General features: G+C 60.5%; 55 protein-coding genes and 6 tRNA genes (1 of these 61 cut by a window edge). 35 read left to right on the top strand and 26 right to left on the bottom strand.

Annotated features, from left to right (window positions below; genetic code table 11):
• Positions 1 to 363: the 5' portion of a riboflavin synthase subunit alpha gene (locus KZO83_RS14285; protein WP_247621425.1), read on the bottom strand. Its footprint begins 252 nt before the window's first position; the window shows 363 of its 615 coding nt (coding positions 1-363); its start codon is at positions 361 to 363; its stop codon lies off the left edge, out of view.
• 467 nt (positions 364 to 830) lie between these two features.
• On the opposite strand from KZO83_RS14285, the gene KZO83_RS14280 reads away from it, so the two are divergent.
• The 4 genes from KZO83_RS14280 to KZO83_RS14265 all read left to right on the top strand — a co-directional run bounded on the left by KZO83_RS14280 (position 831) and on the right by KZO83_RS14265 (position 4,014).
• Complete coding sequence (locus KZO83_RS14280) at positions 831 to 1,874, top strand: methionine ABC transporter ATP-binding protein (protein ID WP_178997327.1); 1,044 nt, start codon at positions 831 to 833, stop codon at positions 1,872 to 1,874.
• Positions 1,855 to 2,508 carry a methionine ABC transporter permease gene (locus KZO83_RS14275; protein WP_178997325.1) on the top strand — a complete coding sequence of 218 codons (654 nt, stop codon included), beginning with the start codon at positions 1,855 to 1,857 and terminating at the stop codon, positions 2,506 to 2,508. The genes KZO83_RS14280 and KZO83_RS14275 overlap by 20 nt, the downstream gene beginning before the upstream one ends.
• A 124-nt stretch (positions 2,509 to 2,632) precedes the next feature.
• Entirely contained in the window at positions 2,633 to 3,460 is an 828-nt protein-coding gene (locus KZO83_RS14270) for a MetQ/NlpA family ABC transporter substrate-binding protein (RefSeq protein ID WP_247621261.1), read from the top strand.
• 80 nt (positions 3,461 to 3,540) lie between these two features.
• Complete coding sequence (locus tag KZO83_RS14265) at positions 3,541 to 4,014, top strand: GAF domain-containing protein (RefSeq protein WP_247621260.1); 474 nt, start codon at positions 3,541 to 3,543, stop codon at positions 4,012 to 4,014.
• A gap of 66 nt (positions 4,015 to 4,080) precedes the next feature.
• On the opposite strand, the gene KZO83_RS14260 is transcribed toward KZO83_RS14265, so the two are convergent.
• A tRNA-Val gene (locus KZO83_RS14260) sits at positions 4,081 to 4,157 on the bottom strand.
• Between the two features lie 117 nt (positions 4,158 to 4,274).
• Positions 4,275 to 4,351: transfer RNA gene (locus KZO83_RS14255), tRNA-Val, on the bottom strand.
• 357 nt (positions 4,352 to 4,708) lie between these two features.
• Between KZO83_RS14255 and KZO83_RS14250 the strand changes: the two genes are divergently transcribed.
• From KZO83_RS14250 to KZO83_RS14240, 3 genes are all read left to right on the top strand, one after another.
• Positions 4,709 to 5,473: a DeoR/GlpR family transcriptional regulator gene (locus KZO83_RS14250; RefSeq protein WP_178997320.1), complete on the top strand. Its 765-nt coding sequence runs from the start codon at positions 4,709 to 4,711 to the stop codon at positions 5,471 to 5,473.
• 129 nt (positions 5,474 to 5,602) lie between these two features.
• Positions 5,603 to 7,108 (top strand): glycerol-3-phosphate dehydrogenase, encoded by a 1,506-nt coding sequence (gene glpD / locus KZO83_RS14245; RefSeq protein WP_247621259.1) that lies wholly within the window; start codon positions 5,603 to 5,605, stop codon positions 7,106 to 7,108.
• A gap of 130 nt (positions 7,109 to 7,238) precedes the next feature.
• A complete protein-coding gene (locus tag KZO83_RS14240) occupies positions 7,239 to 8,342 on the top strand; it encodes an endonuclease/exonuclease/phosphatase family protein (protein WP_247621258.1) in 1,104 nt (367 codons plus the stop codon).
• 99 nt (positions 8,343 to 8,441) lie between these two features.
• On the opposite strand, the gene KZO83_RS14235 is transcribed toward KZO83_RS14240, so the two are convergent.
• Complete coding sequence (locus tag KZO83_RS14235) at positions 8,442 to 9,821, bottom strand: class II fumarate hydratase (RefSeq protein ID WP_247621257.1); 1,380 nt, start codon at positions 9,819 to 9,821, stop codon at positions 8,442 to 8,444.
• Positions 9,822 to 10,001: 180 nt separating this feature from the next.
• On the opposite strand from KZO83_RS14235, the gene KZO83_RS14230 reads away from it, so the two are divergent.
• Positions 10,002 to 10,427 (top strand): secondary thiamine-phosphate synthase enzyme YjbQ, encoded by a 426-nt coding sequence (locus tag KZO83_RS14230; RefSeq protein WP_247621256.1) that lies wholly within the window; start codon positions 10,002 to 10,004, stop codon positions 10,425 to 10,427.
• Positions 10,428 to 10,436: 9 nt separating this feature from the next.
• On the opposite strand, the gene hda is transcribed toward KZO83_RS14230, so the two are convergent.
• Positions 10,437 to 11,135 (bottom strand): DnaA regulatory inactivator Hda, encoded by a 699-nt coding sequence (hda, locus tag KZO83_RS14225; protein WP_178997311.1) that lies wholly within the window; start codon positions 11,133 to 11,135, stop codon positions 10,437 to 10,439.
• Positions 11,132 to 12,223, bottom strand: coding sequence for an AI-2E family transporter (locus tag KZO83_RS14220; RefSeq protein ID WP_178997309.1), 1,092 nt, complete (start codon positions 12,221 to 12,223; stop codon positions 11,132 to 11,134). The genes hda and KZO83_RS14220 overlap by 4 nt, the downstream gene beginning before the upstream one ends.
• A gap of 182 nt (positions 12,224 to 12,405) precedes the next feature.
• On the opposite strand from KZO83_RS14220, the gene purM reads away from it, so the two are divergent.
• Both purM and purN read left to right on the top strand, forming a co-directional pair.
• Entirely contained in the window at positions 12,406 to 13,485 is a 1,080-nt protein-coding gene (purM, locus tag KZO83_RS14215) for a phosphoribosylformylglycinamidine cyclo-ligase (protein WP_247621255.1), read from the top strand.
• Positions 13,482 to 14,219, top strand: coding sequence for a phosphoribosylglycinamide formyltransferase (purN, locus tag KZO83_RS14210; RefSeq protein WP_247621254.1), 738 nt, complete (start codon positions 13,482 to 13,484; stop codon positions 14,217 to 14,219). Before purM ends, purN begins: the two co-directional genes overlap by 4 nt.
• Positions 14,220 to 14,342: 123 nt before the next feature.
• On the opposite strand, the gene dcd is transcribed toward purN, so the two are convergent.
• The 5 genes from dcd to KZO83_RS14185 all read right to left on the bottom strand — a co-directional run bounded on the left by dcd (position 14,343) and on the right by KZO83_RS14185 (position 18,126).
• Complete coding sequence (gene dcd / locus KZO83_RS14205; RefSeq protein WP_040241625.1) at positions 14,343 to 14,909, bottom strand: dCTP deaminase; 567 nt, start codon at positions 14,907 to 14,909, stop codon at positions 14,343 to 14,345.
• A 144-nt stretch (positions 14,910 to 15,053) separates the two neighbouring features.
• Positions 15,054 to 15,854 carry an iron-sulfur cluster carrier protein ApbC gene (gene apbC / locus KZO83_RS14200; protein ID WP_247621424.1) on the bottom strand — a complete coding sequence of 267 codons (801 nt, stop codon included), beginning with the start codon at positions 15,852 to 15,854 and terminating at the stop codon, positions 15,054 to 15,056.
• A gap of 166 nt (positions 15,855 to 16,020) precedes the next feature.
• On the bottom strand, positions 16,021 to 16,473 hold the full coding sequence (locus KZO83_RS14195) for a tellurite resistance TerB family protein (protein WP_418904313.1): 453 nt from the start codon (positions 16,471 to 16,473) through the stop codon (positions 16,021 to 16,023).
• Between the two features lie 70 nt (positions 16,474 to 16,543).
• Positions 16,544 to 17,254, bottom strand: a complete 711-nt coding sequence (locus KZO83_RS14190; protein WP_178997303.1) for a DUF3581 family protein — start codon at positions 17,252 to 17,254, stop codon at positions 16,544 to 16,546.
• A gap of 140 nt (positions 17,255 to 17,394) precedes the next feature.
• Complete coding sequence (locus KZO83_RS14185; RefSeq protein WP_247621253.1) at positions 17,395 to 18,126, bottom strand: glutathione S-transferase; 732 nt, start codon at positions 18,124 to 18,126, stop codon at positions 17,395 to 17,397.
• 114 nt (positions 18,127 to 18,240) lie between these two features.
• On the opposite strand from KZO83_RS14185, the gene thiI reads away from it, so the two are divergent.
• The 5 genes from thiI (at position 18,241) to nth (ending at position 24,018) form a co-directional block, all read left to right on the top strand.
• Complete coding sequence (thiI, locus tag KZO83_RS14180; protein ID WP_247621252.1) at positions 18,241 to 19,731, top strand: tRNA uracil 4-sulfurtransferase ThiI; 1,491 nt, start codon at positions 18,241 to 18,243, stop codon at positions 19,729 to 19,731.
• Positions 19,732 to 19,761: 30 nt separating this feature from the next.
• The gene (locus tag KZO83_RS14175) at positions 19,762 to 20,154 is read left to right on the top strand and encodes a gamma-glutamylcyclotransferase family protein (RefSeq protein WP_247621251.1); all 393 of its coding nucleotides are present in this window, start codon (positions 19,762 to 19,764) and stop codon (positions 20,152 to 20,154) included.
• Between the two features lie 158 nt (positions 20,155 to 20,312).
• Positions 20,313 to 22,358 (top strand): methionine--tRNA ligase, encoded by a 2,046-nt coding sequence (metG, locus tag KZO83_RS14170; RefSeq protein ID WP_178997297.1) that lies wholly within the window; start codon positions 20,313 to 20,315, stop codon positions 22,356 to 22,358.
• Between the two features lie 9 nt (positions 22,359 to 22,367).
• Complete coding sequence (locus KZO83_RS14165; protein ID WP_247621250.1) at positions 22,368 to 23,372, top strand: RnfABCDGE type electron transport complex subunit B; 1,005 nt, start codon at positions 22,368 to 22,370, stop codon at positions 23,370 to 23,372.
• Positions 23,373 to 23,379: 7 nt separating this feature from the next.
• Complete coding sequence (nth, locus tag KZO83_RS14160; RefSeq protein ID WP_247621249.1) at positions 23,380 to 24,018, top strand: endonuclease III; 639 nt, start codon at positions 23,380 to 23,382, stop codon at positions 24,016 to 24,018.
• Between the two features lie 22 nt (positions 24,019 to 24,040).
• Here nth and KZO83_RS14155 read toward each other — a convergent pair whose 3' ends face one another.
• The 5 genes from KZO83_RS14155 to KZO83_RS14135 all read right to left on the bottom strand — a co-directional run bounded on the left by KZO83_RS14155 (position 24,041) and on the right by KZO83_RS14135 (position 28,027).
• On the bottom strand, positions 24,041 to 25,093 hold the full coding sequence (locus tag KZO83_RS14155; protein ID WP_247621248.1) for a tRNA-queuosine alpha-mannosyltransferase domain-containing protein: 1,053 nt from the start codon (positions 25,091 to 25,093) through the stop codon (positions 24,041 to 24,043).
• A gap of 82 nt (positions 25,094 to 25,175) precedes the next feature.
• Positions 25,176 to 25,586, bottom strand: coding sequence for a DUF1161 domain-containing protein (locus KZO83_RS14150; RefSeq protein ID WP_247621247.1), 411 nt, complete (start codon positions 25,584 to 25,586; stop codon positions 25,176 to 25,178).
• Between the two features lie 11 nt (positions 25,587 to 25,597).
• A complete protein-coding gene (locus KZO83_RS14145) occupies positions 25,598 to 26,272 on the bottom strand; it encodes a glutathione S-transferase family protein (RefSeq protein WP_178997286.1) in 675 nt (224 codons plus the stop codon).
• 171 nt (positions 26,273 to 26,443) lie between these two features.
• On the bottom strand, positions 26,444 to 26,734 hold the full coding sequence (locus KZO83_RS14140) for an HlyU family transcriptional regulator (RefSeq protein ID WP_247621246.1): 291 nt from the start codon (positions 26,732 to 26,734) through the stop codon (positions 26,444 to 26,446).
• A 72-nt stretch (positions 26,735 to 26,806) separates the two neighbouring features.
• Positions 26,807 to 28,027 (bottom strand): argininosuccinate synthase, encoded by a 1,221-nt coding sequence (locus KZO83_RS14135; RefSeq protein ID WP_247621245.1) that lies wholly within the window; start codon positions 28,025 to 28,027, stop codon positions 26,807 to 26,809.
• Positions 28,028 to 28,237: 210 nt separating this feature from the next.
• Here KZO83_RS14135 and rnt point away from each other — a divergent pair, with 210 nt between their 5' ends.
• On the top strand, positions 28,238 to 28,903 hold the full coding sequence (rnt, locus tag KZO83_RS14130; protein WP_247621244.1) for a ribonuclease T: 666 nt from the start codon (positions 28,238 to 28,240) through the stop codon (positions 28,901 to 28,903).
• Positions 28,904 to 29,015: 112 nt separating this feature from the next.
• On the opposite strand, the gene grxD is transcribed toward rnt, so the two are convergent.
• Complete coding sequence (gene grxD / locus KZO83_RS14125) at positions 29,016 to 29,354, bottom strand: Grx4 family monothiol glutaredoxin (protein WP_040241650.1); 339 nt, start codon at positions 29,352 to 29,354, stop codon at positions 29,016 to 29,018.
• Between the two features lie 321 nt (positions 29,355 to 29,675).
• Between grxD and argF the strand changes: the two genes are divergently transcribed.
• Together argF and KZO83_RS14115 are read left to right on the top strand one after the other, a co-directional pair.
• Positions 29,676 to 30,596, top strand: a complete 921-nt coding sequence (gene argF / locus KZO83_RS14120; RefSeq protein ID WP_247621243.1) for an ornithine carbamoyltransferase — start codon at positions 29,676 to 29,678, stop codon at positions 30,594 to 30,596.
• A 382-nt stretch (positions 30,597 to 30,978) separates the two neighbouring features.
• Positions 30,979 to 31,152: a hypothetical protein gene (locus KZO83_RS14115; protein WP_247621242.1), complete on the top strand. Its 174-nt coding sequence runs from the start codon at positions 30,979 to 30,981 to the stop codon at positions 31,150 to 31,152.
• Between the two features lie 90 nt (positions 31,153 to 31,242).
• Here KZO83_RS14115 and KZO83_RS14110 read toward each other — a convergent pair.
• Positions 31,243 to 31,318, bottom strand: a tRNA-Ala gene (locus KZO83_RS14110).
• A gap of 317 nt (positions 31,319 to 31,635) precedes the next feature.
• Here KZO83_RS14110 and uvrY point away from each other — a divergent pair.
• The 6 genes from uvrY (at position 31,636) to KZO83_RS14080 (ending at position 35,266) form a co-directional block, all read left to right on the top strand.
• On the top strand, positions 31,636 to 32,280 hold the full coding sequence (gene uvrY, locus KZO83_RS14105; RefSeq protein ID WP_247621241.1) for a UvrY/SirA/GacA family response regulator transcription factor: 645 nt from the start codon (positions 31,636 to 31,638) through the stop codon (positions 32,278 to 32,280).
• Positions 32,281 to 32,376: 96 nt separating this feature from the next.
• Positions 32,377 to 34,191: an excinuclease ABC subunit UvrC gene (gene uvrC, locus KZO83_RS14100; RefSeq protein ID WP_247621240.1), complete on the top strand. Its 1,815-nt coding sequence runs from the start codon at positions 32,377 to 32,379 to the stop codon at positions 34,189 to 34,191.
• 64 nt (positions 34,192 to 34,255) lie between these two features.
• Positions 34,256 to 34,804 carry a CDP-diacylglycerol--glycerol-3-phosphate 3-phosphatidyltransferase gene (gene pgsA / locus KZO83_RS14095; RefSeq protein ID WP_178997272.1) on the top strand — a complete coding sequence of 183 codons (549 nt, stop codon included), beginning with the start codon at positions 34,256 to 34,258 and terminating at the stop codon, positions 34,802 to 34,804.
• Between the two features lie 77 nt (positions 34,805 to 34,881).
• Positions 34,882 to 34,956, top strand: a tRNA-Gly gene (locus KZO83_RS14090).
• Between the two features lie 115 nt (positions 34,957 to 35,071).
• Positions 35,072 to 35,145, top strand: a tRNA-Cys gene (locus tag KZO83_RS14085).
• A 34-nt stretch (positions 35,146 to 35,179) separates the two neighbouring features.
• Positions 35,180 to 35,266 (top strand) — tRNA-Leu (locus KZO83_RS14080).
• An 89-nt stretch (positions 35,267 to 35,355) separates the two neighbouring features.
• On the opposite strand, the gene KZO83_RS14075 is transcribed toward KZO83_RS14080, so the two are convergent.
• On the bottom strand, positions 35,356 to 36,165 hold the full coding sequence (locus KZO83_RS14075) for a helix-turn-helix domain-containing protein (protein ID WP_247621239.1): 810 nt from the start codon (positions 36,163 to 36,165) through the stop codon (positions 35,356 to 35,358).
• Positions 36,166 to 36,349: 184 nt separating this feature from the next.
• A complete protein-coding gene (locus KZO83_RS14070) occupies positions 36,350 to 36,805 on the bottom strand; it encodes a hypothetical protein (protein ID WP_247621238.1) in 456 nt (151 codons plus the stop codon).
• Between the two features lie 261 nt (positions 36,806 to 37,066).
• On the opposite strand from KZO83_RS14070, the gene KZO83_RS14065 reads away from it, so the two are divergent.
• Complete coding sequence (locus KZO83_RS14065) at positions 37,067 to 38,788, top strand: proline--tRNA ligase (RefSeq protein ID WP_247621237.1); 1,722 nt, start codon at positions 37,067 to 37,069, stop codon at positions 38,786 to 38,788.
• Positions 38,789 to 39,052: 264 nt separating this feature from the next.
• Entirely contained in the window at positions 39,053 to 41,089 is a 2,037-nt protein-coding gene (locus KZO83_RS14060; RefSeq protein WP_247621236.1) for a putative bifunctional diguanylate cyclase/phosphodiesterase, read from the top strand.
• Between the two features lie 19 nt (positions 41,090 to 41,108).
• Here KZO83_RS14060 and KZO83_RS14055 read toward each other — a convergent pair whose 3' ends face one another.
• A complete protein-coding gene (locus KZO83_RS14055) occupies positions 41,109 to 41,615 on the bottom strand; it encodes an FKBP-type peptidyl-prolyl cis-trans isomerase (RefSeq protein ID WP_247621235.1) in 507 nt (168 codons plus the stop codon).
• Between the two features lie 35 nt (positions 41,616 to 41,650).
• Positions 41,651 to 42,199, bottom strand: coding sequence for a transcription/translation regulatory transformer protein RfaH (rfaH, locus tag KZO83_RS14050; RefSeq protein WP_040241677.1), 549 nt, complete (start codon positions 42,197 to 42,199; stop codon positions 41,651 to 41,653).
• 156 nt (positions 42,200 to 42,355) lie between these two features.
• Between rfaH and KZO83_RS14045 the strand changes: the two genes are divergently transcribed.
• Complete coding sequence (locus KZO83_RS14045; RefSeq protein WP_040241679.1) at positions 42,356 to 43,693, top strand: AmpG family muropeptide MFS transporter; 1,338 nt, start codon at positions 42,356 to 42,358, stop codon at positions 43,691 to 43,693.
• 36 nt (positions 43,694 to 43,729) lie between these two features.
• On the opposite strand, the gene KZO83_RS14040 is transcribed toward KZO83_RS14045, so the two are convergent.
• Positions 43,730 to 45,535 carry an SEC-C domain-containing protein gene (locus KZO83_RS14040; RefSeq protein ID WP_247621234.1) on the bottom strand — a complete coding sequence of 602 codons (1,806 nt, stop codon included), beginning with the start codon at positions 45,533 to 45,535 and terminating at the stop codon, positions 43,730 to 43,732.
• 138 nt (positions 45,536 to 45,673) lie between these two features.
• On the opposite strand from KZO83_RS14040, the gene KZO83_RS14035 reads away from it, so the two are divergent.
• The 5 genes from KZO83_RS14035 (at position 45,674) to KZO83_RS14015 (ending at position 51,975) form a co-directional block, all read left to right on the top strand.
• The gene (locus KZO83_RS14035; protein WP_040241682.1) at positions 45,674 to 47,596 is read left to right on the top strand and encodes a hypothetical protein; all 1,923 of its coding nucleotides are present in this window, start codon (positions 45,674 to 45,676) and stop codon (positions 47,594 to 47,596) included.
• A gap of 83 nt (positions 47,597 to 47,679) precedes the next feature.
• Entirely contained in the window at positions 47,680 to 49,611 is a 1,932-nt protein-coding gene (locus KZO83_RS14030; RefSeq protein ID WP_247621233.1) for a DNA topoisomerase III, read from the top strand.
• Positions 49,611 to 50,510 (top strand): ketopantoate reductase family protein, encoded by a 900-nt coding sequence (locus KZO83_RS14025; RefSeq protein WP_247621232.1) that lies wholly within the window; start codon positions 49,611 to 49,613, stop codon positions 50,508 to 50,510. Before KZO83_RS14030 ends, KZO83_RS14025 begins: the two co-directional genes overlap by 1 nt.
• 29 nt (positions 50,511 to 50,539) lie before the next feature.
• Entirely contained in the window at positions 50,540 to 50,806 is a 267-nt protein-coding gene (locus tag KZO83_RS14020; protein WP_040241689.1) for a hypothetical protein, read from the top strand.
• Positions 50,803 to 51,975 carry an FUSC family protein gene (locus tag KZO83_RS14015; protein ID WP_052444963.1) on the top strand — a complete coding sequence of 391 codons (1,173 nt, stop codon included), beginning with the start codon at positions 50,803 to 50,805 and terminating at the stop codon, positions 51,973 to 51,975. The genes KZO83_RS14020 and KZO83_RS14015 overlap by 4 nt, the downstream gene beginning before the upstream one ends.
• 19 nt (positions 51,976 to 51,994) lie before the next feature.
• Here the strand turns inward: KZO83_RS14015 and KZO83_RS14010 are convergent, their stop codons facing one another.
• Together KZO83_RS14010 and KZO83_RS14005 are read right to left on the bottom strand one after the other, a co-directional pair.
• Positions 51,995 to 52,354: a hypothetical protein gene (locus tag KZO83_RS14010; RefSeq protein ID WP_247621231.1), complete on the bottom strand. Its 360-nt coding sequence runs from the start codon at positions 52,352 to 52,354 to the stop codon at positions 51,995 to 51,997.
• 7 nt (positions 52,355 to 52,361) lie between these two features.
• The gene (locus KZO83_RS14005; RefSeq protein WP_040241695.1) at positions 52,362 to 52,640 is read right to left on the bottom strand and encodes an FAD assembly factor SdhE; all 279 of its coding nucleotides are present in this window, start codon (positions 52,638 to 52,640) and stop codon (positions 52,362 to 52,364) included.
• A 224-nt stretch (positions 52,641 to 52,864) separates the two neighbouring features.
• On the opposite strand from KZO83_RS14005, the gene KZO83_RS14000 reads away from it, so the two are divergent.
• Genes KZO83_RS14000 through lapB form a run of 3 tightly spaced genes read left to right on the top strand, consistent with a single transcriptional unit; the run spans position 52,865 to position 54,694 of the window.
• Entirely contained in the window at positions 52,865 to 53,161 is a 297-nt protein-coding gene (locus tag KZO83_RS14000; RefSeq protein ID WP_040241697.1) for an integration host factor subunit beta, read from the top strand.
• Between the two features lie 42 nt (positions 53,162 to 53,203).
• Positions 53,204 to 53,509, top strand: coding sequence for a lipopolysaccharide assembly protein LapA domain-containing protein (locus KZO83_RS13995; protein ID WP_040241700.1), 306 nt, complete (start codon positions 53,204 to 53,206; stop codon positions 53,507 to 53,509).
• A complete protein-coding gene (gene lapB / locus KZO83_RS13990) occupies positions 53,510 to 54,694 on the top strand; it encodes a lipopolysaccharide assembly protein LapB (RefSeq protein WP_247621230.1) in 1,185 nt (394 codons plus the stop codon).
• Between the two features lie 3 nt (positions 54,695 to 54,697).
• Here the strand turns inward: lapB and pyrF are convergent, their stop codons facing one another.
• Entirely contained in the window at positions 54,698 to 55,399 is a 702-nt protein-coding gene (gene pyrF / locus KZO83_RS13985) for an orotidine-5'-phosphate decarboxylase (protein ID WP_247621229.1), read from the bottom strand.
• Positions 55,400 to 55,491: the final 92 nt, after the last annotated feature.

Here is a 55,491-nt window from a genome sequence, read left to right as displayed (position 1 = left end):
TAGGCGACGATTGTTCGGCGCTTCTTCGAGTTCATCCAGGGCCGCTTGACAGATAACGTGGCCGGACATCGCATGGCCGCCAATTTCGTCACCGATGCGTGCAGCACGCTCGAGATTGACGTGATCGCCAACGCTTAGCGCCCCCAGGTTAGTGAGGCGCAATGTTTCACGCATCAGGTCGAAGGACACTCGATCGCCCTCGATGCGAGTCACCGACAGGCAGCACCCGTTGTGCGACACCGAGGCACCGGTTTCGAGCCCATCCGCCATGCCCTCGGGAAACGTCACGACATGGCGCCGGAACTGCGTTTCCTCCTCCACGGCTACCACCGTCCCCACGCCTTGCACGATACCGGTAAACATCTCGACTCCTTGACCAATGCTGTCACGCTCGATAGGCATCATTCTATCATGACCCATCGACGCCCATCGTCAGGCACCTATACCTTTCAAACCCCTAAAAACAGGCGATCTTTCTAAATCAATCCCTTGATTGCCGACACTTGGCCTAGAGACATTGACAGGTATCGAAGCGCTCACTAGAATTCGCGACTTCTTGAGCGCCGATTTGTACCCAGATTGCGGGCGCGCCCGGGCATGTCCCGGGAAATACCGCTAAAAGGGTGTGTCCAGCGTTGATGGCCACCCGCCTGGGTGGCCTTTTTTTATGGCCACAGCCTACAAATCCCGCCACATAGGCAGTCCAGTCTCGTTATAATGCTGGGTTTTGCCACATGCGACGCCACTCCAGGCATACAAGCTTCGATCCCCAACGGTCGCTGGCGTGCCACTGGCCATGACGTCCCAACGCATCGACCCAAACGAAGACGATGATCAAACTCGAAGGTGTCTCCAAAACCTATGGGGCTGGCCCCACGGCGGTCCATGCCCTCAAAAATATCGACCTGGAAGTCCCGAAGGGCGCCATCCATGGCGTGATCGGCCTCTCTGGCGCGGGTAAGTCGACGCTGATTCGCTGCGTCAACCTCCTCGAGCGCCCGACCGAGGGCCATGTCATCGTCGACGGCCAGGACTTGACCCAGCAGGACAGCGAAGCTCTGCGGCAGTCGCGCCATCAGCTCGGCATGATTTTCCAGCATTTCAATCTACTCGCCTCGCGCACGGTTTTCGACAATGTGGCGCTGCCGCTGGAGCTGATGGGCGTATCGAAAGGCGAGATTCGCGAGCGTATCAGGCCGTTGCTCGATCTCACGGGCCTAACCGACAAGGCCACGCAATACCCGGCGCAACTCTCCGGGGGGCAGAAACAGCGTGTAGCCATCGCACGCGCCCTCGCCAGCCGTCCCAAGGTGTTGCTCTGCGATGAGGCGACGTCCGCCCTCGACCCACAGACGACGGCCTCGATCCTCGAGCTGCTGCAGGACATCAACCGTAAGCTGGGGCTGACCATTTTGCTCATTACGCATGAGATGGAAGTGGTCAAGAGCATCTGCCACCGTGTCGGCCTGATCTCGGATGGCGAACTAGTGGAAGAAGCCGACGTCGGCGATTTCTTCACCGCACCGGCCACACGGCTGGGACGCGATTTTCTCAACGCCTTTCTCGAGCTCGAGCCACCGCAGGCGCTGGTCGAGCGGCTTGAGGAAGCCCCCGGCGAGCATACACATCCCGTGGTACGCCTGGCGTTTTCTGGCGCCAATGTCGCCACGCCGCTCATTTCGCGCCTGGCACGCGATAGCGGCGTCGATGTCAGCATCCTGCAAGCCAAAGTGGAGTCGATCCAGGGGCGCACGCTAGGCCTGATGATCGCCGAGCTCATCGGCACGCCCGAGACGACGTCACAAGCGCTCTCGCAACTCGAATCCCACGATATCAATGTAGAGGTACTCGGCCATGTCCAGCGCAATGCTTGAACTGATTCTCGAGGCCACTTTCGATACCCTCTATATGGTCGCCCTGTCAGGTGCAGTCTCGGCCGTGATCGGTATCCCCCTCGGGGTTCTGCTTTATGTCACGCGGCCGGGACAGATCCTCGCACAGCCAGCCGCCCAACGCGTACTGGGAATCGTCACCAATATCGGCCGCTCGATTCCCTTCATCATTCTCATGGTGGCGATCATCCCTTTCACGCGCCTCGTCGTTGGCAGCTCCATCGGCACCAACGCCGCCATCGTACCGCTCATCATCGCCGCGATTCCCTTCGTCGCACGCCTGGTCGAAGGCGCCCTCAACGAGATTCCACCGGGACTCATCGAAGCCGCCCAAGCGATGGGCGCCACCCCGCTACAGATCATCACCAAGGTGCTCCTACCGGAAGCCAAGGGCGGCATCATCAACGGCCTTACTATCACTGTGGTCACGCTGGTCAGCTACTCGGCCATGGCCGGTGCCGTCGGTGGTGGTGGCCTGGGTGACCTGGGCATTCGTTACGGCTACAACCGTTTCGAACCGCTGATCATGCTCATCACGGTGGCGATACTGGTGGTCATGGTGCAAGGCTTTCAAAGCCTTGGTGATCGTCTCGTACGCAAGGCCGACCACAAATGAGTGCGTGGTCAGTGGGTAAACGTAAAGCTATAATAGGCAACACTTTTATACTCAAAAAAGCATAAATGCTTTTCGGGAACCATCGTGCATCCGGCGGCAACGCCTCATTCAAGGAGCTCACACAATGAACGATACTCTGGCCCAAGCCTTACACCCCGTGCGTCTCTTCGGTGCCGCGGCACTACTGGGCGCCGGCCTGATCGCCGGTTGCGGCAGCGACGATGCCGAGACGCAGTCGATCAAGGTAGGCACCGTGGCCGGTCCGGAAACGGACGTCATGCAAGTCGCCAAGCAAATCGCTAAGGACGAATACGGCCTCGATGTTGAAATCGTCGAGTTCACCGACTACGTCTCACCCAATGCCGCCCTCGCCGACGGCAGCCTGGATGCCAATGCCTTCCAGCATGAGCCGTACCTGAATAGTATGGTCGAGGATCGCGGTTACGATTTCACCATCGCCGGCAAGACCTTCGTCTACCCGATCGGCGCATATTCCGAACGCTACGACGACATCGCTAATGTACCCGACGGGGCTACCATCGCACTGCCCAATGACCCTTCCAACGAGGGGCGCTCGCTGATTCTGATGCACAATGAAGGACTGCTCGAGCTCGACGATCCGAAAAATCTCGAAGCGACACCGGTGGATATCAGCAACAACCCGCATGACTATGAGTTCCGCGAGATCGAAGCCGCGCAATTGCCGCGCGTGCTGCCCGATGTCGACCTAGCCTTCATCAACAATACCTTCGCCCAGCCGGCGGGCCTCAGCCTCGATGACGCGCTGATCAAGGAAGGTCCCGAGTCGCCGTACGTCAACTTGATCGTGACGCGCGAAGGCAAGCAGGATGACGAGGCGATCCAGAACCTGGTCAAGGCGTATCAGTCGCAAGCGGTCATCGATAAGGCCGACGAACTGTTCAAGGGCGCCGCGGTTCCCGGCTGGAAGTAACCGTCCTTTCCGCTTCGTTCGACAGGCCGGCCCCGTGGGGCCGGCCTTTTCGTTATCATCCTCATCCACCTGGAGAGATCATGAGTGACTACGCCCTGCTCGCCCGTCAGTTAGAAACCCTGCTGGACACACGCGACTGGCTGACCAACGCGGCACAGACCTGCGCCTTTCTCAAGCACGAGATCACCGACCTGAACTGGGCCGGCTTCTATCTACAACGCCAGCCTCGCACTCTGATCCTAGGCCCTTTTCAAGGGCTGCCTGCGTGCAACCCCATCGCATTCGACAAAGGCGTGTGCGGTGCCGCTGCCACGACACGGCGCACGCAACGTGTCGCGGATGTCCATGCCTTTCCCGGCCACATCGCCTGCGATGCCGCATCGCGCTCGGAATTGGTAGTGCCCATCGTGCATGACGGCGAGCTCTGGGGCGTGCTGGATCTCGATAGCCCGCGCCCCGAGCGCTTCAGCGAAGACGACCAACGCGGAATCGAGCGCTTGGTTGACATTTTCATCGCCGCCAGCGACCTCTCCACACCCAGCGTGACTGGATAAGCTCGGCGGCACGAGGCCCGAACGCAAACGCCCCCGCTGCAACAACAGCGGGGGCGTTCAATATTCTGGTAGGACCGAGCGGATTTGAACCGCTGACCTCCACGATGTCAACGTGGCGCTCTAACCAACTGAGCTACGGTCCTGCAAATCGGGGTCTGCCAAATTGCTTGCTGGCAGCGTTTCGACGCTAAGTACTGAGCATGTCAAACGCTGATTATGCCAAACGGTACCGATATTGAATACTGCTGGCATTAAGCACTTGGTAGGACCGAGCGGATTTGAACCGCTGACCTCCACGATGTCAACGTGGCGCTCTAACCAACTGAGCTACGGTCCTATTTTTCACAAGCTTTGGCACTGCCTTTACTGCCGTTGCCAACTCTCGCCTTGGCAACGGATGCGCATTTTACGCAGACCGTAGAAAATTGCAAGCCCCAACCCAAAAATTCGCCAAGGTTCAAACGCTTGACGCGAGCAACGGCATATTTCAATGGCTGCTTATAAAAGTTCGTTTAGTGAATAAAGCTGATGTCTACTTTCGTTTTGCAACAATCCATAATGGCTTTTTCCGCACTAGTGCATGGTTTAACATAGCCTTCCAGCCTGCACTGCACCGCCTGTGCATCGTTCGCGTCTACCCACACGACATGGCTCATTCATCGGCCGTTTTACTCGCCAGGTAACGGAACCTTCAATGACACAACAAGATCGCCACGACGCCATCGTCACCCTGGTTAAGCATCAGGGATACGCCTCTATCGAGCAGCTCACACAGCATTTTTCCGTCACGCCGCAGACGATTCGTCGCGACCTCAACCAATTGGCCGACGAAGGCGCGATCAAGCGCGTGCACGGTGGCGCCGGCCTCGAATCGAGTACCGTCAACACCGCTTACCATACGCGCAAGACACTCAATGCCGATGCCAAACAGCACATCGCTGAATGCGTCGCCGCACAGATTCCTGACTCCGCCTCCCTATTCATCAACATTGGCACCAGCAATGAAATGGTCGCCGAGGCACTACGCGACCACCAGGGCCTAGAGGTCATTACCAACAACCTCAACGTGGCGGCGATCCTTCAGCACAAGGAGGACTTCAACGTCATCATCGCTGGCGGTCAGGTACGCTCGCGCGACGGCGGCATCATCGGCGAAGCCACGATCGACTTCATCAATCAGTTCAAGGTCGACTACGGCATCATCGGCATCAGTGGCATCGACGATGACGGCTCGTTGCTCGAATTCGACTATCAGGAAGTCCGTGTCGCCCAGGCCATCATCCGTAACTCGCGCCAGGTCTTCCTGACCGCCGATCACTCCAAATTCCACCGCAATGCCGTGGTGCGCCAGGGCAACATATCGCAGATCGACGCTTTGTTCACGGACCGCCACCCCCCCGACGGCATCCTGCGTCTGCTACGCGAATATGATGTAACACTACATATCGCCGACGCCTGATCGGCTTGCCCCGCTTACGGCGTCACTCGGTGGCGCCGTGTTCGTTTCGTCGACTTGATGTTCGTTTTCGACTACACTATTTTCATATTCGAACAATCGACCTGCGAAACCAACCTTGCGGAGCTTGCCATGAACGCCTCCCCCCGACAGGACATACTCGATCTTTTCGTCATCGGTGGTGGCATCAACGGCACCGGTATCGCCAATGATGCTGCCGGCCGAGGCTTGCGCGTCGCCCTAAGCGAGCAACGCGATCTCGCCAACGCGACCTCCTCGGCGAGCAGCAAACTGATCCATGGTGGCCTGCGCTATCTTGAGCATCGAGAGTTTCGCCTGGTGCGCGAAGCGCTGCACGAGCGTGAAGTGTTGTTACGCAAGGCGCCGCATATCGTCTGGCCATTGCGCTTCATTCTTCCGCACCAGCCGCATTTACGTCCGGCCTGGATGATCCGCACCGGCCTGTTTCTCTACGACCATCTCAGCCAGCGTGCCAGCCTTCCCGCTTCAAAAGGGTTGCGATTTGACGCCCAAAGCCCCCTCAAACCAGATATCAAGCGCGGTTTTGAATATTCCGACTGCTGGGTAGATGATGCCCGGCTCGTCGTGCTCAACGCCATGCAAGCGCGCGAAAACGGCGCCGATATCCAAGTGGGAAGTCGTTGCGTCGGGGCGCAGGAAGAAGACGGCCTCTGGCACATCACATTGGAAGATGTCACTACGGGCAGGCGCCATATACGATACGCGCGCGCCTTGGTCAACGCGGCCGGGCCCTGGGTAGAGCAGGTAGTACGCGAAAACGCCCATCGCGATTCGCGCTACGGCGTTCGCATGATCCAAGGCAGCCATATCGTCGTGCCGCGTCTCAATACCGACGAGCGCGCTTATATCCTTCAGAATCAGGATCGTCGCATCGTCTTCGTGCTGCCCTATCAGCAGGACTATAGCCTGATCGGCACGACCGATGTGCGCTACCAAGGCGATCCCGCCCAGGTCAATGCAAGCCGTCAGGAAATCGACTACCTGCTCGACGTCGTCAATCAGCATTTCACCCAGACGCTCTCTCACGAGGACATCGTCACCACCTTCTCTGGAGTGCGGCCGTTGTGCGATGACGAATCCGCCGACCCCTCCGCGATGACCCGCGACTATACGCTCGATCTCGACGCACGCGGTGCACCGCTGCTGTCAGTCTTCGGGGGCAAGATCACCACGTACCGCAAACTGGCCGAAGCCGCCCTCGATCAACTGAAGCCCTACTTCACCGAGATAGGAGCGCCTTGGACCGCCGAGGCATCGCTCCCCGGTGGGGATATCGACTCGCGCGAGGCATTTGCCATGCAACTCGTCCGCGACTATCCGTTTTTGGGTGAAGCACGGGCACGGCGCCTGGCCTCGAGTTATGGCACGCTATGCCTGCGCTTCCTGCATGGCGCCAGCCGCGAAGAACAGCTTGGTGAAACCTTCGGCGCAGACCTCTCACAGGCCGAAGTCGACTACTTGGTGCGTGAGGAGTGGGCTCGTTCACCGGACGACATCCTGTGGCGACGGACCAAGCTGGGCCTGCGTTTCACGACCGAACAACATCAGCGCCTGAACGCCTATCTCAATCGTCATTGCCAAGGACATGCGGCCTGACGAGGCGGTTGACTGACATGTTTTAGCTTGGCCTCACCACCAGTTAGGGTGCTACGCTCGATCTCCACGCTGACCATGGACGGTAACGCCCCGGCATGGAGCCAGGGGTCGGCGCCGCCGGAACGAGGCCATGATGATTGAATATGTCGTCGAGATAGTGCTTGCCCTGCTCGCGCTCATCGCGTTTATTGCCACCGCCATTCCATGGCTTAATTTACGCTACTGGTGGGTGCGCGGTTTCGACTTTCCACGTCTGCAACTGGCGGCACTCGCCGCCGTGATTTTCATTGCCTTGTTGGGTGTGCTGCCTTGGTCGTCACTGGGATGGATGGGCGCAATCGCGAGTTTGATCGTACTCGGCATGCAAGGCACGCGCATTTTTCCCTGGACACCGCTGGCGACACGCCAGGTAGTGGATGCCGAAGGCGAGGACGCCTCACGTCAGTTCTCGTTGCTGGTCGCTAACGTGCTCACGCCCAACCGCCAGGCTACATCGCTGATGCGCCAGATTCACGAGGCCGACCCCGACATCGTGCTGACCCTGGAATCGGACGCCTGGTGGGAAGAGCGCCTCGACGAGGCGCTGAGCGAGAGCCACCCGCATACCGTCAAGATTCCTCTCGATAATCTCTACGGCATGCACCTGTATTCGCGTCTCGCACTGCATGAACCGCATGTCGAGTGGTTGATTCAAGACGACATCCCATCGATACACGGCTGGTTCGAGCTGCCTGGTGGCGAGCATGTGCGCTTCCATGCCGTACATCCACGCCCCCCGGCGCCCGGCGAAAGCGATGAATCACTATGGCGCGATGCCGAGTTGTTGCTCGTCGGTCAGACGGTGCGGGATTCGGATCAACCCACGCTGGTCGCCGGCGATCTCAACGACGTGGCATGGTCGAAAACGACACGCCTGTTCTGTCGCATCAGCGGCATGCTGGACCCTCGCCAAGGACGCGGGTTATATAGCACCTTCCACGCCGAGCATCGTTGGTTACGCTGGCCGCTGGATCACGTCTTCGTCAGCGAGCACTTCACCTTGGTCGCACTTCGACGCCTCTCGGCGTTCGGCTCCGACCACTTTCCCATTCTCACGACCTTTCGTTATCGGCCGGCACGTGCCAATGAAAACGACAGCCCGGACGCGGATCGCGAAGAACGACAGGACGCCGAGGAAACCATCGAAGAAGCTCAAGACCGGCGTGGCGAGGAGCCCATCAAGGACGACGATTGAGCCCGTCTGTGCCCCATCGAGACAGCAAAGTGCGGTGATCTACATAAAATGGGCGCCCGTAAGGGCGCCCAAGATAGGTCACCTTTGCCGTTTTTCACGTCATTCGGGGATCCCGCCCTGTGTCAATTGCGTGGGATCGAGCAGACGTTCGAGTTCCTCGCGGGACAAATCGGTTTCTTCCTCGGCCACGTCGATGATCGGTCGCCCTGCCTGATAGGCTTTCTTGGCGACTTGCGCTGCGGCGTTATAACCGATCACTGAGTTGAGTGCTGTCACCAGGATAGGGTTGCGAGACAGTGGCGCCTCGATATTGTCGCGACGCACGTTAAAGGTAGCGATGGCACGATCCGCCAATAAGGTGCTGGCGCTGGACATCAAGCAAAGCGACGTCAGCAGATTCGAGGCAATCAGCGGCAGCATGACGTTGAGCTGGAAGTTGCCGCTCTGCCCCGCCACCGTGATCGCACTATCCAGCCCGATCACCTGCGCTGCGGTCTGCGCCGCTGCCTCGGGAATCACCGGATTGACCTTACCCGGCATGATCGAGCTACCTGGCTGCAAGGCCTCGAGCTCGATCTCGCCCAGCCCCGCCAAGGGGCCCGAGTTCATCCAACGCAGATCATTGCTGATCTTCATCACCGCGCAGGCATAGGTACGTAGCTGACCGGTCAGTTCGACGGCGGCATCTTGGGAGCCCAGGCTGGCGAAGAAGCTATCGTTGGGGCGTAGGTTGAGTCCCGTCTGCTCGCTGAGCGCCTTGGCAACCCGTTCAGCGAACTCGGGATGGGCGTTGATTCCGGTGCCCACTGCCGTGCCGCCGAGCGCCAAACGTGCCAGCCGCTGCTGAGTGTCTTCCAGGCGTTCTATGGCCTGAGCGACCTGACTGGACCAACCACCCAGCTCCTGACCCATACGCACCGGCATGGCATCCATCAGGTGGGTACGCCCTGTCTTGACGACGTCATCCACCTCGTGTGCCTTGGTATCGATGGCCGACTGCAGATGACGCAGGGCGGGAAGCAGCGTTTTATCGACCTCCAGCGCCGCCGACAGATGCAAAGCGGTAGGGATGACGTCATTGCTCGACTGCCCCATGTTGACATGGTCATTGGGGCCGACCTCAGTGCCGCTCTCGCTGGCGAGATGAGCGATCACCTCGTTGACGTTCATGTTGGTCGATGTGCCCGACCCCGTCTGGAAGACATCGATCGGAAACTGATCGCCATGCTCACCATCGACGAGACGCTGGGCCGCATTGATGATCGCATCCGCGCGCGGGGTGTCGAGCAGGCCAAGATCACGATTGACGTTCGCCGCCGCCAGCTTGACACGTGCCACTGCCTGAATGAACGCAGCGGGCATGGGCTGCCCACTAATGGGAAAATTGTTGATGGCACGCTGGGTTTGGGCGCCATACAGTGCGTCGGCGGGGACCTCGAGCTCCCCCATGCTGTCGCGTTCAATGCGTGTCTCGCTCATCACACCCTCCTGATCGGTTGAGACTACCGTGCACGCGCCCCATCATGGCGATATCCGTCGCTATCGACGATCATGACGGTCGCCTCTCTGGCGCGCATGAGCCCGGCGACTATCAATGTGAAATTGTGCTGCCGATAGCACCTTTCAAGGCATCGGCATTACCTCTCGGGAGAATCCATCATGTGGCATCGCTCCACGCTGACCCTGAGTCCACGCCGTCAGGGCTTTCATCTCATCACCGACGACATCACCGACCAGCTTCCGGCGCTCGCTTCCGTTCGCCTCGGGCTCCTGCACCTACAATTGCTGCATACGTCCGCGTCGCTCACTCTCAATGAAAACGCCGATCCTGACGTGCGCCATGACATGGCCCTCTATGCCGAACGACTCGCGCCTCAAGGCATCGAGGGCATGCATCACACGCTGGAAGGGCCCGATGACATGCCGGCGCACGTATTGGCCAGCCTCTTCGGCACGCAGCTAACGCTGGCCGTCGAGTCGGGGCGACTCGCCACCGGCACCTGGCAAGGCATATGGCTAGGAGAGCATCGTCAGCACGGTGGGCCACGCCGCATTCTCGCCACCCTCAACGGCGACGACGCATGACTTGGGCTATTACCAACCCAGTGCCTGCTTGACGAAGGGAATGGTCAGCTTGCGCTGAGCGGAAAGCGAGGCGTGATCGAGACGAGCGAGGGCATCGAATAGCGCGGAAAGCTGTCTCGGGCCTCGATGCAGAATGTAGCGCGCGACTTCATCGGGAAGCTGCATGCCGCGCACCCGTGCGCGCAACTGCAAGGCCTCGAAGCGTCCACTGTCGTCCAGCGACTGAACATGGAAGGTCACGCCCCAGCTCAAGCGCGAGGCGAGATCGGGCAAAACGGTCGGCAACTGGCGCGGCGCGGCCTCGGCGGCGATTACCAAGCGCTTGTTGGCATCGCGCATGCGATTGAAGAAATGAAACAGCCCCTCTTCCCAGCGTTTACGCCCGAGCACCGTAGAGAGATCGTCGATCGCCACTAGGTCCAGACGTTCGAGATCCTCGAGCATATGTGGTGGAAAGTGGCCCAGGTCGCGCAAGGGGAGATACAAGGCACGTCCTCCCCGGTCGCCGGCTTCGTGACAGGCGGCTTGCAGCAGGTGGCTGCGCCCGCTGCCTGGAGCGCCCCACAGAAACAGAAACGGCTCACCGTCCGTGTCGAGCTGGCCGCGCAAGCGTTCGAGCAATGGCGCATTGCTCGACGCATGAAAGTTGGCGAACGTTGCATCGTCACTCAGCCCCACTCCCAGTGGCAACTGCGCGGACCCAGTCATGGCCTTTCCTCATCGCCTTCGTGCAAGGCGCCAGCGTGGCGGGATGTATCGTATAAGCGACTGTTTTTATAGCGCTCATGAAGGTAACGCAATACTACCATGACGATAGCGGCGACCGGCAACGCCAGCAGAATGCCGGTAAAACCGAACAGTTGCCCACCCGAGAGCACGGCAAAGATAACTGCGATGGGATGCAAGCCGATCTTGTCACCGAGCAATATCGGTTGCAGCACGGTACTTTCGACGAGTTGACCGATGCCGAAGACCACGGCCACACCGAGCAGCGGCAGCCATTCACCGAACTGGAAGAATGCCACCAACGCCGCCACACTGATGCCGACGATCACGCCTAAGTAGGGTACGATACTAGCCAGCCCCGCCACCAAGCCGATCAAAAGGCCAAACCGCAAGCCCAGCAGACTCAGCCCCGTCGCATAGATCACCGCCAGACTGAGCATCACCAGCAACTGCCCGCGCAGAAAGGCCGACAACACCTCGTCGCATTCATGGCTCAGGCGCGTGACCGTTGGCTCGACGTGACGCGGCAGCAAATCGCGCAAGCGTGCCTTGAGCCGATCCCAGTCGAGCAGAAAGTAAAAAGTCGTCACGGGAATCAGCGCCAGATTGCCCATCCACACGGCAAACGCCATGCCTGACTTGGATGCCTGGGCCAGAACCGCCGCCGCCACCGTGCCAGTCTCGCGCCAGTTCTCCATCAAGGTGCCGCGCAGTTGATCGAAATCAGCGCTAAGGTCCACTCCCGTCACGGCCTGGACCTCCGGCAGTACCACCGACTGTACCCAGTTGAAGATGGCTGGGAAGGATTCGACCAACTGCGCCAGTTGGCGCCCCAGCAAGGGAATCAGAATCAGGCACGCCACGACCATGGACAGTGCCAAGACGAGAAATACCACGCTCACCGACAGCCGGCGCGACAAACCACGCGCCTCCAGCCAGTCGGTCACCGGATCACCTAGGTAAGCCAATATCATGCCGACGAAAAACGGCATCAAGATGGGCTCCAGCAAGACGAGCAACCAGATCAATCCCGCCGCGCCCAGAAGGCCCCACACTTGTATGCGTGTCATTGCGATACGTATCTCCCAACCCTTTTGGTTTCGATTCTACACGCCTGCGCGGGCGATGCGCCTCCCGTGGGGCAATGCTACAATATGGGCTTCCCTTATACCGCCCTGGCCTCGGGCGCCAGGCGGCGCCATCGGCTTCGCTCGATCGCCCCGCGATCGGCACACTGTTGACAGGAATGCCCATGACTCGCAGTTCGGACACGCCCACTTCTCCCCGCGCATCTCTCAGCTACAAGGATGCTGGCGTGGACATCGACGCCGGCAACGCGCTCGTCGAACGTATCAAGGGGGTCGCCAAACGTACCTCCCGACCCGAAGTAATGGGCGGCCTGGGCGGCTTCGGCGCGTTGTGCCAATTACCTAGCGGCTACCGTGAGCCGGTATTGGTGTCCGGCACCGATGGGGTGGGCACCAAGCTACGCCTGGCCATGGACCTAGGCCAGCATGACACCATCGGCATCGACCTGGTGGCCATGTGCGTCAACGACCTGGTCGTCGCCGGCGCCGAGCCGTTGTTCTTCCTCGACTACTATGCCACTGGCAAGCTGGATGTCGAGATTGCCGCCGACGTCGTCACCGGTATCGGCGAAGGCTGCGCCCAGGCGGGCTGCTCACTGATCGGCGGCGAGACCGCCGAAATGCCCGGCATGTACGCGGGCAGCGACTACGACCTGGCCGGCTTCTGCGTCGGCGTCGTCGAGAAATCCGAGATCCTCGATGGCAGTCGCGTCGCCGAAGGGGATGTGCTGCTCGGGCTCGCCGCCTCCGGCCCGCACTCCAATGGCTACTCGCTGATCCGCAAGATCCTCGACGTGAGCCAGGCCAACCTTGACACCGACATCGACGGAGTGACCTTGCGTGACGCCTTGCTGGCACCGACACGCATTTACGTCAAGCCACTGCTGTCGTTGATCAAGGACAGCGACGTGGCCGTACACGCCCTCTCGCACATCACCGGCGGTGGCCTGCTCGAGAACGTCCCCCGCGTGCTGCCCGAAACGCTCACCGCGCGCATCGACGCCGCAAGCTGGACGCGTCCTACGGTCTTCGACTGGCTGCAACGTGAAGGCAACGTCGACGAGCACGAGATGCATCGCGTGCTCAATTGCGGCATTGGCATGGTCGTGGTCGTCTCTGCAGCGCAGGCCGAACACGCTCAGGCCACGCTCGAGGCCGCCGGCGAGACGGTGCATCGTCTCGGCGACATCGTCGCGCGCCAAGGTGAGGAAGAACAAGTTCGTCTGGAGAATGTCCGCTCATGAATGCTACGACCCAAGCCGACACCTCCGAAGGGAACAACTTCGAAGCGGAACCGGCCGAGAAACGTCGCGTCGTGGTGTTGATCTCCGGTAACGGTAGTAACCTGCAGGCGCTACTCGACGCACAACAACACGACGAGCTCGGCGGCGAGATCGTTGCCGTGATCTCCAATCAAGGCGATGCCTACGGCCTGATCCGCGCCAAGGAAGCCGGTGTCGACTCCGTCGTGCTACCGCATCGCGAGTACGACGACCGCGAGGCTTACGACCGCGCGCTGATCAAGGTCATCGACCGCCACACCCCGGATTTGATCGTGCTTGCGGGGTTCATGCGCATTCTTACCCCGACATTCGTGCATCGCTATGCCGGCCGTATGCTCAATATCCACCCTTCGCTGTTGCCGGATTATCCAGGGCTGGACACGCATACCCGCGCCCTGGCCGATGGCGTGTCGGAGCATGGCGCCAGCGTGCACTTCGTCACCGAGGAACTCGATGGCGGGCCAGTGGCCTTGCAGGCCGCGCTCAGGGTCGACCCCGGCGCTACCGCCGAGCAGGTCATCGAGAAAGTCCATGCCCGCGAGCACCTGATCTACCCGATCGCCGTGCGCTGGTTCCTCGAAGGCCGCTTGAGCCTGGGGGCAAACGGCGCTCAGTTCGACGGCATGCCGCTACCGCCCACCGGACTGCGGATGTCGCATGAAGACGCCGCGGAAGAGCTCGACGAGGAAGGGTAGAACCCAGCTTCGGGCTTCGGGCTTCGGGCTTCGGGCTTCGGGCTTCGGGCTTCGGGCTTCGGGCTTCGGGCTTCGGCAGCATTTTGGCTCGCTGCTCGTGGCCCGTTGCCCGTAGCTCGCTGCTTACGTCCTCGGTAGCGTCACGCCACGCTGCCCCATGTACTTGCCGCCACGGTCCTTATAGGACACGTCACAGACCTCGTCGGATTCCAGGAACAGCATCTGCGCCACGCCTTCATTGGCATAGATGCGCGCGGGCAGGTTGGTGGTATTGGAAAACTCGAGCGTGACGTGTCCTTCCCACTCAGGTTCCAATGGCGTGACATTGACGATGATGCCACAACGCGCGTAAGTCGACTTGCCCAGGCAAATGGTCAACACGCTGCGCGGGATCCGGAAATATTCCACGGTGCGCGCCAAGGCAAAAGAGTTGGGCGGTATCACGCAGACGTCGCCTTTGACGTCGACGAAACTCTTCTCATCGAACCCCTTGGGATCGACCACGGCCGAATGAATATTGGTGAACACCTTGAATTCATCGGCGCAGCGCACGTCATACCCGTAGCTGGAGGTTCCATACGAAATCACTCGCTGCTCGTTCACGTAACGAACCTGGTCCGCCTCGAACGGCTCGATCATGCCCTGGCCCTCGGCCATGCGCCGAATCCATTTGTCGGATTTGATGCTCATTGAAGTTTCCTGCTCAGTACGCTGTCGCGATGAAATCGGGTCGTCTCCGCGAACGCTTGGTCTGTGAACACTCGGTCTTTGCAAACAAAGGGGGCCGTTATGATAACGGCCCCATCGCGTCACGCAAACGTTAGGTGACGAACGTCACTCACCAAAGCTGATGGTCGGCGACTCGTCGGACTGCGCGTCGATCCCCTCGGCCACGGAGCGCGCCACCTGACGGAACGTCTGCGCGACGTTGCCTTCAGGGTCAGCGATCACACTGGGCTTGCCGCCGTCGACCTGCTCGCGAATCGCGCCGTCGAGGGGCAGTTGACCCAATAGCCGGGTCTGGTACTGCTCCGCAATGCGCTCGCCGCCACCACTACCGAAGATCGGCTCCTGGTGGCCACACTGCGAGCAGACATGCTGGCTCATGTTCTCGACGACGCCCAGCACCGGCACGTTGACCTTGCGGAACATCTCAATGCCCTTCTTGGCATCGAGTAACGCGATGTCCTGAGGCGTAGTCACGATCACCGCACCGCTTACCGGCACTTTCTGCGCCAGGGTCAGCTGCACATCGCCGGTACCCGGTGGCATATCGACGAACAGGTAATCGAGATCTTTCCAGGCGGTTTGATTGAGCAACTGCTGGAAAGCCCCCGCAACCATCGGGCCGCGCCAAACCATGGGTTCATCGATATCCACCATGAACGCCATCGACATCGCCTGCAGACCATGAGCCTCCAACGGCTTGAAGGCATTTTCGCCCGCCGGCTGCGGCCGCACCCCAGGCGCGATCCCCAGCATCTGCGCCTGGCTGGGACCGTAGATATCGGCATCGAGCAAGCCCACTCGGTAACCCTCGGCGGCCATCGCCAGGGCTAGATTGACGGTCACGGTGGACTTGCCCACGCCCCCCTTGCCCGACGCCACGGCGACGATATGCTTCACGCCTTCGATCACATCAACTCTCCTTTCCACGATATGCTCATCTGCGGTGCGCCAGCCAGGCTGACAGCTCGATACGCCCAGTATAACGTCCCGCGATGGCACTTACCCAAGCGTTTCAGTCAACTTTTCGCCAGGCACTTCCGGGGGACGCGACACACAGGCTAGGCGTGTCGTCTCAACTCTCAGGCATGACCTCGAGCTTGGTACGAATGAAATCGCTGTGACTGACATAAAGGAGATCGGCGAGACGCCGGACGCGGTGCTCTTCCAAGGCATCGAGTTCGCCGTCGGCAAAGGCCAATTGCCACATCTGCGCTACCAGCGCCACGCGGTCTTCGTAGCCGTACTGCTCGCGAATCAGCCTGACGAATTCATAGTGGTCAACGGCCTGTTCGACTTCGGTTTCGGCCAACGACATCAATTCATCGACGTCGTCCGGGGCAATCGTCAGGCGTGTGGTCAATAGCTCCTGCAGCATGGCCCTTTCGCGTGGGTCGTGTTCGTAATCGGCACGCATGATCTCGCACAACAGGGCGGCTACCGCCAGTTCCAGCGTCACCTGCCGACGCGCCGCTTGCGGAGACTCCAACATGCGTTGAAAGAATTGCTGAATGCCTTCGATACTCAAGGGATGCTCCTATAACAAAAGATGACGTGGCCTGTGACACCTTCTGCGTGCAAGGGTTGCATCTGGCGACTCACTCAGCCGTGGCGTAATGCGCCTTGAGGTTCATGAACTTCTCCACAAAGGCGTCCATCACCGGCGGATCGTACTCACGCAGCCCGCTGACCACCAACTTCTTGGAGCCATGACCAATGGCCGTGTCGCCGTCGGTCATCTTGAATTGCAGCAAGGCATCGCCTCGCTTGCCGCTGACATCCAGCGTCGCGCCGGCAAAGGCCACGCCGGCCTCGGCGACGTCCAGCCGCGACAACGAGAAGCCCATGCTGTCATAGATCACCAATGGTCGCTGGGGATTGAACATAACTCCCTGCTCTTCCATCAGCGGTTTGAGATAATGCGGGAAATTGCGCCCCGAAAAGGCCACATAACGGCGCGTAAAGGCCTCGATGATGCCAGCGTCGTGGGTAATATCCCCGCCGCGCTCGACCTCAAGATACACCTTGCCATTGGCATCGGTTACTTGGACGGTATCGCCGTGCTGAGCGAAGCACAGAGGTACGCTGTCACCGACCATGCCCTTGAAGTGGAAGGTCATGCGTTGCGCCAGGCCAAAACGTGCCATCACCAAGGCGAACAACAGATCGCCCGGCACACAGAAGCGCCGCGCATCCGCATCGTGAATGGGATTGTAATCGCCAGCGATACACTTGGCGAAACGGCTTGCCTGCTCGGCCGTAATACATAGCCGATCATCGGTAACGGTGTGAAAGTCGTCGAGAAACATGCGCTTATCCCTGCCCATCAAGAAGCGCCCACCACGGCGCGGATCACGAACGCCAAGATGGTATCAAATTCATTGGCGCTCGGGCGCGGACCCCGCACACATTTCTCAACATAGCGCCACCAGACGATAACATCGAGCGCTCAATCGGCATCTAGCTCAAGATAATGGCGAAAAATGCCGTCTTCGTTAAACGCTTGGCGTCGAGCGGACCTGAGATAGGTGGCGATACGCGGCAATGCCGACACACGCTCGCTCAAGGCCATAATGCCGGGAATCGAGGGTGCCTGTGCCGCCATCGCACGGGGCATGGCGTAGCGCAGGCCACTGACGGTTTGAAAAAGCGAGAGGTCGACATAACTCAAGGCATCGCCGACGAGATATCTCTTGCCAGCCGGATTGCGTGCCAAAACATCCTCGAAGTATCCGAGAAACTTGCCCAGTCGCTCCTGCCGGAATACATGGGAACGCCGGCGCGCCTCGTCTTGCTGTTCTTCGTAATACAGCGAACTGCCGATGGGGTGATGTACATCATGAATCTCGGCGATGAAGTCGGTCATCGTTAGTTGCAAGCCATGCACCCAATCACGGCTGGCCTCGTCGTCCGGTACCAGGTCGAGCCGCGGCCCCAGGAAACGCAGGATATTGGCGACATGCGACACGAGCCGCTCCTGAGCTTTGAGAATCGGCGGCGCGAAAGGCGGATAGGCCTCGAATGGCGCGGCCTCACCTTCGAGCAGATCGCCGATTGCGCTCACGCCATCCTCACGTTCACGCGCCACGTCGACGTAGTCGGCCCCCGCCGCCTCGAGCGCCAAGCGCACATATTCACCGCGCCCGGGAATGCCCGGCCAATAATACAGCTCGTATTGCATGAGAGGTCTCCTCAAGATATACGGATTCAGCGTAGCAGCCCCGCCGGAGTGACTGGCGAGGCAAGTGCCGGATTGCTACCATGCGCGCCTTCACTAGCACTCGTCACGAGACATATGCGGTATCGCGTCAAGCTTTTCCCCGAGATCACCATCAAGTCCCGCCCCGTGCGTAAGCAGATGGTTCGTTGTCTGCGCACCAACCTGCGTAACATCCTGACGCCGCTGGTCCCGGATGTGCGGATCGCCGACTGCTGGGATGCACTGGAGGTGCGGGTCCGCCACGCCATCGACGATGCTACCCGCGAGCGCCTGGAAGCAACGCTATCGTGCGTGCCCGGCATCCACGAGGTGCTGGTGATCGACGTGCATACCTTCGCCTCCTTCGCCGACACCGCTGAACGCCTGGTAGCGCTGTGGCGAGCGCCGCTGGCCGGCCGCCGGTTTCGCGTCAGCGTCAAACGCCGCGGACAGCACGACTTCACGTCGGCGGACCTCGAGCGCTACCTGGGCGGCGCGCTGCTCGATGCCAGCCCGGACGCCAAAGTGGACCTCTCACACCCGGAGGTGGATGTCACGCTGGAATTGCAGGATCAGCACCTGCGCCTGGTGACCCGCCGCTTGCCCGGCCTGGGCGGTTATCCGCTGGGTACTCAAGGCCAGGCACTGGCACTCATCTCGGGCGGCTACGATTCGCCGGTGGCGGCCTGGCGCTTGATCCGGCGCGGGCTCAAGACGCATTACCTGTTCTTCAATCTCGGCGGCCCGGAACACGAGCAAGCCGTACGTGAGGTCGTGCATCAGGTGTGGCAAGGCTACAGTGCATCGCACCATGCCTACTTCATCAGTGTGCCTTTTGACGGTGTGCTCAATGAAATCCAGCGCCGTGTGCCCGCCGGTCTGGCAGGCGTCGTGCTCAAGCGCATGATGCTGAGAGCTGCCAATCGCGTCGCGGCACGCGCGCGCATTTCAGCACTCGTCACCGGCGATGCCTTGGCGCAGGTGTCCAGTCAGAGCCTGGTCAACCTGGGACTCATCGACACGGTCAGTGAGCGGCCCGTTTTACGCCCACTCATCGCCGACGATAAGCAGACCATCATCGAGGATGCGCGCCGCATCGGCACCGCCGCCCATGCCGAGCGCTTGCCGGAGTATTGCGGCACGATCTCGCAACGTCCCAATACACGCCCCAGACCCGGCCAGGCCGACGCCGCAGAGGCCGACTTCGATATGGACGTGCTCGAGGCGGCACTCGAAGCCACCCGCCAGACGCGGGTGGACCGCCTGCTCGACACGCCCGCCCCGCGCACGCTCGACGTGCCCGTCATCGAGAGTGCCGAAGCGCTGAGCGAGGCCGGTGACGTCACAGTCATCGACATTCGCCATCCCGATGAGCGCGATGCAGCGCCGTTGAATCTGCCACAGAGCGAGTCGTTGACGATCCCGTTCTTCGAGCTCGGCGAACGCGCCGCGCACCTGCCATCGCATCGACGCTACGCGCTCTATTGCGATCAGGGCATCATGAGCAAGATGCAGGCGCTGCGGCTCGCCGACCAGGGGCTGACGAATTTCATCGTCTATCGCGGCAACCGCAGCACCGAGCGCTAAACCGTCATTCGTCGTCACCACAGGGTTGTCATGCACTCACCGGTTCTCGCCATTCGTCACACGCCGCTGGTCGCCGTGTACGGCACGCTCAAGCGGGGCCTGCGCAATCATCATTGGCTCGCCGGCGCCGACTTCATCGGTGCGGATACGCTCCGTCATGTCACTCTCTACGATCTAGGGCATTGCCCCGGCGCCAAGGCGGAGCCCTCCCACGGTATCGACGTGGAACTCTATCGGGTCGATGCGCAAGGGCTACGCAACCTCGACCAACTCGAGGACTATCGCGTGCGCGCACCGCGCAATGGGACCTACGACCGCATCATTCATCACACCGCCTTCGGCCCCGCCTGGCTTTATCTCTACAATCTCGATGTCACGGGGTGCCCGGCCATCCGTACCGGCGGCTGGCCAAGCACGTCCTGAGCGTTACCCTTACCGATGTGTCATCAGCGCATCGGCCGCGTCAATGTTGTCTTCCGCATCACGGATGCAGCCAAGCGCCAAGCGGGCTACAATCGCCTTTTCGTCGATGTCATTCGCGACGCCTTCTTTCGTTTCCGACTTTCGTCATTAGAGCCACCATGCCGACTACCGCCAACGCCAAGCGCAAGATCCTGGTTACCAGTGCCCTGCCCTATGCCAACGGCTCGATTCACCTGGGCCATTTGCTCGAGTACATCCAGACCGATATCTGGGTGCGCTTCCAGAAGAGCCGCGGCCACGAGTGCCATTATGTATGTGCCGACGATGCCCATGGCACCGCCATCATGTTGCGCGCAGAGCAGGAAGGCATTACCTCCGAGCAGTTGATCAGCAACGTCAGCGCCGAACACCAAGCCGATTTCGCCCGCTTCGGAGTGGCGTTCGACAATTATCATTCGACGCATTCGGAAGAGAACCGCCAGCACAGCGAGCGCATCTATACAGCGCTTCGCGATGCCGGGCATATCTCAACGCGCGACATCGAGCAGATGTATGACCCGATCAAGGGCTTGTTCCTCGCCGACCGCTTCATCAAGGGCACCTGCCCCAAGTGCCATAGCGACGATCAATACGGCGATAACTGCGAAGCGTGCGGTGCGACCTACACGCCGGCCGAGCTGATCGGTCCGGTCTCGGCGATCAGCGGTGCTACGCCGGAAGTTCGCACCTCCACGCACTATTTCTTTAAGCTCCCCGACTTCGCCGACTTCATGCAGGGCTGGATCAATGGCGGTCATGTGCAACCGCAGATCCGCAACAAGCTACTGGAATGGTTCGAGTCAGGCTTCAACGAGTGGGATATCTCCCGCGACGCGCCCTATTTCGGCTTCGAGATCCCCGATGCGCCGGGCAAATATTTCTATGTCTGGCTGGACGCGCCAATCGGTTATCTGGCCAGCTTCCAGAACCTCTGCGAGCGTGAAGGCATCGACTTCGACAGCTACTGGCGCCGCGACTCGGAAGCAGAGGTCTATCATTTCATCGGCAAGGACATCGTCTACTTCCACGCCCTATTCTGGCCAGCGATGTTGGAGGGCGCCGGGCTTCGCACGCCGACCGGCGTCAATTGCCACGGTTTCGTTACCGTCAACGGCGCCAAGATGTCCAAGTCGCGCGGTACCTTCATCAAGGCGCAGACCTACGCCGAGTATCTCAACCCGGAATATCTGCGCTACTACTTCGCCGCCAAGCTCACCGCCGGGGTCGACGATCTTGACCTCAATCTCGAGGACTTCGCCTCGCGCGTGAACTCGGACCTGGTCGGTAAGGTGGTCAACATCGCCAGCCGCTGTGCAGGCTTCGTGAAGAAGCTCAATGGCAACCAACTCGCCGCGCGCTGTGCCGAGCCAGAGCTAGTGGCGCGCTTCGCTGACGCCGGCGAGGCGATCGCCGCCGATTACGAAACGCGCGAATTCGGCCGCGCCATGCGCAAGATCATGGAGCTCGCCGACGAGGCCAATGCCTATATCGCCGACAAAGCGCCCTGGGTACTCGCCAAGGAAGAAGGTCGCGAGCAGGAAGTGCTCGATATCTGCTCGGTGGGAATCAACCTTTTCCACGTGCTGATGGTCTACCTACAACCTGTGGTGCCGACCATGGCGGAGCAGGCACGCGTCTTTCTACAGGTCGATTCTCTCGACTGGGAAAGCCGACATCACGTGCTCGAAGACCACACCATCGCCAAGTTCAAGCCGCTGATGACGCGTGTCGACACCGATAGAATCGCGCAAATGACCGAGGCCTCCAAGGAAGTGCTCGCCGAGGAGCAAAAGCTCAAGGAACAGGCCAAGGGCCCGCTGGCCGACGATCCAATCGCCGATGAAATCGGCTTCGACGATTTCGCCAAGCTCGATATGCGCATCGTGCGTATCGCCAAGGCCGAGTACGTCGAAGGCGCCAAGAAGCTGCTCAAGTTGACGCTCGACCTGGGTGGCGAGACACGCACCGTTTTCTCAGGCATTCGCGCCGTCTATGCGCCCGAGGCGCTGGAAGGACGCTTGACCGTCATGGTCGCCAACCTGGCGCCGCGCAAGATGCGTTTCGGCGTTTCGGAAGGCATGGTGCTGGCCGCTGGCGACCAGGAGGGCGGTATCTATCTGCTGTCACCGGACAGCGGCGCGGAACCCGGCCAGCGCGTGACTTGAGGAGGTAAGGTGTCCGCTAATCCCGCGCTCATCGAGACCCTCGACGCCGAACTGCCGCAGACGCAATGCGGAAAGTGCGGGCATCCCGGCTGTCGCCCCTATGCCGAAGGCATGGCCGCCGGCGAGGCGATCAATAAATGCCCGCCCGGTGGCGAGGCGACTATGGCGCGTCTGGCCGAATTGACAGGTCAAGCGCGCCAGCCCCTCGCGCAGCCTGCAGAGTCTCCCAAGGTAGCGTATATTCGCGAGGCAGAGTGCATCGGCTGTACCAAGTGCATCCAGGCGTGCCCGGTAGACGCCATCCTCGGCGCGGCCAAGCAGATGCATACCGTCATCGCCGGGGAATGCACCGGCTGCGAACTGTGTGTCGCGCCCTGCCCGGTCGACTGCATCGATATCCTGCCGCATCCCGAATGGCTCGCGGCAGAGACCCAAGCCCAGCAAGACGCCTACTTGGCCAAACGTGCCGAACTGGGTCGACAACGCTACGAGGCACGCCAGCAACGTCTCGCCCGCCAGGCCGAGGAAAAACGTCGCAAACGCGAACGTCGTCAGGCGGCCGCATCGGCAAAAGCCAATCGCGAGACGGGTTCCGCTCAGCCAATACAACACAACGACACCGACGGCGTGGATACCACGTCACTCAAGGCGACGCGTGCCACGCTGGTTGCCGGACTCAAGCGTGTGGAACGTCAACGTCAGCGCGACGGGCTAGATCCCGAGGCACGCCGAGCGCTCGATGAACGCGCCGAGACGCTGACCTCGCGCCTGGCGGATATCGATCGGCAACTCGGCAGCGCGCAGGCACCGCGCGCCGACACCTCTACCACACACCATCGGCGCATGGCCGTCAAAGCCGCTGAGCAGTCCTTGCGCAAGGCTCGCCAGCAAGTCACGCACGCCGAGCGCCACGGCGATGCCGCCAGCCGCGAGGCCGCATACGGCCAGGTCGACGAGGCCCAGCGCATGCTCGACGCCGCACGCGCCGCGTTCGATTCTCCCTCATCGACGTAATTCGCCCATGAACGCTCAAAAACGCTACGAGATCTTTTCGCGCCTGCGCGATAACAACCCCACACCGACCACGGAACTTCACTGGCAGACGCCTTTCGAGCTACTGACGGCGGTGTTGCTCTCGGCCCAGGCGACGGATGTCGGCGTCAACAAGGCCACGGCGCGCTTGTTTCCCATCGCCAATACCCCACAAGGTATCCTCGACCTGGGCATCGATGGGCTCAAGGACAAGATCAAGACCATCGGCCTGTACAACAGCAAGGCCGACAACCTGATGAAAACCTGTCACCTGTTGCTCGAACGGCACGGCGGCGAGGTGCCGGACACCCGCGAGGCACTGGAAGCGCTGCCCGGTGTCGGCCGCAAGACCGCCAACGTGATTCTCAATACGGCGTTCGGCCAGCCGACCATGGCGGTGGACACGCATATATTCCGGGTCGCCAACCGCACGCGTATCGCGCCAGGCAAGAACGTTCTCGAAGTAGAGCAAAAGCTGATGCGCCACGTGCCCAAGGATTTTCTGCACGATGCCCATCACTGGCTAATCCTTCATGGACGCTACACCTGCGTGGCGCGCAAGCCGCGCTGCGGTAGCTGCGTGATCGAGGATCTCTGCGAGTACAAGGAGAAGACCGAGATCGGCTGACGCGTGACATCTATCACAGCGCTTATGTCCCTATGAGCACCTCGCGATAGGCATCACGCCACGCAGGCCATTGCCAGGCTCGCGCGTCGGGCAGCCCCGGGCGCGAGGCCGGGTCGGTCAGCCATTGCGCGAGTGTGGCTTCGAGCGTCGTCTGATCGCCCGCGTAGCGATACGCCGACGCGTAATACTCGGGAAAGCACAGGCGATCCGGCACCAGCGGTACGCAGCCCTGCGTCACCGCCTCCATGACCGCCAGCCCTTGGAATTCATGATCGGTCGTCGACACCACGATATCGGCGCTATCAAGCATATCTCGGTAGACATCGCCGGGCTGCTCACCCCAGCACACGATACGCTCGCCCAGCCACGCACGCGACGCCTCGAAGACCGGCGGCTGATCGCGGAACTGCTGGCCTAATACCGCCACCTCGAAATCGATGCCCCGCGTGGTCAAAGTTTCCAGTGCCGTGAAGAACGCCTCGGGATTTTTGTCGTATTCCCAACGATGATTCCATAGAACTCTTCGCCCCAAGCGCGCGGGCTTTGGCGTCTCCTCGGACATGGGCACGGGGAGCACGACGGCCTTCTCGGCGATGCGTGATAGCACGCTATCGAGCGGCAGACGCTCAGGCATGCGTTTGAGGAAGTCGCGCGCCCCGCGCAATAGGCTGTCGCGGTTGTAGGCACTGTTGAAGACGACGACATCGGCTGCCAGGGCCGTGTAGAGGTTGACCATTAGCGGCTCGGCACGGATGCGTTGGCCCTTGGGAAGCGGATAGGCAAACTGGTTTTCATGGAAATACACGACCTTGCGCGCACGTGCCAGCGAGGGGCAAAGACCCACCAAGGTCGCCAGATCGACCATCGAGGTGGCGACGACCAGGTCGTAATCCTCATGGAGACAGTCCCTCTCCTGGCCCAGCCAAGTCAGAGGGTTGCCACGGATGCGCCAGGGAAAATGCCGCGGTGGCAGTTCCAAGCGCCGCCAGTCGATCTCGGGGAACTGCTGCTGCAGACCATCCGCCCAATGGCGATGACTCATGGCAGCATAGGCGGAAAGCAATAGGGCCTTCACGGCAGACTCCTGCTAAAAAGGGCCCATGGTAGCCAACCGCGGCGATGACCGGAAAGTGGCGTCGGCACCGAGGACGACGGGCCTATTCGGCAGGCTGTGTACCGCCCTCTCCGGGCTCGCTGCTCCCATCCCGGGGCGGCAGCGCGGCATCCTCGCTGGACATCGCCCCACTGCCTTGCGCACCGCGTCGATAGATCACCTTGCGCGTGCCGCCATCGCAACGTCCCACGACCTCGCCCCCGGCGAGGTCATCGCCCTCGCGAACTCCGTCCTCGTCGACGCGTTCGCTGGCAATAATATCGAGCTGGAAGTCCTCAACGCCATTGGCACGAATCTTGGCTTCGATCTCATCTTGCAGGGCATCGCAGGCCATGACCCCGGTGTTTCCACGGTCTCCGTCATTATCTTGCTGCGGTGTCTCCTGGGCGCTCGCGATGACCGGCAACGCCATCATTCCCAATGCCAGCCCTTTTGCCCACCAATGATTCATCATGACCGCCTCCTCTAGCGTGACGCACTCAGATTCAATTCGCCGGTCTGCGCCACGGCACGCTGATAGTCCGGCCGCTCACGTACCCGCGCCAACCAATCGACAATGGCGGGGAAATCCTTGATGCCACGTCGTGATTCGACCGCCAACACGGGGAAGCTCATCTGAATATCTGCCGCCGTGAAGTCTGAGCCGGCAAACCATGCATGCTCGGTTAGCGTGGACTCCCAGAAAGCCAGATGCCGCTCGATCTCAGGATCCAGAAACTTGGTTTGTACGCCCTGTCCCAATTTGCTCGCCACGGGGCGCAACACCGCCGGCACCGGCGGCTTGCCCAAACGCGAAAAGACAAGATGCATCACCAACGGCGGCATGGCGGAGCCTTCGGCGTAATGCAGCCAATAACGATAATCGCGATGCTCCGACGTCCCCACCGGCGGCGCCAAGCGGCCATCGTCGTAACGCTCGATCAGATAATCGATGATCGCCCCAGACTCGGCCACAGTCAGCCCCTCGTCGACGATCAGCGGCGCCTTGCCGAGCGGATGAAGACGCTTGAGACTCTCCGGCGCCAGCAATGTCTGCGGATCGCGATGGTGAGTCACGAGTTCATAGGCTTGCTGCAAAGCTTCAAGCAACCAGACGATGCGTAGCGAGCGGGAGTTGTCGAGATGATGCACGGTAATCATGTGCGGCTCCATCGGGATGATAAAAGGTTGGGCCCACTCTATGCGGTAAGAGTTCCCGGGTCTCACTGCCCTAGGCTAAGGCGTCGTGGCAATAAAAAACGCCACTACTCCAGAGACCATAGCTCCCAAGATAGTGGCGTTGGTATTCGCGTGCGCGATAGCCAGGAACGCTCAGCGATCCTCGAACATCTCGTCGCCGATATCGTCGATATAGCGTTGGGCCTTGCGCAGCGTCAACTCGATACAGTCTTCGCGGCTGGAGACAATGTCCGAACGCTCGAAACGATGCTCACGCGTCTCAACGCCTTCGACGGGCTTGCGAATCCAGCCGCTGACTCGATACTGACCGCCGGCATCCTGCGGATCCGGCGTGATCAGATAGCCCTCGTAGTCTGTCGCGGGGATTTCCTCGTCATTGACATCGCCGCTGCGAAACAAGCCCTCGATGAGTCGTTTCAGCATAAAGCCTCCTGCGCGCTGACTATGCGTTGAACGCCGCCCACCCGGGAGACGTTCGACGCGGGTGAATGCGGATCAATTCGCATTGCGGCCTTTTGCCGCCGCGATGCGTAAACGCAAGGCATTGAGCTTGATGAAGCCTTCGGCGTCTTTCTGATCGTAGGCGCCTGCATCGTCCTCGAAGGTCGCGATGGACGCATCGAACAGCGACTCCTCGGACTTGCGCCCGACCACGGTGGCACTCCCCTTGTAAAGCTTCATGCGTACCACGCCGTTGACGTTGCTCTGAGTCTCGTCGATGGCCGCCTGCAGCATCTTGCGCTCCGGGCTCCACCAGTAGCCGTTGTAGATGACCTCGGCGTACTTGGGCATCATCTCGTCCTTGAGATGCGCAGCTTCGCGATCGAGCGTCAGTGACTCGATGGCGCGATGGGCGCGCAGCATGATGGTGCCACCCGGAGTTTCGTAGCAGCCACGCGACTTCATGCCCACATAGCGGTTTTCGACGATATCCAGACGCCCGATGCCGTTGTCGCCGCCAAGCTGGTTGAGCTTGGAAAGCACTTCGTGGGGCTTGAGTGGCTCGCCGTCGATAGCGACGATATCGCCTTTCTCGAACGTCAATTCGATATAGGTCGGCGTCTCCGGTGCGGCCTCCGGCGACACGCTCCAGCGCCACATGTCCTCTTCGGCTTCCGCCCAGGGATCCTCGAGAATGCCGCCCTCGTAAGAAATATGCAGCAGGTTGGCGTCCATGGAGTACGGCGATTTCTTCTTGCTCTTGGAGAAGTCGACCGGAATGTCGTGCTTCTCGCAATAATCCATCAACTTCTCGCGAGAGTTGAGATCCCACTCACGCCACGGAGCAATCACCTGAACACCGGGCTTCAATGCGTAGGCGCCGAGCTCGAAGCGTACCTGATCGTTGCCCTTGCCGGTGGCGCCATGGGAAATGGCATCGGCACCGGTCTCGTTAGCGATCTCGATCAAACGCTTGGCAATCAACGGCCGCGCGATGGAGGTACCCAGTAGATACTCGCCTTCGTAGATCGTGTTGGCGCGGAACATCGGATAGACATAGTCGCGGACGAACTCTTCGCGCAGATCCTCGATGTAGATTTCCTTGACGCCCAGGGCCTGTGCCTTGGTTCGCGCCGGCTCGACCTCTTCGCCCTGACCGATGTCGGCGGTGAACGTCACCACCTCGCAATCGTAGGTTTCCTGCAACCACTTGACGATGACGGACGTATCCAGGCCGCCGGAATAGGCGAGGACGACCTTGTTCACATCGGACATGCGGGACTCCTGAAAAGATGGATATTGATCGAATGGTTCGGCTGCGCGAACACAGCGAGAAAACGTCACCCGATTATAGCGCCGAGCGAGGCTGACGAATACCGAGCGGCGGGACGTCGAGGGGCGAAAATGCTACACTCGCTGCCACTTTGTCGCCCCGCCCCGCGTGTGGCGACGCTATCGAGACCGCATCGGGATGGGAGCAAAAGCATGAGCGACGGCCAGGCACGCGATTTGATGGCTCAACGTTTTCGAGGCTTTCTCCCTGTCGTCGTCGATCTGGAAACCGGTGGTTTCAACGCCCAGAGTGACGCCCTGCTCGAGATCGCCGCCGTGACCCTGACCATGGACGAGCAAGGCAACCTGATGCCTGATGCCACGCACGCCTTCCACGTCAAACCCTTCGACGGGGCAAACATCGAGCAGGCTGCACTGGACTTCACCGGCATCGACCTGGATAGCCCACTGCGCCAGCAAGTGGCACTGAACGAACACGACGCGCTGGGCGAAATCTTCAAGCCAGTGCGCAAGGCGATCAAGGCCAATCAATGCACTCGCGCCATTCTGGTCGGCCATAACGCCGCTTTCGATCAGGGCTTCTTGAATGCCGCCATCGAGCGCAACGGCATCAAACGCAACCCTTTTCATCCGTTTTCGTGTTTCGATACCGCCACGCTCGGTGGCTTGGTCTACGGCCAGACGGTACTGGCACGCGCCTGCCGCGCGGCGGGCATACAGTTCGATAACGACTCGGCACACTCAGCCCGTTACGACACCGAACGCACCGCAGAGCTGTTCTGCTCCATGGTCAACCGCTATAAGGATCTCGGCGGCTGGGAACTGGCCCAGAAGGAACAAAGCATGGACGAAGACTGACGCGGCACGTCATGACTCGCTGGCCGCCCACACGAAAGCCCTGCCGATGTTCATCGGCAGGGCTTTTCGATGCGCCGATGCCCTCCCTCAGAAGGACGCTCGGCTCAACGCCTCACTCCTGTTCGGTTTCGGCGTTGGCTGCAGCTTCCTTGATTAGCTTCTCCAACTCACCGCTTTCGTACATTTCCACGATGATGTCGCAGCCGCCGACCAGTTCGCCGTTGACCCATAACTGCGGAAAGGTCGGCCAGTTGGCGTATTTGGGCAATTCGGTACGAATGTCCGGATTGTCGAGAATGTTGACGAAGGCGAAGCGCTCACCGCACGCCATGACGGCCTGTACCGCCTGGGCGGAGAAACCGCACTGCGGCAGTTGGGGCGTGCCTTTCATGTAAAGCAGAATCGTATTTTCGCCGATTTGCTGCTGGATGTTCTCGAGAGTCGTGCTCATCTCAGTTTCCTCACGCGGGGCGGCTTGCCATTGGCCGGCACCGCCGCAATACGTCGGGTGAATGTAGCTCCATTCTACTGATGGCGAGCGCCGAAAACAGCCCTCTTAACACCGACATTGCGCCTTCTCGGTAGCCTGGCTAGGATAGTCGACTTTCCGCACGGCCCGCATGTCGCCCTTATAAGGCCGAGCGTCGCAGCAAGTCGGGCCTCAGGGCGCATCTTGGCTGTTACGCTCACGCACTTTCGCCGGTGGGCGTCGTCGCCCTGATATGCCGTGGATCACATATGAAAGCGGATCACATTTGAAAGGAGCGTCGCCATGGCCACACGCCACTTCTTGACCTTGCTCGATTTGTCACCCGAGGAGCTTAACCACCTCATTCAGCGTGCGATCACGATCAAGAACCGCCTCAAAGCGCAAGGGCCGAGCTATACGCCTTTCACCAATCGCACCCTGGCGATGTTTTTCGAGAAATCCTCGACGCGCACGCGGGTTTCCTTCGAAACTGCCATGGCGCATTTCGGCGGCCATGCATTGTTCCTTTCTCCTCGAGACACGCAGTTGGGACGCGGCGAGCCGATCGGCGATACCGCTCGCGTACTCGCCGAGATGGTGGACATCGTCATGATCCGCACCTTCTCGCATGCCGGGCTCGAGGAATATGCCGCCGCCAGCCAGGTCCCCGTGATCAATGCCCTGACGGACGATTATCATCCATGCCAACTGCTGGCCGATGTCATGACCTGGACCGAATGCCGCGGGTCGGTGAAAGGCAAGACCGCGGTCTGGATCGGTGACGGCAACAACATGTGTCATTCGTGGATCAATGCCGCACGGCAGTTCGATTTCCAACTGCGCGTCTGCTGCCCACCAGGTTACGAGCCGGATGCTGACCTCGTGACGGCCGCTGGCGATCGCGTGGAGATATTGCACGACCCTCAGCAGGCAGTACAAGGCGCGGAGCTGATCACCACGGACGTCTGGGCCTCGATGGGACAAGAAGAGGAACAAGCCAAGCGCGAGCAAGATTTCGCCGGCTTTCAGGTCACCGAGGCATTGCTCGATCATGCCGCCGAGAGTGCGTTGTTTCTACATTGCCTGCCCGCGCATCGCGGCGAAGAAATCAGCACGACGCTGCTCGACGACCCGCGTGCCGTCGTATGGCAAGAAGCCGGCAATCGCCTGCACGCCCAGAAGGCCTTGATCGAATTCCTCCTGCTCGGCAAGGTCGACGAATAACCCGTCGACATCCCACGTCCATCGCAAGAGACGATGCCGCTTGGATGGCATCGTCTCCTCTATTTCCGCGACATTATTTTCGCGACAGCCTGTCGTGCCGCATGCGCCACGACCGTTAAATTGCCTCTCGTGTAACTTCACTACCTCGGCACCACTCTACCCGACACCCCGCTTTACGACGAAGTCACTCGCTGGAGCGCTTACAACACGCCGCGAACGTTGATTTTTTACTACCCGGGCGTCGCCAATGTCTACGTTGACGCCACCCCGCCAAACGCCGACTTTTCTCTTTACGAGCTCCGTGCTCACAGGCTTCGTGCCTTGCCGTCACCGCACGGCAGATATGCCTTCCATCGAGTCGAGACTACGGCAGGAGAACAGCATGTTTCTCATCGAACAACGCGACAACGAACGTACCATCGAATGCCCGGCATGCAGCGTCAGCGAGACGATCAATGACGACGAGCGCCTACAAGCCTTCGAAGAGCGCCATGCCGAAAGTGGCATGCATTACCGATGTCTGGAATGCGGCGCCAGCGGCCCCGCCAGCCCCTGAGAAAAACATTGCCGGCGGCCGTTTAACATTGGCCACGATACGAAAAAAGCCGCCGACGCATTGCGTCGGCGGCTTGATATCAAGCGAATCTGGTGGAGCCTAGCGGGTTCGAACCGCTGACCTCAACACTGCCAGTGTTGCGCTCTCCCAACTGAGCTAAGGCCCCATATCGATAACGCATTAGGCGATGCGCTTATCTTCATAACAAGGGTGTATAACCGCAACAGTGCCCTTGGAACGCTGCATATACTACGACTGCCATCCATCCATGTCAATGCGTACGTGCCCTGCGCAAAAGCCGTCCAGAGCTGGTACCGCGCTGCGCGCGAAAGTGCAAAACCCACGGCGGCATAAAGCCAGCATTGCTGTTAGGTTGATTGAAAATGTTGCATAGCACATTGAGCCGAAGCGCTACATAATGGCCGCAACATAGGTCGCCATGACCCTCATTTCGTTAACCGGCGATTGATTGCAGGAGTTCCCTTGATCAAGGTTCTTGTCGCTGATGATCACCATCTAGTTCGTACCAGCATTGCCCGAATGCTGGATTCCGAAGACGGTTTGCACGTTGTTGCCGAAGCCGTCGATGGCGAAGAAGCCGTCAACATGGCACGTGAAATGCGTCCCGATATCGTATTGATGGATATACGCATGCCCGGTATCGGCGGGCTCGAAGCCACGCGCAAAATCATGCGTGGCATGTCGGATATCAAGGTCGTGATCGTGACGGCATTTCTCGAAGAAGCGTTTGCCCAGCGCCTCATGGACGCAGGCGCCGCCGGGTTCATCAGCAAGGGCACTGAGCTCGACGAAATGGTCCGCGCGATCCGCGCCATCTTCGGGGGACAGCGCTACATCAGCCCGGATATTGCCCAGAAGGTCGTGCTGTCCAAGATAGGTTCGCAGGACAACCCCTTCGACCAGCTCTCGCATCGCGAGCTGCAGGTGGCGATGATGATCGTCAACTGCCAAAAGGTCAGCGATATCTCCGACCGACTTTTCCTGAGCCCCAAGACCGTCAACACATATCGTTACCGCATTTTCGAAAAGCTCAATGTGCAATCGGATGTCGAGCTTACCCACCTGGGGCTGCGTTACGGTTTGATAGACGGCTACGAAGCCTCCTGATAACGGGTGTCGCCGGTGTCTCGACGCGGGTCTCCGGCGCCCCTTTCCCTTTGATATACTAGCGGGTATGACCGACTCAACGATTGTCCCGCACCCATGAGCTTCGACGCCAAGCATTTCCTCAAGACGGTTTCCGAGTCGCCCGGCGTGTACCGCATGCTGGATACCGACGGAGAGATCTTGTATGTAGGCAAAGCCAAGCGGCTCAAGGCGCGTCTCGCCAGCTATTTTCGCGGTGCGCTCAACACCAAGACGCAAGCGCTGGTCGGCCGTATCGCGGATATCCAGGTCACCATCACGCGCACCGAGACCGAGGCACTACTTCTTGAGCAAACGCTCATAAAAGAGCAGCGGCCACCGTACAACATCCTCCTGCGCGACGATAAATCCTATCCGTTCATCTTCGTCTCGGATCGCCATCCTTATCCCGCACTCGAGTTCAAACGTGCGCGAGGAAAACGCGCCGACGGGCGCTACCTGGGCCCCTTCCCCAGCACGACCGCCGTCCGCGAGAGTCTAGCGTTGGTGCAGAAGATATTTCGTATCCGCAATTGTGAAGACAGTGTCTTTGCCCATCGCACCCGGCCTTGTCTTCAATATCAGATACAACGCTGCAGCGCGCCCTGTGTCGACTATATCGGCCGCGAGGAATACCAGCGCGACATCGACCACGCCATCATGGCTCTGGATGGGCGCAGCGAGCAGGTGACCGCGCAACTCACCCAGGACATGGAAGCCGCCAGCCAGGCGCTGAACTTCGAGGAAGCGGGACGTCTGCGCGATCAGATTCAGCAGCTACGCCGCCTGCAAGAGCGTCAGATCGTCGATACCGGGGATGGCGATGCCGATATCTTCGCTCTCGCCGAACGCCCGGGTGGCGTATGCATCAGCGCGCTGAGCGTACGTGGCGGACGTATGCTCGGGGCGCGCCACCACATGCCGCAAAACGGCCTGGACCTGACGGCGGAAGAACTACTCGGCGCGTTCATCAGCCATTATTACCTAGGCCATGATCGCGACATCCCCAGTGAGATCATCACGGCTCTGCCGCTCGTGGACGCCGATGTCATCCAGTCCGCACTCTCCGAACGTGCCGGAAAACGCATCCGTGTGGCGCATCAGGTACGCGGTCATCGTGCCCAATGGCTACGCCTGGCCAGCACCAATGCCGAACAGCACCTCACAAGCCAGTTGGCCAATCGCTCGCAGTTGGCTAAACGCTTCGATGCCTTGCGCGAGGCGCTGGATATGCAGGAGACCCCGACACGTCTGGAGTGTTTCGATATCAGCCATAGCCACGGTGAAGCGACAGTTGCCTCATGCGTGGTTTTCGATCAGGACGGGCCGGTCAAATCCGATTATCGACGGTTCAATATCGAAGGCGTCGCGGCGGGCGACGATTACGCGGCCATGCGCCAAGCGCTAACACGCCGCTACAAGCGCCTGATGCAGGACGAGAGCAAGCTGCCCGACGTGCTTATCGTCGATGGTGGCAAGGGGCAGCTCAACATGGCGCGCGAGGTACTGGAAGATGTCGGCATCATGAGCACGCATCTGCTCGGCGTCGCCAAGGGTACGACACGCAAGCCCGGCCTCGAGACGTTGTTCCTGGAAACCGTCGACAATGCCTTATCGCTCGATAGCGCCTCCCCCGGGTTGCACCTGATCCAGCATATCCGCGACGAGGCGCACCGCTTTGCAATTACCGGGCATCGCCAGCAGCGCGACAAGCAGCGCCGCACCTCGACTCTGCAAGACATTCCCGGTGTCGGCCCCAAACGCCGCCGGGAATTGTTGCGCTTCTTTGGCGGACTCCAGGGTGTTCGCCAGGCCAGCCGCGATGAACTGGCTCGCGTGCCCGGCATCAGCGCCCAAATGGCCACGACCATTCATCAGGCCTTGCATGGATGAGCCATGAGCGGAAAGATACAATGGCGCGACGATCTCATTCACCAGTCAGGACTTACATCGCTCGATGAACATCCCTAATTTATTGACGCTTGCTCGAATCGTGTTCATTCCCTTACTGGTGATTGCCTTCTACCTCCCTTATTCCTGGAGCATGCTCCTGTGCGCGGGGTTGTTTGGGCTCGCGGCTGTGACCGACTGGCTCGACGGTTATCTGGCCCGTCGCTGGAATCAGAGCACCCCCTTCGGCGCCTTTCTCGACCCAGTAGCGGACAAGCTCATGGTCGCCGTCGCCCTTGCCCTGCTCATCGAACGTTTCGACGCCGTGTGGCTGACACTGCCAGGCCTAGTCATTATCGGTCGGGAAATCGTCATCTCCGCGTTACGTGAATGGATGGCGGAAATCGGCAAGCGGGGGAGTGTCGCCGTCTCTTGGGTAGGGAAGCTAAAGACTACTCTGCAGATGGTCTCGCTGTTGCTGTTGCTTGGCTTCGCGCCAGGTTCAATGATCGCCAACCTGGGCGTCGTTCTACTTTATGTCGCCGCCACTTTGACACTGTGGTCGATGTTCCAGTACCTGCGCGCAGCGTGGCCGGAATTGACGCGCTCGATGTGAGCACCATTTTTACCTTGGCGAGGCACATAAACGTTTGACATTCACAGGCTTATCTCTATAATACGTCCTCGAGTTCGGCGGGAATAGCTCAGTGGTAGAGCATCGCCTTGCCAAGGCGAGGGTCGCGAGTTCGAATCTCGTTTCCCGCTCCAGAACTTAAGAGTATTGGAATGGTCAATGAGGGTCGCAAGCTGGAACGCCAGCCCGGTCGAATCTCGTTTCCCGCTCCAAACTCAAACGTTGATCGTTTTGCAACGAGTGCAACAAGGCTGGATGGCAGAGTGGTGATGCAGCGGACTGCAACTCCGTCAACGCCGGTTCGATTCCGACTCCAGCCTCCATTTCTTCTGCGGTGTTCCCCTTACGTATCCGTTAGCCCGGATGGCGAAATTGGTAGACGCAAGAGACTTAAAATCTCTCGGTGGTAACACCGTGCCGGTTCAAGTCCGGCTCCGGGCACCAGTAGTATCGAGCGCTTGGCGCCCTCTCCTGCCAACATTTTTTCCAACAGTCTCTACAGTATCGATGGCGCGTCCTCCACGCATTTTGTCTCAGTGAGCCGGCATACTGGCGTGATGACTCGGCGAGGAGACCGTGGCATGCCAAATAGATTGACGCCCACGCCCATCCGCCAATGCCATGAGCCCTTCCAAGTCGTCGATCCGAATTTCTCGCCCCTTTGCAGTGAGCAAATCTAAGTCTTGGAAACGTCCCAATAGACGGCTCACCGTCTCGACCGCAAGCCCCAAATAATTGCCGATATCACTACGCGACATGGACAAACGAAAGCTAAACGGCGAGTAACCTTGTTGCCGAAAGCGCGTCGATAAGGCAAGCAGAAAGCTGGCTAAGCGAACATCGGACGTCCTATTCAGGAATAGACGTACCATCATGCGCTCCTGATGCAGTGCGCGACTCATCACCCGTAGAAAACAACCGTTCATGCCCAGCTCACTCGGTCTCTTTTGGGCAAGCTCTTCAAGCGCTTCAGGCAAGATTTCGCAGACGGATGTCGTTTCCAATGCCTGCGTCACCCCCGGATGAAAACCACTACTGATAGCATCCAGCCCAACCACTTCGCCCGGCAAATAAAACTGGGTAATATGCTCTTCATTGGTAATATCACGATAGACTTGCTTCAAGCTTCCGCAGCGCACGATATACAGGCTCTTGAACTCTTCGCCTTGTGCGAATAGCGTTTGGCGCTTCCTCAAAGGCGACACCTGGCGGCTGATCGTACTGAACGTTTCCAGCTCGCCCACCGACAGGGGCGCTGGCAAACACATGTTGCTCAAACGATAAGTTTGCCTCGGGTGCTCGGACGGTGCCGTAAATCGAGAAGCTTTATATTGTGATGTCATCGTAGACTCCCTGCGTCTGAATCGAGTTTTCAGTATGCGGGAGAGTCTTTTTGATCACAGTTTGATATTCGCGTTTACATGTCTGGTTTTTCTCATGCCTATCACGAATTGCCTCGTATCATGACACTCATCAAAATCATGTGAGGCAACTCGCACTAGACTGTCTTATCCGCCAACAAAGCGCTTACATCGAGGCAAGGCGCTCTTTATCGTAAGTGCCGGACATGCGCACCAGTGCCAGCGCCTCATCTCGAGAAGAGACCCGTTCGACACGCACGAGCTCATCGCTTAGACGCACTGCCCCGCCCGTGCGTTCGGACAATACCGACTCGAGCGCTTGCGTATCCAATTCGTCTTCGAAATGCAACGTATCCACTTGCGCAGTATCGCGGCTCGGCAGGTAGATCGTGCCATTGGAAAAGTCGATGGCGTAGGCGATGACACCGGGGATTATATAAAACAACAGGCCCACGCCATCGGCTACCGCCACGGCAGGGTCGATACGTCCACTGGGCTGCCCTTTGCGCTCGGGATAGAACACGGTTCCGCACCCTGCCAGCGTCGTGGTGGTGGCCACGATGGTCAGTGCCGCTATCCAGCGGCGAGCCTGGGAGACGTTTCGATCGTGTATGGCACTCATCACTTTATCCTCTTACCCTGTTCACATACATTATCCAAGTTCAAGACTAGGGTATCCATAAGCCGAGTATGACAGGCGTAAGGATATCGCAAACGTCGCCGCAACGTGAGCCCGCCCTCGCCGAGTTCGACGTCAGCTCCGGCGCTCCAATGCGCATCGCTTTTGCCGCGTTTACGCCTTGACCGTACAATATCCCCATTTGCCGCGCCGCTTCAGGGCGGACGCGATGTTTAGGCCCCGAATCCAAGGAACCACTTGTCCATGCGCGCTAGTCAATTATTGATCTCCACCCTCAAGGAAACTCCCGCCGATGCCGACATCGTCAGCCATCAGTTGATGCTGCGTGCGGGCATGATTCGCCGCCTGAGCTCGGGGCTCTATACCTGGCTACCCTTGGGGCTTCGCACGCTGCGCAAGGTCGAGAACATCGTGCGCGAGGAAATGAACCGCGCGGGCGCCCAAGAAGTCCTCATGCCAGCGATCCAACCGGCGGAGTTGTGGCAGGAATCTGGGCGCTGGGACCAATACGGCAACCTGCTACTGCGCATTCGTGACCGCCATGATCGTGATTTCTGCTATGGCCCAACGCACGAGGAGGTGATCACCGACTTGGTGCGCAACGAAATACGCTCCTACAAGCAGGTGCCCTCCAACTTCTACCAGATCCAGACCAAGTTCCGTGACGAAACGCGCCCGCGCTTCGGCGTGATGCGCGCCCGCGAGTTCATCATGAAGGATGCCTACTCCTTCGATATCGACCAAGCCGGCCTGCAGCGCTCCTACGATGCGATGTATGACGCCTATATGCGCATCTTCACGCGCCTGGGACTTGATTTCCGCGCCGTCGAGGCCGACAACGGCGACATCGGCGGTACCGGCTCCCACGAGTTCCAGGTGCTGGCCGATTCCGGTGAGGACGCGGTGGTCTTTTCCACATCGTCAGACTATGCGGCCAACATGGAGAAAGCCGAGGCACTCCCCGCCCCGCTAGGGGAAACCCCCGAACGCGCCACACCCCAGGAAGAACTGCGTCTGGTCGATACGCCCAATGCGCGCACTATCGCCACCTTGGTGGAGCAGCATGGCTTGCCCATCGAGAAGACCATCAAGACTTTGATGGTGCATGCCGCTGAAGGTGGTCTGATCGCCTTGCTGGTGCGTGGCGATCACGAACTCAATGAGGTCAAGGCCGAGAACCTGCCCGAGGTTGCTGCGCCCCTGACCATGGCCAGTGAAGCGGAAATTCGCCAAGCGGTAGGCGCCGGTCCCGGCTCGCTGGGACCGGTCAATCTGGAGATGCCGTTGGTCATCGATCGCAGCGTGGCACTGATGAGCGATTTCGGCGCTGGTGCGAATATCGACGGCCAACACTATTTCGGCATCAACTGGGAACGCGACGTCGCTCTGCCCAAGGTGGCCGATCTGCGCAACGTGGTCGAGGGGGATCCCTCACCGGATGGCAAGGGCACACTCGCCATCGCACGCGGCATCGAAGTCGGTCACGTCTTCCAGCTAGGGACAAAGTATTCCACCGCGATGAACGCCACCGTGCTCGACGACAATGGCCAGGCAGTTCCGCTGCTGATGGGCTGCTACGGCATCGGCGTGACCCGCGTGGTCGCCGCCGCCATCGAGCAAAGCCACGATGCTGGGGGTATCATCTGGCCTAATGCCATCGCGCCGTTCGAAGTCACGCTCGTGCCCATGAACGCGCATAAATCCGAGCGCGTTCGCGAGTATGCCGAAACCCTTTATCAGCAACTCAGCGACGCCGGCGTCGACGTACTGATCGATGATCGCGACCTACGCCCTGGCGTCAAATTCGCCGACCAGGAACTCACCGGCATTCCGCACCGCATCGTGATCGGCGAACGCGGGCTGGATAACGGCGAGCTGGAGTACAAAGGACGCCGCGATAGTGAGATCACTATGGTGCCCACCGACACGATGCTCGATTTTCTACGTCAACGCCTGACATCTTAACCGACGCCGGGGCAAGCCTTGCGTGGCATGCCCCGGACTCTCTTCCCCCCGCCCTGGTTCACTGCCAAGATATTGGTCAGAAACCATTCGCACGCAGTTCGCAGCCCGCGCGTACGTGGCCATGCATGCGCCTCGCGCGTCACATAACAACGATTCGCCCGAGCCCATACGGCGGCTGAACACCGGCACGCCAAGGCTCTTTCGACATGGCGTAGGATGTCGCATGACGACTCACCTTTGCTTCGACAATCGCCGGTGCCCCGCATGACGCCCGATACCGCCGGCCAATTAAACCGCTTGCGTAAAGAGCAACGCCGCAACAGCGTGCTTTTCCGTGTGTTTGCGGTAGGTAGTGGGATCGCTATCCTCGCGTCGCTGCTCTTCGAGCGACATCTGTCCTGGTTGATGGCGATCACGATCATGGTGATGCTGATGGGCGCGCTGTTGCGACACCGCATGGCACAGCAAACACGTCACAACATCGCGCAATGGGAAGCGCTGATGCGGGCGCAACAGCGCCAGGCCGAACAGCAGGAAGCCTGGCGTCGCATGCGTGAACTGCTACAACGCGACCTCGATGAAGATACCTTTTTGCGCGCCTTGCTCGACACTACCGCCGAGGTACTAGGATCGTCGCGCATTGGCCTCTGGTTCCTCGACAGCGATGGTCGCGTTTTGACCTGCCGCATGGCCCTCGACCCTGCGCTCAACGGCCTCAGGCTCTCGCATCAGGGCTTGGATAGCTATCTCGCTTCACTGATACAAAACCCTTGCCTGGTCACTCATGATGCACAACACGACGAGCGCTTGAGTGGCCTGGAGGACTATCTACGCACTAATGATATCCACTCCATGCTGGATGTGGGGATATTCGTCGGCGGTGAACTACGAGGAGCGATCTGCTGTGAATCGATGCAACCGCGTGAGTGGCATGGCGATGAAATCACGACCCTGATGGGATTCTCAGGATTGCTGTCCCAGTTTTCGGAATCCTTGCGCCGCCGCGAAGTGGAGCATGACCTGTACCGTCAGCTCCATCATGACGAGGTCTCGGGACTGGCGACACTGAGAGGTCTCCTCGAGCGCCTGCAGGCGCTGACGCAACGCGGCGAGGCGTTTCACCTATTGGTGCTGCGGCTGGGCGGTCTCGGCCATATCAACGAAACACTCGGCCAGCAAGCCGGTGATGAAGCGATCCGCCAGGTCGCCGAGAAGCTCAAGGAACGCCTGACCGAGTTGCAAGGCAGCATTCACGTCGGCCGTCTACCGGCCAATCGCCTATTGATCGCGATTCCCGGGCAAACGGATGAATCACTGCACCGTTACTGCCTGGAGCGGCTTCTTTCACTCGGCGAGAACAGCTGGCGTATCTTCGGCACGCCCAGCCAACTGCGTTTCAATGCCGGTGTGGCACGCTATCCGCGCGACGCCCAGGATATCGAAGCGCTGTTACAACGCGCCGAACTCGCGGTGCAGCACGCACGCGAGACACCACCGCCCCACTTGGCGTTCTACACCAGCCAACTAAGCGATTGGGAACAGCGCCTCAACCGCTTGGAACGCGAACTACGCACGGCGCTCGACGAACACCAGTTTCGTCTGTATCTACAAGGCCAGTTCGATCCCATGGGACGCCTAGCGGGCGCCGAAGTACTTTTGCGCTGGCAACATCCACGCGAAGGGCTACTGGCACCAGGCAGTTTCATTGCCGAAGCGGAGTACAGCGGTTTGATCCGCCCCATGGGCCAGTGGGTGCTCGACCAGGCCTGCGCCTTGCTCGGCGGCGCACTGCATAACAGTGAGCTATCGCTATCGGTCAACGTCTCGGTACAGCAACTCCATGATGACGCCTTCATGACGCACTTGGCGCAATTGCTCGAGCGTCATGACTTCGCGCCTCGGCGGCTGATCCTGGAAGTCGTCGAATCGCTTCTCGTCACGCCGGGGATCGCCGCCAGGCTCAATGCGCTGCGTGAACTCGGCGTGCGCCTTGCTCTCGACGATTTCGGAACGGGCTATTCATCGCTACGCTATCTACAAGATTTTCGCGTCGACGAGATCAAGATCGACAAGGTTTTCGTCGATGCCATCTCAGCGCACCGCGATGCGCCTTTAGTGCGCTCGATCATCGCACTGGGTAAGGCACTGGAACTTCGCGTGGTCGCTGAAGGCGTGGAAAACGCGACACAGCAAGACTATCTAAGCGCACGTGGCATCGACTTTCTGCAAGGTTACTATCTGGCACACCCCGAGCCGGTGGACACATTCTTGCGCCGCATGGACACGATGCCGCCAGGATAGATGCCCCAGGGACCAGCAGCTATTGCTTGCGATCCTCGACCTCAGAGGCCACTACGTCTGCCGCCAATGGATGTCCCTTGGCAAGTTCGGCGCGTCTCGCCGGGCGGACCTCGAGAATGTCGACACGAAACACGAGCGCCTGTCCCGCCAGCGGATGATTGGCATCCACCGTTACCTGCTTGTCGTCCGCTTCGATCAAGGTCACCGTACGCGGTCCGTCGGGGCCCTGCGCTTGAAAACGCATGCCCGGTGATAACTCTTCGACGCCGGGAAAGGCCGTGCGCGCTACCGTCTGCACGAGATCGGGCTCATGCGTCCCGTAGGCTTGCTCGGGCGTCAGGTTGATCTCGCGGGTATCGCCGCTGGAAAGCCCCTCCAGCGCTGTCTCCAGGCCTGGCAGGATATTGGCGTGGCCATGCAGGTATTCGAGCGGCGCCTCGCGACGACGCGAGTCGTCGAGCACATGTCCTGCCGAGTCGCACAGCACATAATGCAGGCGAACGACATGTTGCGGCGAGATGGTCATGAAAACTCCTGGTCTTTACGGCATTGAGCGGCGGGTCATGTCGTGCGGCGTAGATCGCCTACCGGTAACTCGAGGCGCTGCTGATGATGCAGCATATTGAGCAGGACGATGGCGCGCTCTTCGCCCTTCTGGGTCTCGAACACGGCCTTGAGCGCCTGAAAGGGGCCTTCGGTGATCTCGACGATCTCACCGGGACGAAAGTAAACATTGCCCGCCTCACGTTCGGTCTCATCGCGCTGGGAACGCGCGATCAGCATCTCGACTAGCGCGTCCGGCACGGGCAACGGCTCGTCGCCGAACGCAACCAGCCTCAGCACGCCCCGCGTGGACCGTATGGGTCGCCAATTGCTGGCCACCCGATCGAGGCGAATGAACAAATAGTGAGGGAACAAGGGCTCGGCTATCCAGACCAGCTTGTTGCGACGCTTCTTTTGTACCTCGAGCAACGGATGGAAGACACGATAGCCTTGATTGGTCAAATGTTCGCTGGCACGGAAGGATTCCCCGCCCTTGCACTGCACCACATACCAGCGCGGGCAGGCAGCCGCGTCGTCGAGCGCGCTTGGATCGAGCTGATCGGTCATGTCCTCTGGCCTTCATCGTCGGGGTATGCCACGGTACGCAACCTGCGTTTTCGACACGCGCCTGGCGCGGGCCGTTGCCGTGCAAACACTGCATTCTAGCATTGTGCCGGATTCATGTCCGAGCCGCATTGGGCGGCTCGCTCACAGGAGGAACCGATGACTCACGATGTCGCACACCGCCGCTGGCGCGACGCCTTGGCGGTTTATCTGCAGGCACCGGTCATCACCATGCTGTTTCTCGGTTTCGCCGCCGGCCTACCGTTCCTGCTGGTGTTCTCGACGCTCACGGCGTGGCTGCGCGACGCCGGAGTGGATGTCGCTGCCATCGGGTTCTTCTCCTGGATCGGCATTCTTTATTCGATCAAGATCGCCTGGGCACCGGTCGTCGATCGTGTCGCCCTGCCCGGCGTGGGCCGCTGGTTCGGTCAACGCCGCAGTTGGATGCTCTGCGCCCAGTTGACGATCGCCGCGGGACTGCTGGGCCTGGCCACCCTTTCGCCGCCCGCGCATCTCATCCTCATCGCCGGCCTGGCCCTGCTGGTCGCATTCGGCGCGGCGACACAGGATATCGTCATCGATGCCTATCGCATCGAATCCGCCGAGGAAAGCGTGCAGGCCGCCATGGCCTCGACCTATATCATCGGCTATCGCGGCGGGCTGCTCGCCGCTGGCGCCGGGGCGCTTTATATCGCCGACGCGGTCTCTTGGCATGCCGCCTACGCATGCATGGCCGCACTCGTCGGGGTAGGCGTGATTACTACCCTGGTGAGACCGGAACCGCAGCGCTCGACGCTTGGCATACAACTCGCCAGCGAACCTCGCGTGCGCGCATTCCTGTACCAGCACCGGCATGCGCCTCGGCGACGGCGACGTTTTGGCGCCTGGGTCATCGGCGCTATCGTCTGCCCCTTCACCGATTTCTTCGCCCGTCACGGACGCACGGCTTTATGGTTTCTGCTGTTCATCGGCCTCTACCGCATCAGCGACCTGGCGATGGCCGCGATGGCCAACCCGCTCTACATCGACCTGGGCTTCAGCCTCTCGGAGATAGCCAATGTGACCAAGGTGTTCGGCATCGCCATGAGCATTCTCGGCGGCGTGGCCGGCGGGCTTTTGGTAGTGCGGTTTGGATTGGGACGCATGCTGGTAGTGGGCGCCCTGGCAACCGCCCTTACCAACCTTATGTTCGTGGCCTTGGCCAACGCGGGGCACAGCTTTCCCATGCTGGTTATGACCATCATGGGTGACAACCTCGCCAATGGCCTGGCGAGCACGGTCTTCATCGCCTTTCTCTCGAGCCTGACATCACGAGCCTACACAGCAACGCAATATGCCTTGTTCTCATCGCTGATGACGCTACCCGGCAAGTTTCTCGGCGGCTTCTCGGGGCTAGTAGTGGATGGCTTCGGCTATACGGGCTTCTTTACCGTCAGCGCAGCACTGGGTGTACCCGCCGTGCTACTCGCACTCTGGCTCGCTCGCACTCAGCGCTAAACATGCCGCGAAGCAGGCACGTTTTCGCATGCCCCCTCAACGATGGGTGTCCAGCCACGCCATGGCGCCCGGTGTCGCCATCCACTGATCGCGCATCAACTGGCGATACTGCCACGCTTCGGCGCGCGTCCCCGGCGCCGGCGCATCGACGGCCAACGCTACCGGCTTCGGCTTCTCGTCGCACAGCATCGGCACCAAGTAGGGATTGGCCCGCTGGGCGACGGTTAGCATCTCATCAGCCTCGTCACGCCGCTCCAGACGATACAAGGCGAGCACACGCGCCATGGTCACGCCGATCATCTCTTCCTCATCGTGCGCGCCGCTGAGCTCGGCAGCCTCGTCATCACGCCCTTCCCGCAGCAACTGATCGAGCACCAACTCGCGCAATCCCAGGTCATCTTCCTCATCGAGCTTGAGCACGCGTTCGGCAAGATGCCGCGAACGCGTCCGCGCGCCGCGTTCCATGCCCACGATCAGCGCCAAGGCGCAACGCAGCAAGGTGGCATTGTTGGCGTCATCCCAGGCGAAGGGGCCTTGCTGCGTCTCGAGTTGTGATAGCCATGCTTCGAACCGCGCCGCTAGCGGTTCAAAGAAGCTCTCCGCCATCCACGGCAGGCTTCCGAAACGACTCGTCAACGCCAGGCTCAGCGACTGCATCACCGACGGCGAACCCAGCCATTCAGGATGAGCACACAAGGCGGGCAGCCATTCGCCGGCGTTTTCCCAGGGATCAGACTCGAAACTCAGCGCAGCCTCTTCGTCGATGGTCACCTTGAAATACTCGAACCACGCCGCGAAGGCGGTATCCTCACGGGCCGTGGCATGGTATTCCACGTGGCCCTCCGGCGTACGCGACAAGTGCAGCCGAGGCGGTGCCTCCAAGGTATCGAGCAAGGCGGCAAGCGCCGCCAGCGGCTCGGCCAGGTCTTCCTCGGAGTTGATCATCTGTTCGGCCAGGGTCGCCTCGGGATTGGCGGCCAGGTCGGCCAGAAACTGTAGCTGATCGGATTCGAGGTCAGAACGCTTGGAGAGTCGACGCCACCAGAAATGCGCCCGAGCTCGGGCTTCTTCGGGATGACCTTCATGCAGCAACAACATGGACTCGATATAGGCCAGCGTCGGCGAATCGGGCAGCGTTTGCTGGGCCCGCACGAAGGCTTCCCGAGCACTGGCCAAATCATCGCTATCGAGATGCATCAAGCACAAGCGCTCGAGCGCTACACCGCGCAGGAAGGTCGGGCCGCGCTCCAGAACCTCGTCGAGTAACGCCGCCCGCTTGCGATGAAAGCCGCGCGATTGATAGAGATCGACGAGGATTTCAAACGCTGGCTCGGCCTGTTCGGGCAGGCGCGACCAATCACGCTCGCTGGAGAAGAGGCTCTCGAGGATCTGCTGGGCGCGACCGCGCTGACCGCTTTCGGCGGCAATCAAACCGGCCTCCAGCAGTGCCTGGTCCGGCGCCTTGCCGCTCCCCAGGGCCGCCTTGAGTGTCTCGCCCGTCCACTCTTTGAGCGACAGCATCCACATCAGATGCGGGGGGACCGCACCCGGCAATGTCACCGCACCGCAGCATTGCTTGGTCTTGCGCCCTGAATCGCACCAGCAGGGTTCGTTACGCCCCGGCCACGCCAAGGGTTCGGGATCGAAGCCCAGTCGCACCAGCGGCGTCTCGTTCCACAATAAGGGCGCCAAGGCCTGCGCCAGGCTCAGATCACCGCCGACACGCACCACGCCCTCGTCGCGCGCCCAGATCATCAGCGCCGGATAATGCTCGTTGTCGCGTATCGCCTTCAACGCGCCGCTGGCGTACCCCAGCAATTGTTCCACCCATGCGGCCAGCATTGCGACCCTCCAGAAAAAATCGCCTTATTCTAGCATGTCCGACGAGCGAGCCTCATCCGTCTACCGCTTGGTGCACCCATGCCGCTTTTCGGGTATTGTCGCCGCTTGTCCGAACCCCGCCATGTAAGGGATGTCATCGTGCTCCTGCCGTTGCCGTTTCAGCGTAAAGCATCGCCCGCTCAAGAAACCTCACAGGTCCGCCTCGAACGCGAAGGACGCAACGAAATCCGGCGCATCACTGCAGCCGTCGAGAAGGTACCCTGGTCGGTCAGTCTGATGCAGATCCTATGGACGGCCGGTCCAGTGACGCTGCTCGGCGCATGGGGCGGCTACCTGTTGGGGTACGGCAAGGCACCGACCACGGAAAACTACGTCTTCTTCATCTCCTACACGGTAATCACCGGCGCTGCGGGGATTCTGGCCAACCTCGGCTACCACCTCACTCAGGGGCGCAAGGCCGAGAAGACCTCTGGACAGATCGAGCAGGTCATCAAGACCTTGCCCGAGCTACTTCTGGTCACGCGCGATTTGATCGTCGAAAGCCTCGAAGGCGATGCCCGGCGCCGCGAAGCCGCCGCCATGTTGCTGCGCAAGCATGATCTCTCGCCGGAGGGCGTTGAGTTGGCGGCCATCGAACTCCTCGACGACCGCGAAAGCGCACGCCTCATCGGTCAGATCGACGTCTATCGCCGGGTCGGCTTACACGCCCGCATTCGCGATCTCGTTACCCAGTACCGCGACACCCTGGAGCCTCAGTTCAACGCCCTCTACGACACCGCACCCATCGCCACGCACCTGCTGCGTGAGCGCTTCGAGGGTCGTGCCCCCGACCTTCATCAGGGTGTGCCGCGCGACGAGAACTTCATCGAGCGCGTCATGGCCGCCATTGAGCAGGACAACGACCTGCTGATGACCCTTCAGGACGTCGAGGAAATGATGATTCTGGCGTTCGAATTAATCAGTGGGCGCAAGATTCCGGTGCTCTCGTTCGAGTATCGTGGCCGCTGGCGCCTCGCACAGGCGTTCGACAACCTGGAAGAGGCACGTGCACGCCAACGCATTGCGCAAGCGACCGGGCTCTCGCGTCTCAAGGCGCTCAACGTCTATCTCGCCGAACAATCCGGCACCTTGGTCGAGGACAGCGCCTCGGGGCTGCGCGCCGAACTGCTGCTCGAGCGTTCGGTCAAGGCGATGGACGCGCTGGCCGAGCAGATCGTGCACCTCGCCCAGGCAGTGGAAGTCGGCCAGGAAGAGCGCAAGCGCGCGTTGCGCACCAAGTCGGATATCCTCGCTAATGCCATTCAGCTCTACAAGAGCGTATCCAGCGCTTACGAACATGTGGGCCGCAGTCACGCTCAGTTAATCAAGTCGGTGGATCGCTGGGAGCGCATCACCGCTAGCTTGTCCGATGATACGACGCGTCTGCGCCTGGGGCCGGGTCGGCGAGGACTGCGCATCCGCGAAAGCACCATTGCGCTGGATGACGAAGCCAAGGCACGGGTCTGCAAGCATCTCGCCCGCTACTTGAACCAGACGGGCATCACGCCACGCCATCACGAAGCCTGGCGCGGCGCACACCGCGAGACCCAGCTCAGCGTCGGCGTGGATGCCGCCAAGCGCCTGGCCATCGAGATTTTCCTCGCCCTCGAACCTCACGTAGGGCTGTCGCAGCCCGCCACGCAGCGTGCCATCAACAGCTCCAATGCTGCCGACTTCGGCCAGATCGAGCCCAACCTGTCGGCGGCCGCCAAAGCCGCGCTGGGCGCCTCGATGGTCCGGGAGGTGGATACCGAGTTGTCACGCGCGGCGGAATCGCTGGCGTTGGCATTGGTGCGCCACTATCGCGTGGAACTCGAGCCGGCAGCCATCGAGTTTCTCAAACGCCAGTACGGCGCCCGTGACAGCACGTTGCAGATGCTCTCCAACATCAACCTGACGGGACGCAGCGACGCCCGCAACGTCAGCTTTCTCAGTCATCGCCCGCCCGCCGTGGGAACGCCACATCGCGACTGGTACCGCGCCCTGGTGCGCGCACGTCGGCTCTTCGGGCGTCGAAACTAGCTATCCACCGCGCCAATTCGGCCCACGCACTGGATCGAGCATGGCAGAATAGATGCCATGTTCATGCTGGATCGCCTAACATCATGCGCCTGATCGTCGCCGAAAAGCCCAGTCTGGCACGCGCCATCGCTGACGCATTACCCGCCAAGACGCAACGTCAGGACGGGTATCTCGAATGCGGGGAGACCTGTATCAGCTGGTGCGTCGGGCATCTTCTCGAGCAGGCACCCCCCGACGCCTACGACGCGCGCTATCAGCAATGGCGCCTCGACGATTTGCCCATCGTGCCGCAGCAATGGCAACTCATACCCCGCGCCAAGGCCCGGGCGCAGTTGGCCGTAATTCGCAAACTCCTCAAGCGTGCCGATAGCGTCGTGCATGCCGGCGATCCGGACCGTGAGGGGCAATTGCTGGTCCAACAGGTCATCGAACGCCTGGGCTGGCGCGGCCCGTTGGCGCGACTGTTGATCAGCGACCTCAACCGCCCCGCCGTGCAACAGGCATTGCAACGCCTCGAGGACAACGCACGCTATCAATCGCTCTTCGAGGCTGCCGAGGCACGCTCACGCGCCGATTGGCTGTATGGCATCAACTTGTCACGCGCCTGGACCTTGACCGGCCGCCAAGCCGGTTACTCGGGCGTACTCTCGGTAGGACGTGTGCAGACGCCCGTGCTGGGACTCATCGTACGCCGTGATCTGGAGATCGAGGGCTTCGTCTCACGCCCCTTTTATACGCTATGGGCGGATCTGGGCGTCGAGCACGGCACGCTACGTGCCTGGTGGCAACCCCAACCGCCGCATCCGTTGGACGACCAAGGGCGACTATTGGCGCGCGAGCCGGCCGAGGCGTTGGCGTCGCGCCTGCCCAACGCCGAGGGGCATCTCAGCGCCCTGCAAAGCAAGAAGAAGTCCCAATCGGCCCCATTGCCATATTCACTGTCGGCATTACAGGTCGATGCTGCGCGCCGTTACAAACTACCGGCCAAACGTGTGCTGGATATCTGCCAGACGCTCTACGAGCGCCATCAGCTCATCACCTATCCGCGTTCGGATTGTCGCTACCTGCCTGAAGGTCATTTTGCCGCGGCGAGGCAGACACTCTCTACCGCCTGCGCCTCTGATGACACCCTAGCCGGTTGGCTGCGCGGCGCAGACTTCAACCGCCGCTCACGCGCCTGGAACGACAAGCAGGTCGGCGCCCACCATGCGCTCGCGCCCACCGGCCGCCCTTTCGACGCGGCCCGCTTATCCAATGATGAGGCCAACGTTTTCAGGCTGATCGCCTGCAACGTACTCGCGCAATTCTACCCGCCACTGGAAACGCGCGACGTCAAAGCCGAGTTCTCGATCCTCGGGGAGTGCTTTCGCGCCCAGGGCCAGGAGGTACTCGTGCGCGGATGGAAACCGCTATTCACTACGCGTGATGAAGCACCGGCGTTGCCCGCGTTGCGCGAAGGCGAAACCGCTCGGGTCCAGGCTTGTGCCGTGGAGGACCGTCAGACGCGCCCGCCGGAGCCATTCTCCGACGCCAGCCTGATCAAGGCGATGATGAACATCGCCCGCTACGTCGACGATAACGCGGTGCGTCGTACCCTGCGCGACACCGACGGCCTAGGCACCGAGGCGACACGCGCCGGCATTCTGGAGACACTCATCACGCGCGGCTACGTGATTCGCCAGCAAGGCGCACTGCGTGCCACACGGACCGGACGCGCGCTGATTCAGGCCTTGCCGGATACCGCCACGCGCCCCGAGCGCACGGCCCTTTGGGAGCAGCGCCTAGCCGAAATCGCCGAGGGCAACGCCGACGCCACCGCATTCCTCGACACGCTGGTGGGCGATGTTCACCAACTACTGAGTCAGGCGAATGCCGAGCGCATGCGCCAGGCTCTGGCTACGCCGGGCGGCGCCGAACCCTCACGGCCGACACGCGGCAAATCCAACACCGCACGGCGGCGCACCAAGAAGCGCACTTCGGCGCGCAAACCCACCACGAAAAAAGGCGATGCCTGATGCGCCCAGCGCCCACATGGTGGATTCTCGGCGCCGGCGCGCTAGGCCGACTCTTCGCCGCCCGTTTGACGACCACGTTGTCGCTACACTTGATCGGCCGCCGCCCCGACGATAGCCCACTCCGCTATCATGCCCCTTCTGGCGAGATTCATGATGTGGATGTGGCACGTACTACGCTTGCCACCCTGGCATTGCACACGCACGCTCGCCCTGCGCTAGTCGTGCTCGCCACCAAAAGCCATGCCACCCTGTCGGCCGTCGAAGAGCTCGCAGCCCATGTCGACCCTCAAACACCTCTACTGTCGCTGCAGAATGGCTTCAGCATACAGCCCCGCTTAGCGGAGACCTGGGCCGGCCCGGTGCTCTGCGCGAGCACCACCGAAGGCGCCTATGTCGAGGGCGACGCGGGTGTCGTGCATGCCGGAACAGGGACCACCTGGGTCGGCGATATCCACAACGCTTGGCCTACCCTGGCGCGTGACAGCGTATATTGGCTCAACCAGGCAGGGTTCAGCGCCCATCACGATGCCGCGATCGTCCAGCGCCTGTGGCACAAGCTCGCCATCAATGCCGCGATCAACCCACTCGTAGCCCGCTACCGGATTCGTAACGGCCAGTTGCGCGATCAGCCTTTTCGCCGCATGGTCGACACCATCATCGACGAGATCGGCCCCTTGCTCGAAGGTGAAGGCACCATTCCGCCACCAGTAGGCTGGCATACGCTCGTCTGGGAGGTCATCGTGGCGACGGCCAATAACCGCGCCTCGATGCTTCAAGATGTGCTCGCCGGCAGACCGACCGAGCGTGAGGCCATACTGGGGCCATTGCTGGCCGCCGCCAAGCGCCAACGATGCAGCACGCCAACACTCGAGACGCTGTATCATGACACGCCATCATGAAGGCCCGGATTACGACGAACGGAGATTCCATGCGCCACCGCCTCTTCATTACGCTCTTATTGGCTTTTTTGCTCCCCGGGCTCGGCCATGTGTTCCTGCGTCGCTGGGGCTGGGCCGCACTGTGGCTGACCGGATTCATCGCTCTGATGGCGCTGATGATGATCCCCATTCGCTGGCTAGGCTTCATCTGGTTGCTGCTACTACTCGTGCTGTGGACGGCCAGCATGGTGCATGCGGCCACATTGGCGCGCGCTAAAGCTAAAGCACCCACCGGACACCAACACGGAGCGTCATGACAGTGATGTCGCCCACTCGTCTGCGCGATCCCTACTTTATCTACCGCTACCGCCATCGGCTGCACGTCCTGCGTACCTCGCTGGCGTTGGCAATCACCTTCGCCGTTATCCTGCTCCTGCAAATACCTCATGGCAGTTGGGCGCTGGTCAGCACGATGATGGTCATGGGCAATCTGCCGCATATCGGCGGCGTCATCGATAAAGGCGGCCAACGCCTGCTGGGCACGGTGCTGGGAGCGATCTGGGGCATCTTGCTGGTGCTGATTCCCGCACCAGCACCATGGGTAGTGCCGGCCTGGACCTTGATCGGCATCGCGGTCGCCACGCACACCACGTTCGCCACGCGCTATGGCTATAGCGCGCTGATGTTCGGCGTGACATTGCTAATGGTGGTGGGTGACGGCCACCAGGACTTGGGGATCGCCCTGTGGCGCGCCTTCGACGTGTTGATCGGGACGAGCATCGGCATTCTGGCGACCTTGTTCATTCTGCCCCAGAAAGCCACCGACCTCTTGCGCTTCCTGCTCGCCGACAACCTCGACAAGCTGGCACGCCTGTATCATGCGCATACCAATGCGACGCAGCATGACGACGTCGATACGCACCAGTTGCTGAAGAGCACGACGGATCAACTGGTCAAGCAACGCGGCCTGGTGGATGCCATCCACAGCGAGCGCCGTCTGCATCGCGACGACCTGGAGCGCATTTTGTCGCTGGAACGACGCATGCTGTCGACGATCGAGCTTCTCCTGGAAACTCACTGGGCAACGCGGGCCGGTCACGACATCATCGCCGAACTCGATGGCTTGCGGGACGAACAACACCGCCTGGCGCGCGCGCTCGGCAGTCTGGCGTTCCAGGTGCGCACGGGGCAGGCCATCGACATCACAGTGGTTGCCTTCGACTTGCAACGCCACGCACAAGCCGCCTTGGAGGCACGCGGCGAAAACGATCGCGCCTTGTTCAGCCCGAGCGGCTACCTGTGGCTCAACCGTGAGCTGGCACGCCTCACGCAAGCACTCATCGACACCTTGCGGACACTCGACCGACTGCCCAGCGCCCGCTTGCGTCGCCGCGCGTCGCGTCACACTCTGATTCGCGACCGCTTGGCGATGCCACTGGATACCTCGCGGAGTGATCCGGAACGCACTGAAGATGACGCACGCTGACGTCCAGCCCTAGTGAGCGTCAGTGCCGTCCCAATGGCATCGCCTCCAATAGCCGTATACGCAATAGGCGACGCGAGGTGGGCGACGCGCTATCGGGCCACAGCCAAATAACGCGGCGCCCGATGCGCAACCCGATCAACCACGCGCCGATCCGCAGTGGTCTCGGCATAGCGTTCTGCCACTGTTGTGACACCTCACGCCATTGCCATGTGGCGTGCTCCCCATCGAGGCATTCCCGCAATTCCCAGCGCCGCTGGCCACGCCACCAGTAGCCCACCAGTGCCGCACCGCTAAGCGATACCGCCGACGTCAACCACCATGGGCCCAGCATGAGCACCAAGCCACTCACTATCCCCCAGACGAGGGCATGAAGTGCCAAGTCGAGTCTAGAGGGTACGATACTGATTGTTGGAAGTGGTTTCGGCATAATCGACGATCATTTGGACGATGCGCCGCAACTCGGCGTCGGCGGGCCACTCTCGGCGCATCAGCCAGATGAAGAGATCCTGGTCTTCTTGGTCGATCAGCGCCTGATAAAGGGCCTTGTCAGCCTCATCAAGCTGAGGGTAGCAATGTTCGAGAAACGGGATCAGCAGTAGATCCAGTTCCCACATGCCCCGCCGCGAGTGCCAGTAAAGCCGTTTGATGGTTACATCGTCCTGCATGGAGACTCCCAAGCGATGTCATGACATGAATAGACGACGAGTATACCCGAGGACTTGGCGAGACACATCGTTTCCACTCCTTGCTCAAAACCGGCTAATATTGATTTGCAATGTGCTAGTGCGTTGTTTTATCAAGGTTTGAGCAGTATGCTGAATTCACAACAATACCGTGGTCGCTTTATTGCCATGTGCGGCGGAGCGGCAAAGTCGCTTGGAGACATTCGATGACCAAGTCCGAGTTGATTGAACAGATTGCCATTCGGCAGCCGGAGCTGTCGGCCAAAGAGGTCGAGGCAGCAGTCAAGATCATCCTCGAAGACATTACCCACTCGCTTTCTAGCGGTGGACGTGTCGAAATTCGCGGGTTCGGTAGCTTCTCCCTACACTTTCGGGAGCCCCGGACCGGACGCAATCCCAAAACCGGCGATCCCGTCGACCTGCAGGGCAAGTTCGTGCCGCATTTCAAGCCCGGCAAGGAATTGCGCGAACAGGTCAACGCCAGCCGTGCACTCGGCTACTGAAGCCCCCAGGGCGCCATATCTCCATGCAAAAGGAACCTGCCCATGCGTTGGTTTAAAGGTGTCGTGCTGGCCATCATCTTGCTGGTCGTCCTGTTGCTCGGCATCCTGTTTGCCGTCAATAACCAACAAGCCATGCCGCTCGACTTGATATGGGTCGAACTGCCACCCGCCTCGCTGTCTCTTTGGTTGCTGATATCGTTGGCCTGTGGCGTGATTCTCGGCATGCTGGCCATGACGGGTATCTATCTGCGGCTGCGCACGCTCCTGACGCGTGCCCAACGCCACAATCAACAGCAGCGCAAGGAACTGGATCGGCTACGCACCCAGGAGTTCAAGGAAGCGCCCTGAATGCTTGATCCACTGCTGCTTGGCCTATTGGTCGCGGCGATTGCCATCGGCTGGTGGCTCGGACGTCGCGAGCGCCGGCGCGCTCGCGAACGCCTATCCCCCGAAGTGTCGTTGCCCAGGGACTACTTCATTGGCCTCAATCATCTGCTCAACGAGCAGCCGGATCAGGCCATCGAGACGTTCGTGCAAGCGCTCGAGGTCAACAGCGACACCATCGAAACGCACATTGCGCTGGGTAACCTGTTCCGTTCACGCGGCGAGGCCGACCGCGCCGTCAAGATCCATCAAAATCTATTAGCGCGCCCGACGCTGACCCCTTACCAAGGGGGGCTCGTGCAACTGGAATTGTCGCGGGATTTCCTGAACCTGGGATTGCTCGATCGCGCCGAACGCCTGCTGCAAACACTGGTCAAGGACACCCCCGACGAGGGACTGCGCGACGCTGCCAAACGCTTGCTGGTCGATCTGCTCCAACGTGAGAAAGAGTGGCAGCAAGCGCTGGATGTCGCCACGCCGCAGCTCATCCGCCAAGATGCCGATATCAAACGCGCCGCCGCTCACTGGCTTTGCGAGCTCGCCCAGCGGGATCGGCACAATGCAAGCCCCAGCGTGGCTCGCAAGCGTCTGCGCCAAGCCCTATCGATCGATGAACGCTGTGTCCGAGCCACATGGCTACTCGCCGAACTCGAACGAGACACAGGACATTACAAGGCGGTCATTCGTCATCTCACCCGTATCCCCGAGCAGGACCCCGGATTCCTTCCCGTCATACTCGACCCCTTGCACGAGGCGTATCGGCGTCTTCAGGACGAAGCGGGCTGGTGTGCCTTCCTGGAAGCGAAACTGCAAGAGACGCACTACACCAGCGTGGTGATCATGCTAGCGGCGTCCCGCCTGCGCACGGATAGCCAGGAAGCGGCCATCGAGCTCATCAGTGAGCAGCTGCAAGCGCACCCGAGCTTGCGTGGCGTCGATTATCTCATGGACCTCTACCTAATCGGCGAGGATCATGGCGACCGCGAGCGCCTGCTGCTGCTCAAACAGCACACCCAGAAACTACTCGCGGCACGCCCCCGCCACCGCTGCCATCGCTGCGGTTTCGGCAGCGCCCAATTGCATTGGCAATGCCCGCGCTGCCAAAGCTGGGGGACCACCAAGCCCATCACTGGGCTTGAAGGCGAATAACCGCTAGCGGCCGATCTCGTGCTCGATATCGACCAATGCCGCCATCGGATCCAAGGCTTGCGTCACCGGCCGGCCGATCACCAGGTGCGTGCTCCCCGCCGCCAACGCCCGTGCCGGCGTCAACGTACGACGTTGATCGTCGCCATTCGAAGCGCTGGGGCGTATACCCGGCGTGACCTTCAAGAAAGTATCGCCACATAGTGCGCGCAACGCCGTCGCTTCCTGCGCTGAACACACCACTCCATCCATCCCGCTGCGTTGCGAGAGTGCCGCCAAACGCTCGACCTGAGATAATGGATCGTCATCGATGCCAATCTCGGCGAGATCCTCACGCGTCATACTGGTGAGCACCGTCACCGCTATCAGATGCGTGGTGAGCCGGCGCTTCTCGAGCCGTTCTCTGGCCGCTTCCATCATGCGACGCCCGCCACCCGCATGGACGTTGACCATCCACACGCCATGATCCGCCGCCGCCTCGACGGCGCCCGCCACCGTATTGGGAATATCGTGAAACTTGAGATCCAGAAATACCTCGAAGCCACGAGCATGCAGTGCCTCGAGTATCTGCGGGCCACTGCGCGTGAATAGCTCCTTGCCGACCTTGACCCGGCAGCGCGCGGGGTCCAACCGGTCAGCCATGACAAGCGCCTGGTCAAGATCAGGGTAGTCGAGAGCGATGATCAACGGCGTGTCGGGGCGCGGCATGATGTCTCCTGCAAATAATAGGGTGGCAGCAACGGCAACATTATACCGCCGCCCAACTTCGCCACATAGCATCTCGCGAGTATTCCACCCAA

The organism is Chromohalobacter moromii (assembly GCF_023091865.1).
GTDB classification, from domain to species: domain Bacteria; phylum Pseudomonadota; class Gammaproteobacteria; order Pseudomonadales; family Halomonadaceae; genus Chromohalobacter; species Chromohalobacter moromii.
The sequence above is the reverse complement of the archived record's forward strand: the minus strand, read 5'-3'. Positions and strand labels throughout refer to the sequence as shown.

What these genes read in the sequence shown, in the direction of transcription:
- KZO83_RS14265 (WP_247621260.1), top strand. Translation starts at nt 3,541, where the DNA reads ATGAGTGACTACGCCCTGCTCGCCCGTCAGTTAGAAACCCTGCTGGAC.
- KZO83_RS14000 (WP_040241697.1), top strand. Translation starts at nt 52,865, where the DNA reads ATGACCAAGTCCGAGTTGATTGAACAGATTGCCATTCGGCAGCCGGAG.
- pyrF (WP_247621229.1), bottom strand. Translation starts at nt 55,399, where the DNA reads ATGCCGCGCCCCGACACGCCGTTGATCATCGCTCTCGACTACCCTGAT.
- rfaH (WP_040241677.1), bottom strand. Translation starts at nt 42,199, where the DNA reads ATGACCGATCAGCTCGATCCAAGCGCGCTCGACGACGCGGCTGCCTGC.
- KZO83_RS14220 (WP_178997309.1), bottom strand. Translation starts at nt 12,223, where the DNA reads ATGACACGCATACAAGTGTGGGGCCTTCTGGGCGCGGCGGGATTGATC.
- KZO83_RS14175 (WP_247621251.1), top strand. Translation starts at nt 19,762, where the DNA reads ATGCACTCACCGGTTCTCGCCATTCGTCACACGCCGCTGGTCGCCGTG.
- KZO83_RS14060 (WP_247621236.1), top strand. Translation starts at nt 39,053, where the DNA reads ATGACGCCCGATACCGCCGGCCAATTAAACCGCTTGCGTAAAGAGCAA.
- thiI (WP_247621252.1), top strand. Translation starts at nt 18,241, where the DNA reads ATGCGGTATCGCGTCAAGCTTTTCCCCGAGATCACCATCAAGTCCCGC.
- lapB (WP_247621230.1), top strand. Translation starts at nt 53,510, where the DNA reads ATGCTTGATCCACTGCTGCTTGGCCTATTGGTCGCGGCGATTGCCATC.
- purM (WP_247621255.1), top strand. Translation starts at nt 12,406, where the DNA reads ATGACTCGCAGTTCGGACACGCCCACTTCTCCCCGCGCATCTCTCAGC.
- KZO83_RS14250 (WP_178997320.1), top strand. Translation starts at nt 4,709, where the DNA reads ATGACACAACAAGATCGCCACGACGCCATCGTCACCCTGGTTAAGCAT.
- rnt (WP_247621244.1), top strand. Translation starts at nt 28,238, where the DNA reads ATGAGCGACGGCCAGGCACGCGATTTGATGGCTCAACGTTTTCGAGGC.
- KZO83_RS14270 (WP_247621261.1), top strand. Translation starts at nt 2,633, where the DNA reads ATGAACGATACTCTGGCCCAAGCCTTACACCCCGTGCGTCTCTTCGGT.
- KZO83_RS14065 (WP_247621237.1), top strand. Translation starts at nt 37,067, where the DNA reads ATGCGCGCTAGTCAATTATTGATCTCCACCCTCAAGGAAACTCCCGCC.
- KZO83_RS13995 (WP_040241700.1), top strand. Translation starts at nt 53,204, where the DNA reads ATGCGTTGGTTTAAAGGTGTCGTGCTGGCCATCATCTTGCTGGTCGTC.
- KZO83_RS14275 (WP_178997325.1), top strand. Translation starts at nt 1,855, where the DNA reads ATGTCCAGCGCAATGCTTGAACTGATTCTCGAGGCCACTTTCGATACC.
- KZO83_RS14040 (WP_247621234.1), bottom strand. Translation starts at nt 45,535, where the DNA reads ATGCTGGCCGCATGGGTGGAACAATTGCTGGGGTACGCCAGCGGCGCG.
- KZO83_RS14070 (WP_247621238.1), bottom strand. Translation starts at nt 36,805, where the DNA reads ATGAGTGCCATACACGATCGAAACGTCTCCCAGGCTCGCCGCTGGATA.
- KZO83_RS14025 (WP_247621232.1), top strand. Translation starts at nt 49,611, where the DNA reads ATGCGCCCAGCGCCCACATGGTGGATTCTCGGCGCCGGCGCGCTAGGC.
- KZO83_RS14145 (WP_178997286.1), bottom strand. Translation starts at nt 26,272, where the DNA reads ATGATTACCGTGCATCATCTCGACAACTCCCGCTCGCTACGCATCGTC.
- uvrC (WP_247621240.1), top strand. Translation starts at nt 32,377, where the DNA reads ATGAGCTTCGACGCCAAGCATTTCCTCAAGACGGTTTCCGAGTCGCCC.
- dcd (WP_040241625.1), bottom strand. Translation starts at nt 14,909, where the DNA reads ATGAGCATCAAATCCGACAAATGGATTCGGCGCATGGCCGAGGGCCAG.
- glpD (WP_247621259.1), top strand. Translation starts at nt 5,603, where the DNA reads ATGAACGCCTCCCCCCGACAGGACATACTCGATCTTTTCGTCATCGGT.
- KZO83_RS14015 (WP_052444963.1), top strand. Translation starts at nt 50,803, where the DNA reads ATGACAGTGATGTCGCCCACTCGTCTGCGCGATCCCTACTTTATCTAC.
- KZO83_RS14020 (WP_040241689.1), top strand. Translation starts at nt 50,540, where the DNA reads ATGCGCCACCGCCTCTTCATTACGCTCTTATTGGCTTTTTTGCTCCCC.
- KZO83_RS14030 (WP_247621233.1), top strand. Translation starts at nt 47,680, where the DNA reads ATGCGCCTGATCGTCGCCGAAAAGCCCAGTCTGGCACGCGCCATCGCT.
- purN (WP_247621254.1), top strand. Translation starts at nt 13,482, where the DNA reads ATGAATGCTACGACCCAAGCCGACACCTCCGAAGGGAACAACTTCGAA.
- grxD (WP_040241650.1), bottom strand. Translation starts at nt 29,354, where the DNA reads ATGAGCACGACTCTCGAGAACATCCAGCAGCAAATCGGCGAAAATACG.
- KZO83_RS14185 (WP_247621253.1), bottom strand. Translation starts at nt 18,126, where the DNA reads ATGCAATACGAGCTGTATTATTGGCCGGGCATTCCCGGGCGCGGTGAA.
- argF (WP_247621243.1), top strand. Translation starts at nt 29,676, where the DNA reads ATGGCCACACGCCACTTCTTGACCTTGCTCGATTTGTCACCCGAGGAG.
- KZO83_RS14280 (WP_178997327.1), top strand. Translation starts at nt 831, where the DNA reads ATGATCAAACTCGAAGGTGTCTCCAAAACCTATGGGGCTGGCCCCACG.
- hda (WP_178997311.1), bottom strand. Translation starts at nt 11,135, where the DNA reads ATGACTGGGTCCGCGCAGTTGCCACTGGGAGTGGGGCTGAGTGACGAT.
- KZO83_RS14140 (WP_247621246.1), bottom strand. Translation starts at nt 26,734, where the DNA reads ATGCTGAAACGACTCATCGAGGGCTTGTTTCGCAGCGGCGATGTCAAT.
- KZO83_RS14005 (WP_040241695.1), bottom strand. Translation starts at nt 52,640, where the DNA reads ATGCAGGACGATGTAACCATCAAACGGCTTTACTGGCACTCGCGGCGG.
- KZO83_RS14235 (WP_247621257.1), bottom strand. Translation starts at nt 9,821, where the DNA reads ATGAGCGAGACACGCATTGAACGCGACAGCATGGGGGAGCTCGAGGTC.
- KZO83_RS14240 (WP_247621258.1), top strand. Translation starts at nt 7,239, where the DNA reads ATGATGATTGAATATGTCGTCGAGATAGTGCTTGCCCTGCTCGCGCTC.
- KZO83_RS14075 (WP_247621239.1), bottom strand. Translation starts at nt 36,165, where the DNA reads ATGACATCACAATATAAAGCTTCTCGATTTACGGCACCGTCCGAGCAC.
- KZO83_RS14135 (WP_247621245.1), bottom strand. Translation starts at nt 28,027, where the DNA reads ATGTCCGATGTGAACAAGGTCGTCCTCGCCTATTCCGGCGGCCTGGAT.
- metG (WP_178997297.1), top strand. Translation starts at nt 20,313, where the DNA reads ATGCCGACTACCGCCAACGCCAAGCGCAAGATCCTGGTTACCAGTGCC.
- KZO83_RS14055 (WP_247621235.1), bottom strand. Translation starts at nt 41,615, where the DNA reads ATGACCATCTCGCCGCAACATGTCGTTCGCCTGCATTATGTGCTGTGC.
- KZO83_RS14190 (WP_178997303.1), bottom strand. Translation starts at nt 17,254, where the DNA reads ATGTTTCTCGACGACTTTCACACCGTTACCGATGATCGGCTATGTATT.
- KZO83_RS14230 (WP_247621256.1), top strand. Translation starts at nt 10,002, where the DNA reads ATGTGGCATCGCTCCACGCTGACCCTGAGTCCACGCCGTCAGGGCTTT.
- pgsA (WP_178997272.1), top strand. Translation starts at nt 34,256, where the DNA reads ATGAACATCCCTAATTTATTGACGCTTGCTCGAATCGTGTTCATTCCC.
- KZO83_RS14045 (WP_040241679.1), top strand. Translation starts at nt 42,356, where the DNA reads ATGACTCACGATGTCGCACACCGCCGCTGGCGCGACGCCTTGGCGGTT.
- KZO83_RS14115 (WP_247621242.1), top strand. Translation starts at nt 30,979, where the DNA reads ATGTTTCTCATCGAACAACGCGACAACGAACGTACCATCGAATGCCCG.
- nth (WP_247621249.1), top strand. Translation starts at nt 23,380, where the DNA reads ATGAACGCTCAAAAACGCTACGAGATCTTTTCGCGCCTGCGCGATAAC.
- KZO83_RS14150 (WP_247621247.1), bottom strand. Translation starts at nt 25,586, where the DNA reads ATGATGAATCATTGGTGGGCAAAAGGGCTGGCATTGGGAATGATGGCG.